This window comes from Methylobacterium hispanicum (genome assembly GCF_022179285.1).
GTDB classification, from domain to species: domain Bacteria; phylum Pseudomonadota; class Alphaproteobacteria; order Rhizobiales; family Beijerinckiaceae; genus Methylobacterium; species Methylobacterium hispanicum.
On sequence record NZ_BPQO01000029.1, the window covers coordinates 1 to 56602 of the forward strand.

51 protein-coding genes and 1 tRNA gene (1 of these 52 cut by a window edge) are annotated in these 56602 nt (G+C 69.5%); 28 read left to right on the plus strand and 24 right to left on the minus strand.

What is annotated here, in order from left to right; all coding sequences use genetic code 11:
* A partial coding sequence (locus tag MFF56_RS25425; RefSeq protein ID WP_238231532.1) for a hypothetical protein occupies nucleotides 1-572 on the minus strand: 572 nt, incomplete at its 3' end.
* Here MFF56_RS25425 and MFF56_RS25430 point away from each other — a divergent pair.
* The 6 genes from MFF56_RS25430 (at nucleotide 556) to MFF56_RS25455 (ending at nucleotide 6137) form a co-directional block, all read left to right on the plus strand.
* Entirely contained in the window at nucleotides 556-1254 is a 699-nt protein-coding gene (locus MFF56_RS25430; protein WP_238231533.1) for a YcbK family protein, read from the plus strand. The genes MFF56_RS25425 and MFF56_RS25430 overlap by 17 nt on opposite strands.
* Before the next feature lie 186 nt (nucleotides 1255-1440).
* Nucleotides 1441-2223 (plus strand): hypothetical protein, encoded by a 783-nt coding sequence (locus tag MFF56_RS25435; RefSeq protein ID WP_238231535.1) that lies wholly within the window; start codon nucleotides 1441-1443, stop codon nucleotides 2221-2223.
* A 76-nt stretch (nucleotides 2224-2299) separates the two neighbouring features.
* Nucleotides 2300-2569: a hypothetical protein gene (locus MFF56_RS25440; RefSeq protein WP_238231536.1), complete on the plus strand. Its 270-nt coding sequence runs from the start codon at nucleotides 2300-2302 to the stop codon at nucleotides 2567-2569.
* A gap of 237 nt (nucleotides 2570-2806) precedes the next feature.
* Entirely contained in the window at nucleotides 2807-5260 is a 2454-nt protein-coding gene (locus MFF56_RS25445) for an ATP-binding protein (RefSeq protein WP_238231538.1), read from the plus strand.
* 8 nt (nucleotides 5261-5268) lie between these two features.
* Nucleotides 5269-5727 carry a hypothetical protein gene (locus tag MFF56_RS25450; RefSeq protein WP_238231540.1) on the plus strand — a complete coding sequence of 153 codons (459 nt, stop codon included), beginning with the start codon at nucleotides 5269-5271 and terminating at the stop codon, nucleotides 5725-5727.
* A 17-nt stretch (nucleotides 5728-5744) separates the two neighbouring features.
* Nucleotides 5745-6137 carry a hypothetical protein gene (locus MFF56_RS25455; RefSeq protein WP_238231542.1) on the plus strand — a complete coding sequence of 131 codons (393 nt, stop codon included), beginning with the start codon at nucleotides 5745-5747 and terminating at the stop codon, nucleotides 6135-6137.
* A gap of 3 nt (nucleotides 6138-6140) precedes the next feature.
* Here MFF56_RS25455 and MFF56_RS25460 read toward each other — a convergent pair whose 3' ends face one another.
* On the minus strand, nucleotides 6141-7187 hold the full coding sequence (locus tag MFF56_RS25460) for a site-specific integrase (protein WP_238231544.1): 1047 nt from the start codon (nucleotides 7185-7187) through the stop codon (nucleotides 6141-6143).
* A 656-nt stretch (nucleotides 7188-7843) separates the two neighbouring features.
* Here MFF56_RS25460 and MFF56_RS25465 point away from each other — a divergent pair.
* The 4 genes from MFF56_RS25465 to MFF56_RS25480 all read left to right on the plus strand — a co-directional run bounded on the left by MFF56_RS25465 (nucleotide 7844) and on the right by MFF56_RS25480 (nucleotide 11169).
* Entirely contained in the window at nucleotides 7844-8569 is a 726-nt protein-coding gene (locus tag MFF56_RS25465) for a hypothetical protein (protein ID WP_238231545.1), read from the plus strand.
* 142 nt (nucleotides 8570-8711) lie between these two features.
* Entirely contained in the window at nucleotides 8712-9713 is a 1002-nt protein-coding gene (locus MFF56_RS25470; protein WP_238231547.1) for a hypothetical protein, read from the plus strand.
* Nucleotides 9713-9994: a hypothetical protein gene (locus tag MFF56_RS25475; protein WP_238231549.1), complete on the plus strand. Its 282-nt coding sequence runs from the start codon at nucleotides 9713-9715 to the stop codon at nucleotides 9992-9994. The genes MFF56_RS25470 and MFF56_RS25475 overlap by 1 nt, the downstream gene beginning before the upstream one ends.
* 2 nt (nucleotides 9995-9996) lie before the next feature.
* Nucleotides 9997-11169 carry a lytic transglycosylase domain-containing protein gene (locus tag MFF56_RS25480; RefSeq protein ID WP_238231551.1) on the plus strand — a complete coding sequence of 391 codons (1173 nt, stop codon included), beginning with the start codon at nucleotides 9997-9999 and terminating at the stop codon, nucleotides 11167-11169.
* A gap of 120 nt (nucleotides 11170-11289) precedes the next feature.
* Here MFF56_RS25480 and MFF56_RS25485 read toward each other — a convergent pair whose 3' ends face one another.
* Nucleotides 11290-12264: a hypothetical protein gene (locus MFF56_RS25485; protein WP_238231553.1), complete on the minus strand. Its 975-nt coding sequence runs from the start codon at nucleotides 12262-12264 to the stop codon at nucleotides 11290-11292.
* A gap of 167 nt (nucleotides 12265-12431) precedes the next feature.
* Here MFF56_RS25485 and MFF56_RS25490 point away from each other — a divergent pair, with 167 nt between their 5' ends.
* From MFF56_RS25490 to MFF56_RS25510, 5 genes are all read left to right on the plus strand, one after another.
* The gene (locus MFF56_RS25490) at nucleotides 12432-12869 is read left to right on the plus strand and encodes a hypothetical protein (RefSeq protein ID WP_238231555.1); all 438 of its coding nucleotides are present in this window, start codon (nucleotides 12432-12434) and stop codon (nucleotides 12867-12869) included.
* Between the two features lie 15 nt (nucleotides 12870-12884).
* Nucleotides 12885-13334 (plus strand): hypothetical protein, encoded by a 450-nt coding sequence (locus MFF56_RS25495; protein WP_238231557.1) that lies wholly within the window; start codon nucleotides 12885-12887, stop codon nucleotides 13332-13334.
* A gap of 84 nt (nucleotides 13335-13418) precedes the next feature.
* On the plus strand, nucleotides 13419-15017 hold the full coding sequence (locus MFF56_RS25500; protein ID WP_238231559.1) for an extensin family protein: 1599 nt from the start codon (nucleotides 13419-13421) through the stop codon (nucleotides 15015-15017).
* A gap of 4 nt (nucleotides 15018-15021) precedes the next feature.
* Nucleotides 15022-15690: a hypothetical protein gene (locus tag MFF56_RS25505; protein ID WP_238231561.1), complete on the plus strand. Its 669-nt coding sequence runs from the start codon at nucleotides 15022-15024 to the stop codon at nucleotides 15688-15690.
* 111 nt (nucleotides 15691-15801) lie between these two features.
* Nucleotides 15802-17418, plus strand: coding sequence for an amidohydrolase family protein (locus MFF56_RS25510; RefSeq protein ID WP_238231563.1), 1617 nt, complete (start codon nucleotides 15802-15804; stop codon nucleotides 17416-17418).
* Nucleotides 17419-17491: 73 nt separating this feature from the next.
* Here MFF56_RS25510 and gyrA read toward each other — a convergent pair whose 3' ends face one another.
* Nucleotides 17492-20182, minus strand: a complete 2691-nt coding sequence (gene gyrA, locus MFF56_RS25515) for a DNA gyrase subunit A (protein ID WP_238231565.1) — start codon at nucleotides 20180-20182, stop codon at nucleotides 17492-17494.
* Between the two features lie 38 nt (nucleotides 20183-20220).
* Nucleotides 20221-20748 (minus strand): bactofilin family protein, encoded by a 528-nt coding sequence (locus tag MFF56_RS25520; protein ID WP_238231567.1) that lies wholly within the window; start codon nucleotides 20746-20748, stop codon nucleotides 20221-20223.
* Nucleotides 20749-20892: 144 nt separating this feature from the next.
* Here MFF56_RS25520 and MFF56_RS25525 point away from each other — a divergent pair, with 144 nt between their 5' ends.
* Complete coding sequence (locus MFF56_RS25525; RefSeq protein ID WP_238231569.1) at nucleotides 20893-22050, plus strand: DNA cytosine methyltransferase; 1158 nt, start codon at nucleotides 20893-20895, stop codon at nucleotides 22048-22050.
* 7 nt (nucleotides 22051-22057) lie between these two features.
* Here the strand turns inward: MFF56_RS25525 and MFF56_RS25530 are convergent, their stop codons facing one another.
* Nucleotides 22058-22906 (minus strand): hypothetical protein, encoded by an 849-nt coding sequence (locus MFF56_RS25530; protein WP_238231570.1) that lies wholly within the window; start codon nucleotides 22904-22906, stop codon nucleotides 22058-22060.
* 175 nt (nucleotides 22907-23081) lie between these two features.
* Nucleotides 23082-25547, minus strand: a complete 2466-nt coding sequence (locus MFF56_RS25535; RefSeq protein ID WP_238231573.1) for a DNA gyrase subunit B — start codon at nucleotides 25545-25547, stop codon at nucleotides 23082-23084.
* A 156-nt stretch (nucleotides 25548-25703) separates the two neighbouring features.
* Here MFF56_RS25535 and MFF56_RS25540 point away from each other — a divergent pair, with 156 nt between their 5' ends.
* Nucleotides 25704-26144, plus strand: coding sequence for a hypothetical protein (locus MFF56_RS25540; RefSeq protein WP_238231575.1), 441 nt, complete (start codon nucleotides 25704-25706; stop codon nucleotides 26142-26144).
* Between the two features lie 4 nt (nucleotides 26145-26148).
* Here the strand turns inward: MFF56_RS25540 and MFF56_RS25545 are convergent, their stop codons facing one another.
* Nucleotides 26149-26976 (minus strand): DnaJ C-terminal domain-containing protein, encoded by an 828-nt coding sequence (locus MFF56_RS25545; protein ID WP_238231577.1) that lies wholly within the window; start codon nucleotides 26974-26976, stop codon nucleotides 26149-26151.
* A gap of 129 nt (nucleotides 26977-27105) precedes the next feature.
* On the opposite strand from MFF56_RS25545, the gene MFF56_RS25550 reads away from it, so the two are divergent.
* Together MFF56_RS25550 and MFF56_RS25555 are read left to right on the plus strand one after the other, a co-directional pair.
* Nucleotides 27106-28326, plus strand: a complete 1221-nt coding sequence (locus MFF56_RS25550; RefSeq protein WP_238231579.1) for a hypothetical protein — start codon at nucleotides 27106-27108, stop codon at nucleotides 28324-28326.
* 122 nt (nucleotides 28327-28448) lie between these two features.
* The gene (locus MFF56_RS25555) at nucleotides 28449-29159 is read left to right on the plus strand and encodes a thioredoxin domain-containing protein (RefSeq protein WP_238231580.1); all 711 of its coding nucleotides are present in this window, start codon (nucleotides 28449-28451) and stop codon (nucleotides 29157-29159) included.
* A 7-nt stretch (nucleotides 29160-29166) separates the two neighbouring features.
* On the opposite strand, the gene MFF56_RS25560 is transcribed toward MFF56_RS25555, so the two are convergent.
* On the minus strand, nucleotides 29167-30069 hold the full coding sequence (locus MFF56_RS25560; RefSeq protein ID WP_238231582.1) for a hypothetical protein: 903 nt from the start codon (nucleotides 30067-30069) through the stop codon (nucleotides 29167-29169).
* 578 nt (nucleotides 30070-30647) lie between these two features.
* Here MFF56_RS25560 and recD2 point away from each other — a divergent pair.
* The gene (gene recD2, locus MFF56_RS25565) at nucleotides 30648-32864 is read left to right on the plus strand and encodes an SF1B family DNA helicase RecD2 (protein WP_238231584.1); all 2217 of its coding nucleotides are present in this window, start codon (nucleotides 30648-30650) and stop codon (nucleotides 32862-32864) included.
* Between the two features lie 81 nt (nucleotides 32865-32945).
* On the opposite strand, the gene MFF56_RS25570 is transcribed toward recD2, so the two are convergent.
* Nucleotides 32946-34235 (minus strand): hypothetical protein, encoded by a 1290-nt coding sequence (locus MFF56_RS25570; RefSeq protein ID WP_238231586.1) that lies wholly within the window; start codon nucleotides 34233-34235, stop codon nucleotides 32946-32948.
* Between the two features lie 142 nt (nucleotides 34236-34377).
* On the opposite strand from MFF56_RS25570, the gene MFF56_RS25575 reads away from it, so the two are divergent.
* The 4 genes from MFF56_RS25575 (at nucleotide 34378) to MFF56_RS25590 (ending at nucleotide 37635) form a co-directional block, all read left to right on the plus strand.
* Nucleotides 34378-34872: a hypothetical protein gene (locus MFF56_RS25575; protein WP_238231588.1), complete on the plus strand. Its 495-nt coding sequence runs from the start codon at nucleotides 34378-34380 to the stop codon at nucleotides 34870-34872.
* 81 nt (nucleotides 34873-34953) lie between these two features.
* The gene (locus MFF56_RS25580; RefSeq protein ID WP_238231590.1) at nucleotides 34954-35550 is read left to right on the plus strand and encodes a hypothetical protein; all 597 of its coding nucleotides are present in this window, start codon (nucleotides 34954-34956) and stop codon (nucleotides 35548-35550) included.
* A 12-nt stretch (nucleotides 35551-35562) separates the two neighbouring features.
* Nucleotides 35563-36036, plus strand: coding sequence for a hypothetical protein (locus MFF56_RS25585; RefSeq protein WP_238231592.1), 474 nt, complete (start codon nucleotides 35563-35565; stop codon nucleotides 36034-36036).
* A 129-nt stretch (nucleotides 36037-36165) separates the two neighbouring features.
* Entirely contained in the window at nucleotides 36166-37635 is a 1470-nt protein-coding gene (locus tag MFF56_RS25590) for a DUF4403 family protein (protein WP_238231593.1), read from the plus strand.
* A 419-nt stretch (nucleotides 37636-38054) separates the two neighbouring features.
* Here the strand turns inward: MFF56_RS25590 and dpdA are convergent, their stop codons facing one another.
* From dpdA to MFF56_RS25630, 8 genes are all read right to left on the minus strand, one after another.
* Nucleotides 38055-39398 carry a tRNA-guanine transglycosylase DpdA gene (dpdA, locus tag MFF56_RS25595; RefSeq protein ID WP_238231595.1) on the minus strand — a complete coding sequence of 448 codons (1344 nt, stop codon included), beginning with the start codon at nucleotides 39396-39398 and terminating at the stop codon, nucleotides 38055-38057.
* A complete protein-coding gene (locus MFF56_RS25600; RefSeq protein WP_238231597.1) occupies nucleotides 39395-40132 on the minus strand; it encodes a hypothetical protein in 738 nt (245 codons plus the stop codon). The genes dpdA and MFF56_RS25600 overlap by 4 nt, the downstream gene beginning before the upstream one ends.
* 7 nt (nucleotides 40133-40139) lie before the next feature.
* Nucleotides 40140-41579, minus strand: coding sequence for a hypothetical protein (locus MFF56_RS25605; protein ID WP_238231599.1), 1440 nt, complete (start codon nucleotides 41577-41579; stop codon nucleotides 40140-40142).
* Nucleotides 41580-41639: 60 nt separating this feature from the next.
* On the minus strand, nucleotides 41640-41978 hold the full coding sequence (locus tag MFF56_RS25610; protein WP_238231600.1) for a hypothetical protein: 339 nt from the start codon (nucleotides 41976-41978) through the stop codon (nucleotides 41640-41642).
* Between the two features lie 43 nt (nucleotides 41979-42021).
* Complete coding sequence (locus MFF56_RS25615; RefSeq protein ID WP_238231602.1) at nucleotides 42022-42780, minus strand: sigma-70 family RNA polymerase sigma factor; 759 nt, start codon at nucleotides 42778-42780, stop codon at nucleotides 42022-42024.
* Nucleotides 42781-42913: 133 nt separating this feature from the next.
* On the minus strand, nucleotides 42914-45121 hold the full coding sequence (locus MFF56_RS25620; RefSeq protein WP_238231604.1) for a penicillin-binding protein 1A: 2208 nt from the start codon (nucleotides 45119-45121) through the stop codon (nucleotides 42914-42916).
* Nucleotides 45118-45693 (minus strand): hypothetical protein, encoded by a 576-nt coding sequence (locus MFF56_RS25625; protein ID WP_238231606.1) that lies wholly within the window; start codon nucleotides 45691-45693, stop codon nucleotides 45118-45120. Before MFF56_RS25625 ends, MFF56_RS25620 begins: the two co-directional genes overlap by 4 nt.
* Nucleotides 45694-45762: 69 nt before the next feature.
* Nucleotides 45763-46254 (minus strand): MarR family transcriptional regulator, encoded by a 492-nt coding sequence (locus MFF56_RS25630; protein WP_238231608.1) that lies wholly within the window; start codon nucleotides 46252-46254, stop codon nucleotides 45763-45765.
* Between the two features lie 282 nt (nucleotides 46255-46536).
* On the opposite strand from MFF56_RS25630, the gene MFF56_RS25635 reads away from it, so the two are divergent.
* From MFF56_RS25635 to MFF56_RS25645, 3 genes are read left to right on the plus strand one after another with little or no spacing between them, the layout of a single operon-like run.
* Nucleotides 46537-47709 (plus strand): cell surface protein, encoded by a 1173-nt coding sequence (locus tag MFF56_RS25635; RefSeq protein WP_238231610.1) that lies wholly within the window; start codon nucleotides 46537-46539, stop codon nucleotides 47707-47709.
* A 38-nt stretch (nucleotides 47710-47747) separates the two neighbouring features.
* Nucleotides 47748-48764: a DUF6384 family protein gene (locus tag MFF56_RS25640; RefSeq protein ID WP_238231612.1), complete on the plus strand. Its 1017-nt coding sequence runs from the start codon at nucleotides 47748-47750 to the stop codon at nucleotides 48762-48764.
* Between the two features lie 14 nt (nucleotides 48765-48778).
* On the plus strand, nucleotides 48779-50293 hold the full coding sequence (locus MFF56_RS25645) for a coiled-coil domain-containing protein (protein WP_238231614.1): 1515 nt from the start codon (nucleotides 48779-48781) through the stop codon (nucleotides 50291-50293).
* Nucleotides 50294-50709: 416 nt separating this feature from the next.
* Here the strand turns inward: MFF56_RS25645 and MFF56_RS25650 are convergent.
* The 3 genes from MFF56_RS25650 to MFF56_RS25660 form a co-directional block, all read right to left on the minus strand.
* Nucleotides 50710-50810, minus strand: a tRNA-OTHER gene (locus MFF56_RS25650).
* Nucleotides 50811-51117: 307 nt separating this feature from the next.
* Complete coding sequence (locus MFF56_RS25655; RefSeq protein WP_238231615.1) at nucleotides 51118-51582, minus strand: hypothetical protein; 465 nt, start codon at nucleotides 51580-51582, stop codon at nucleotides 51118-51120.
* A gap of 145 nt (nucleotides 51583-51727) precedes the next feature.
* A complete protein-coding gene (locus MFF56_RS25660; RefSeq protein ID WP_238231617.1) occupies nucleotides 51728-52936 on the minus strand; it encodes a PDDEXK family nuclease in 1209 nt (402 codons plus the stop codon).
* A 141-nt stretch (nucleotides 52937-53077) separates the two neighbouring features.
* Here MFF56_RS25660 and MFF56_RS25665 point away from each other — a divergent pair, with 141 nt between their 5' ends.
* Entirely contained in the window at nucleotides 53078-54247 is a 1170-nt protein-coding gene (locus tag MFF56_RS25665; protein WP_238231619.1) for a hypothetical protein, read from the plus strand.
* A 77-nt stretch (nucleotides 54248-54324) separates the two neighbouring features.
* Here MFF56_RS25665 and MFF56_RS25670 read toward each other — a convergent pair whose 3' ends face one another.
* The 3 genes from MFF56_RS25670 to MFF56_RS25680 all read right to left on the minus strand — a co-directional run.
* A complete protein-coding gene (locus MFF56_RS25670; protein WP_238231622.1) occupies nucleotides 54325-54693 on the minus strand; it encodes a hypothetical protein in 369 nt (122 codons plus the stop codon).
* A gap of 424 nt (nucleotides 54694-55117) precedes the next feature.
* Entirely contained in the window at nucleotides 55118-55969 is an 852-nt protein-coding gene (locus MFF56_RS25675; protein ID WP_238231623.1) for a metallophosphoesterase, read from the minus strand.
* A 48-nt stretch (nucleotides 55970-56017) separates the two neighbouring features.
* On the minus strand, nucleotides 56018-56602 hold the 3' portion of the coding sequence (locus MFF56_RS25680; protein ID WP_238231625.1) for a metallophosphoesterase. 219 nt of this gene lie beyond the right edge of the window; only the last 585 of its 804 coding nucleotides appear in the window; its start codon lies beyond the right edge, outside the window; its stop codon occupies nucleotides 56018-56020.

Consider the following 56602-nt stretch of genomic DNA (forward strand, 5'->3'; position numbering starts at 1 on the left):
CCGGCCGCCTTGATGTCGCGACCGGCCGTCTTGCCTGCGTCGCCTGCCTCATGGCCGCCAACGCCCTCAACAATCCAGCCTGAGGTTTCGTCCTCAAACAGGCTCTCAGGCAGCCACGGGCCGCAGAGGAACAAGGCGCGCGCGGCGACGGCTGCGGCGGCGATCTCCGCCGGCTCGGCCTCGAAGGGGATCCGCAGCGAAGGCGGATCGACCGGTACGACGAGATCGACGCCGCCCAGGAGGGCCAGGACCCGCCTCCGGTCGGCGACGAGCGTCTCGATCCGCTCCATGAAGTGCCGCACCGGACAGGGCACTTCGTCGAGACGCCTCGGCAGGGCCAGCGCCGTTTCGTCGGCGGCGGGCGCGTCGGGCGCGCCCGACGAGAACACGAGCCGGCCCCGGAGCCACCGCGCGACCGGGCCGGCCCCGACCTCGCGCCAGCACAGGGCGGACAGGTGCGTACGATGACGGCCGGGCCGCTCCGAGGCGAGGATCCGGACCTCCTCGAGGACGTAGGGCAGAGCCTCCAAGGAACTTCTCCGGACTCGCTCGACGATGTCGGCGCTTGGCACCGGGCAAGAAATCATGATAGCTCCATTGCATCGTAAGAAGGAATGGTTCTGCGATCCAATGTCGTCGGAATTGACCCGTCGTTCCTTTATGAGGGGCCTCGCCTCCTCGATGGTGGCGCCGGCAGGCGCCGTCACGGGGCTGCCGGTCGGCGCCTATGCGGCCGCGGCGCTCTCGCTGCCGGCGCTCGTCGCGCTACTGACCGAGGACGCCGCCGCGGACGCGAAGTCGATCCCGCTCCGGCTTCACAACACGAACACCGGCGACAAACTCGCCATCGATCTCTTCGTCGGCTCCAACTGGAACCCGACCGGGCTCGTCCAGGCCGACTACATGCTCCGCGACTTTCGACAGAACCTCGTCGTCCAGAACGATCGACGTCTGTACGCCGCTCTCTACGTGCTGCAGCGCGCCTTCGTCGGCGACGGGTACGTGAAGGTCAATTCCGGCTATCGGACCAGCGCGACGAACGAGATGCTCCGGCGGACGGGCGTGGGTGCGGCGCGCGAGTCCTTCCACACCAAGGCTCGTGCGGTCGACTATCTGATCCCGAACCCCAACGCCACGCTCTCGGAGATCGCCCGCGTCGCCAAGGGGTTTCACATCGGCGCAGTGGCGCTATACAACAACTTCATCCATATGGATACCGGAGACCCGGACAGATCCTGGGGCATGAAGTATTAGGCGACAGCCATACCTGAGATAACCAGGGCTTGTGCTATGACGATGCCCTGTGCTCAAGCGCCCTCCGCCCTCAAGGTCCCGCAGCGGGCGGACCACGGTCGGATGCGGTCTCCCTGAGAATTCCCGTAGATTGTGGCTTGCGACGGCTCGGTGCAGGCTCGGAGCCCAATGCGATCGGAGGCTCCCGTGTCGGCACGGAATTCGTTTTTCAGAACCCTGCAGCCCTTCCGGTACTACCGACAGGCCGGACAAAGTCCTTCCAATACCTGGATCGGACGATCCCAAGCCATCACTAACGTTCACCACGCCCTCAACGCGGAGCCTGGAGACGAATTCCATGCTCTCGTCGGCGGACTCTACGTCGCCGATCGGCGGGACGGCGCGCCATCCGCGGCACCGGCGCGGCTCTCGCCGCCCAAGCCTCCCCTCGAAAAGGACTACGGAAGCCAGCCTGCGGACGCGGTGCTGAGGGACATGGTCAATCGCGGGCTCGTCGAAGAGATCCCGCGCAGCGAAGCCAGGGCAGTCGACTACGCCTCGGCGCGAACGGCCGCCTCGGCACGACTCGCGCCGCACCGGCCCGCCGTGATCGAGTTGGTGCCTTCGCCGCAGATGGTCGCCTTCCGCGAACGCGTGGCCGCTTTCGCCGCCACGCTGGAGGAGTTCGGAGCGAGGATCGCTTGGCGGGATCTCGGCGAACGCCCTTCGGTCGTGCTGCTGGCGGATCTCGGCAAGGACGGTCGGATCGGCGTCGAACACATGCACCTCGCCGACTTCCACGTCGTGGACGTGCCTTCCGCCTTCGAACCTGCGTGGCCGCCTGGCAGCGAGCATTGGGGGCCGGAAGGCAGGGCCTGCATCCGGCTGCCGAAGGATGCCGACCTGCTCTCGATCCTGGACGAGGTGCTCGCGAAGGCAGGCGCCGAACCGCATCCCGATGCGGCGGTCCTCCAGGGGCCTCGTCCGTAGGGGGCCCAGGGCCGAACCTCGGCCTTGCGCATTGCGGGTTCCTCGCGAAGGATGAAGTGGACGCAAGGAGCGCCCCATGATCGATGCCTTCGCAAACCCCGAGACCGGACTGTCTCTGGCCCACGATCAGATCGAGCTCGACCGCGCGGAGACGATCTTCCTGCGCAACGACGGTCGCATGGCGATCCGCCTCGACGACGGAACCGTATCCCGGGTTCCGGGTCTGCTCGCTCCTTCCATGATGGCGGATCTGAAGGACGGAATGTCGGTCCGGCTGTTCCGGGTCCTCGGTCGCCATGTCGCCGGCCAAGTCACGGCGCGCCTGCGTTTGGCGGCGGCCTTCTAGCCCGATCCGGCGTAGACGCGGAACTCGTCGCCGCTCGCGGCCCAACCCCGCGAGCGGAGATCGACGGGGCGGTCCTGCATCCCCTCGGCAGCTGCCGCTAGCTGGAGGCGGACGGTTTCGGCCGCTCCTCGCCGATCCGGCCGCTGGCCCCTTCTTGCGCCTTGCATCGATCCGACCTTTCCTTCGTTCAGGCGCGATCGCGACAGTCCGTTCCCATCCGTTCGAAGGAATTGATCCATGTCCCTCGAGATCGACCAGGAGGTATTGGCCGCCCTGGAGGATGACGACGCGGACAAGCTTCATGTGCCGAAGGAATTCCATGTCGGCGAGAGGGACCGCGCCTACAACAATGACTGGATCATGGCCTTTTGGCGGGAGTACTTTCAAAACAGTACTGACGCGGGCTCAAAGAATATCAATATTACCATAGGTACCGGAACGCCGAAAGGTTTCCACAAGAACGACCCCAGCGCCAGGGAAATTACGCGCGTGGTCTTCGAGGACGACGGCAGCGGCATGCCGATGGACGTCGTGCGCCACGTCTACTTTTCGGCCGGTGCCTCGACCAAGAAGGGTCAGGACGTGATCGGCGGTTTCGGGCGCGCCCGCATCCTTCAGGCCTTCAGCCAAGTCCGCTACTCCATCAGGACCCAGGACCTTCTGGTCGAGGGCGACGGCAGCGAATACAAGGCCTACCACGTCGAGGAGGCGGTCCGCAGGTTGGCGCTTTGGGCCATGAACCAACGCTCCCGCGCCGCACTGGCCACTACATCGGATGACAAGGCCTTTCTGGAGGCGGCCGCCGACGCGAGATACGCGGACGCCGCCGCGCTCGCGGCCGCCCCGGGCTTCTTCAAGGGCTGCCGCTTCGAGGTCGACCTCGATCCGCTGCATGGCGACAGGGCGTCCCGCCGTCCCACCATCGCGATGATGCAGGAGAAGCTTGAGGCATATCTCACCGAGAGCGATCTGCGTTGCCGCATCGTCGTGAACGGTGTCGAACGCGTCCGCCCGGCTCGCAAGCGAGAGGCGCGCAGGGACATCCTGGCCACCCTTGAGGAGCGGGAGATCCCGGACGCCTGGAAGGACAACCCGCACATCAAGCTGCTGGACCGGCCGGACGGCAAGAAGGACGTGGCCTTCGGCAGGATCCTGGTCTCGGACGAGACGGGAGAGGATCTCGTCGTGCGCGTCGCTGGCGCATCGATGTTCAAGCGTACGATCTACGGCAGCCCCAAGAAGCTCGTCATCGAGATCGAGCCGGCCATCTCGCGGGAAGTGCTTACCTCGAATCGCGACGGTCTGAAGGAGGCTTATCAGCGGGCCGTCGACCATTTCGCGAAGATGATGTCCACGGATGCTCGGGCCGCTTTGGAGAAGAAGGAGGCCAAGCACTTCACGGTCCTGGCCGGCGGTCGCGGGCGGCGCGTCGCCCGGCGCCCGGCGATGGACTTCTCCGGCAGTGTCCACGTCTCGGGCGCCGCCACGGAGGACGGAGTGCAGGGGGAAGACCCGCCCCCGACGTCGCCGCGCAAGCGCGACTACGTCGGCTTTCAGCGCTGGCAGTTCGACGACTTCCTGAAGGACGGCATCGGCGGCGTGCCCCGCGCCGATTTCGCGGCGTTCTTCGACGCCCTCAAGGCGTCGCCGGCGCTGGAGGCCACCTTCCTCGGCACTTGGCATGACGGCACCCAGGCGAGCAACTTCCTCACCACCCTGCAGCGGAGCGGCGAGAGCGCGGCCCTCGAGGTCGCCGACGGCGCGATGCTGGCCTTCCTGTGCAACGAGTTGCGGGACCGCCGCCTGCAGGCCGATCTCGCAGAGTCGCGCCGACACGCCGACAAGCTCAGCGACCTTCACGACGTTCCGATCCTCAAGGAGCACCTGAGGCCGGACGCGGAGCGCCTGGGTGCCGAGAAGGCCAAGGAGCGCCGGACCAAGCTGCTCTCGGCGATCGGCCGCGCCGATCCGCGCAACTGGGATCCCGCCAGCGGCAAGGGCATGAAGCCGCGTAAGATCCTTGCGATGTGGCAGGTCGCGGTCGACGCCTGCGTCGAGCTCCTGATGCAGACGCAACCCCGGCAGAAGCCCTTCCCGTACGCGGCCGGCTTCTGCTTCAGCCATCCCTCCTGGCAGTACCAGCCCCATACCGGCGAGGACGGCTGGGTGAACGCGCTCGCCAAGTACATGCAGCCGGACAGCGCCGACGAGACCCGCTACTTCCTCCTCAACCCGCTGCAGGACGAGGACTTCTCCCTGGCCTTCAACCCCTCGCAGCCGAACGACCGCGCCGAGCTGATCTCGCTCGCCATGCACGAGGTCGCCCACGTGGTCGCGCCCGACAGCCACAACGAGCGCTTCGCCGGCGCCCTGACATTCATGCTCGGCAAGATGACTCCCGCTTGGTTGCGCCAGGTGAACCGGTCGATGGACGCCGCCGTCTCGGCGGTCGACGTCGTCTTCGCCGGCGCGCGGACCCGCATCCAGGCCCTCGACGACGAGCCGGGCCCGCGGCCGGGGGAGGTGCTGATGACCTGCCTGCCGCGCGACATCGAGGCCGCCGCCAGCCTGCGCGGCCCGGACGGGACCTCGGTCCTGGACTGCGAGCGCCTGGACATGCTGGAGTCCGAGGTCGTCGGCCCGCCGCCGGAAGCCCTCGCGGCGGCCTGCGCACCGTCTCCCGCCATGTGAGGTGCCCGATGCCCCGCCAGCCGCTGATCGACGTCGAAGGGCCGGGCCCCAACACCCGGATCTCCTGGACCTACACGGACGGGAGCAACCACAAGCACACGCACCGCTCGGTCTACGCCGGCCGGATCTCCGTCGGGCAGGCCGCCGTGCTGGTCTCCAAGCTGACGCAGGGCGGCGAGTTCGTGCCGGCCGACGTCGGCATGTCCATGCTCCAGCTCGTCGTCAACGGCTTCTGGCACCCCACGCTCGACCACGCTTGGCACACCCTCGACGCGGTCGAGGTCAGCCGGGAGTCGCCCGACGCCGATACGGACCTCGTCGTCCTGGTCGAACGCTGGGCCGCCCTCAAGGAGTGGGACCCGGACGCCGCCGAGGAGAAGCTCTCGGAGGAACTCGGCCCCCCGCCGGACCAGGACGACGAGGAAGAGGATGCGGACGAGCCGGCATCGCCGGCGCCCGCCGCCTGATCGGAGCAGGACGGACCATGTCGGACATCGAGACCTACATCGAGGCCGCCGAGGCGCGCGGCCGCGGAAGCCGCGCCGAGCTCGAGGCGCTCAGGGCGATCGTCGGGACGATCGGCGGCCTGCTCGGCGAGGCGGAGCGCGCCGCCGTCGCCATGGATCCCCGGGTCGAGGACAAGCTCGAATTCAACCTCGACGAGGGGCAGTCCGGCCTGGATCGGTCCGACCCCGAGACGTGGCTCCTCGCCGCCCGTCAGCACGGCGCGGACGAGGATCCCGACCACGAGTTCGGCGACCTCCAGGATCTCGCGCGCGCCGCGTGGGAGCGGATGGGGTCGGCGGACGTCGCCCGCTTCGGGGCCACGGCAACCGCCCGGGATCTCGTGCCCGCCGCGGCCGCGCCGACGGCCTGACGATCAGAGGTCCATCAGCCGGCCCGCCTCGTTCGACAGGGCGGCACCGGCTTGGTGGTACCCGACGACGGACTGCATGCTCTTGTGACCGGAGAGCTGCATCGCGTCGAAGATGTTCTTCCCTTGCCGACCCGACTCCGTGATGAAGCCGGAGCGGAGGCTGTGTCCTCCGAACGCCTTGGGATCGAGCCCCGCGGCAGCCGCCCGTCGCTGAACGACCCGCGCCACGGTCCGGTCGCTCAGCCGGCGGGTTCCGATCCGGCCGTCCCGCTCGACCCGTCTGAAGATCGGCCCGTCCGATGCGCCGACGATCCCGAGCCACGCGCGCAGCGCGCCGGCCGCGCGGCCGGCCACCGGCACGGTCCGAGTCGAGCCTTCCTGCTCCGTCTTCGTGATGCCGACATGGAAGACGTATTCCCCGTCGACCTCCTCCAGCATCTCGATCCTGGCCTCCGCGACCTCGGACCGGCGCCGACCGCCGGTGGCGAAGGCGAATAGGATCATCGCGTCGTCGCGGATCTCCGCGGCCGTAGGCGCGGCCTTGTTCGCGAGAAGGGTCTGGACGGTCTCGCGCAGCGCGGCCTTCTTCTTCGTCGGGCGGAAGCCGCGCCTCGCCGCCGCCTTGCGGGCCATGCGCAGGGCTTCCTGCACGGGCCCTCCCGAGAGGGGGGAGGGGTACCCGTTGCTGCGATGCCACGTCGCCACCCAGGCCATGCGCCGGGAGATCGTGGAGATCCTCAGACGACCGAGCTTCGCCTTGACGCCGGACGCGACCAGGGCGGCGTCCACCCGAGGGTCGAGGCCTTCCGAGTGGTCGACGACGAAGCGGATCAGGATGTCCGCCCGGATCGGCAGTTCGGGCTCGCCGAAGCCGGAGATCTCGTACCAGGAGCGGAAATAGCGTCGGTCGGCCGCGTACGCCCGATCGGTGTTCTTCGGAGTGCCGTCCTCGACCATGCGGGCGAGCCGGGCGCGCGCCTCCGGTCCGTCGAAGGCATGCGCCGCCGCCCGACCATCGACCATCACGCTCGGAAGCGCCCCCGCAGACACCGTCAACCTCCTGATTTCAAAGGAGGATGAGGCGCGGCGCTGACAACCGCAAGAGAATGGAGCGGGAAACCCTCGAAGAAGGCTCGCAACGGAACGGAAGCGCGTTTACGTTCCGTTAACGGATACCGGTTATTAGCCCTACCGAAGCCTGAAATGGGCGCCGGCGGGCCGCTGCCCGCCCCTGGGCGGACGGGCGATCGGAGCCCAGGTCCGGCTGTCCGATAATCTCAGTTATCGGACATGCGGCCGACCGACCCGCCCCGCGGGGGTCCCCAAAAATGGGGACTAGGAGGCCCCGGCGGCCGCCGGTATACCTGCTTTCAGTTTCTGAACCGATCCTAGTAAACGGAACGCAAGGGACGATACGTTCCCTTGGTACGGCGGGGCCCGCCCTTTTTTCCAGGGCCTCGACGTCGGTGTTCCGAAGGCGGACTTCCGTTGGTCGCCGGGCCTTTCCCCCCGTCGACAGTCGAGGCGCTCCGGCGCAACGACCGATCCGTGCATCCGTGCCGGGTCGAGGACGACATCGGAAACTCTCCCGTCTTCAGAGCGTGCGGCGCCCGACCCCTCGGGGGAGGAGCTTCCGCGACCGGCCGTTGGCGATTTTCAGACCGCTCTGCTCATCTGAACCCAACGATACGAATCAGGATTTTCCGATGCCGATCCCGACCATCGCTCTCGTCGCCCCCTCCGCGCCCAACATGATGGGCGAAGCCATCCAGATCCTGTCCGCGACCTTCCGCGAGATGATCTCCCTTCAGTCGACCTCGTTCCACGTCGTGGCGGTCGACAAGCCCGGCATCACGTGGCGCGAGGCCCGCGACATGGACAACGCCGTCCCCTCGGCGGAAGCCGGCGACATCGTCGTCGAGGTCGGCGAGGGACAGGACCTCGAGGCTCTCGCCCGCTCCCGCACCCTCAGCGACCTCGTCTGCGCCCGGATCGTCGGGCAGGTGCTGTACGAGCGCGAGGCCGACGCCGACCACCGGGGCGATGAAGGCAAGCTGCTCTTCACGACCGCGGCCATGCTCCTCCTGCTGTCGAACCGGGACGACTGGCGCGTCGCCGCCGGCCCCAACGAGTGGGGGCACGTCTATCTCTACGACGGCATCGTCGATCACGCGTTCTACAAGACGTTCGACGAGATCGACGGCCGCCGCACGCTCCAGCACGTCTGCGACTTCGAGAAGCGCATGGAGCCGATGCTCCTCGCCATCGAGCCCATCGTCGCCGAGTGCTTCGAGGACAGCGCCCAGGGCTGGTACCCGCTCCCGCACCTCGCCGGCACGATCGGCCAAAGCATCCGCGAGCTCGTGGCCTTCGGCCTGAAGCACAGCGGCCAGGAGATCCAGCCCGCGCCCGCTCTGGCCGCGATCGCCTGAGACGCTCCGTACCGCCGACCGACCCGGTCCGCCTGGATCGGGAAAGCCCGGGACCCAGTCCCGGGCTTTTGCTATCGAAGGAATGAATCGGCGTACGAAGGAACGGCTCGACAACCCTCCGGATCCGGGTCATCTCGGATGCATGGCCCTCTCCATCGAAGCATCCGTCCAGGCCGCACTCCGTCGGACGGTCTTCCACGCCGGACGCGCCTCCGCCGCCTACGACGCCTCCGGCCTCGGCGTGGCGATCGACGCGTTGAGGCGCAGACGCGAAGCCTTGTGGACCACCGAGGCCGAAGGCTTCGCGCCCGTCGCCATGGAGGAGCTGTGCCGCCTGCTCTCCGAGGACGCGGCCACCCACGTCGGGAAAAGCGCCCGCTTCGCGAGAGCCGCGCATGCCTCCCTCGTCCGCGAAGCCGGCCTGCGCCAAGCGGCCATCGGCCCGGCCGATCTGTTCGACCTCGCCGACGACATGGCGGCGGGCCTCCTCGGCGGCGGCCGCTCCCTCCGTCCCGACCCGGCCAACCTTTCCGATGCCGGCGTCGAGACGGCGGCCGACATGCAGGCCATCGTCCAATCGATGGCCGAGGCCCTCGCCGACGCGGAGCGGAGCGGCGAGCCGGCCGATGCGGCCGAATTCCTGCGCTGGGTCCTGCGACGACCCGATCTCAACCAAGCGGATCGCCACGCCCGCCGGCTCGTGCGCGTGCTGTCGCTGCGGCTTTCGCAGCGGACGATCGGCTTCCCCGCAGGACTGTCCCGGGGCCTCGCCCAGCACCGGGGCACGCTCATGGATACGGTCGAGGATCGCGACGTCTTCCTGCGCATGCTGCTCGCCCATTGGCAGCTCGATCTCGAGGCCACGGGCCGCCAGATCGGCGACGTGGAGCGGCTGCGCCGCAACCTCGTCGAGGACGTCCACCGCCGCTACCGCCGCCGATCGCCGCTCGTCGAGCCGATGGTCGACTACCTGCTCTCGAACCCGGTCTCCTCCATCGGCAGCGCGGCGCGGACCCTGGACATCACCGGGCGCGGCGCGGGTCTGATCTTCTCCAGGCTGACGGCCGCAGGCATCCTCCGACAGCAGGACGAGAAGCAGAAGAACCGCACGTTCGTCTGCCCGCGCGCCGCGGAGGCGGTCTGATGCCCGGGCCGCTCGACGACGTCCTCGCCTCCATCGGGGACGCGCTGGACCGGGTGCGCGATCTCCAGGCCGAGAGGGCTCCCGACTGCGTCTCCATCCTCGACGTGCTCGTGACGGCCGATGCCGACGATCTCGTCGTGGAGGCACTCGGATCGGACGGCGAGACCGTGACGCCGGTCGCCCGCGTCTCGGCGGCGGCGCCCCGCGACGCCGCCAGGATCGCCCTGACGCACGCCCTGACGCGGCTCGTGGCCCGCGCGATCGAGATCGGAGACCGCTGACGATGAAGCGCCTTCTCGCCGCGCTGGCGATCGCCCTGGTCCCGACGGCGGCAACCGCCGAGAGCAAGGAGTTCGCCCGGCTCCGCAACGTCGCCATGGACAGCGCCCACCGCGGCGCCGTCGTCGAAGCCTACGCGGCGGCCCGCGGCATCATGGCCGGACGGCACGCGATGGACGGGAGCTTCCTCTCGGGCATGATCGCCCTTCGCTACCTGAACCGCGCGGACCTCGCGGCCGAGCACTTCAAGCAGATGGCGATGCTGACGGACGAGCCGGCCGAGAAGTCGAAGGCGGGCTTCTGGCTCGGACGGGCGCTCTCGGCCATGGGTCGTTCCGAAGACGCCGGGAAGGCCTACCACGCCGCCGCGCAGCACGCGCACACCTTCTACGGCCAAGCCGCCGCCGCGAGAGCGGGCGTCAAGATCGAGCTGCCCGCCGCCGCGCGACGGCTCGCGACGGCGGGCGACGTCCAGGCGGCCCTGGCCACCACGGAGGGTCAGCTGGCGAAAGCGGCCCAGGCGGCCGGCGACAAGGCGGTGCGCAACGCGGCCCTGCGGCGCATCGCTTCGGGAGACGCGCGCCGGCTCGTCATCGGCTGCGGCGTGGCGAACGAGATCGGCGCCTACGACTACGCGGTCGATCTCGCGCGCCAGGGCGAGCGGAGCGGCATCTCGCTGGTCGATTGCGGCTGGCCCCAGGTGCGGATCGGGTGGACCGATCCGCGAGGTCCGCGCGAGCTCGTGTGGGCGGTAGCCCGCGAGGAATCGAAGTTCGACCAGATCCAGACGAGCGGGAAGGGCGCCCAGGGGTTCATGCAGGTCATGCCGGGGACCGCGCAGCACGTCGGGCGTCGGGCAGGCGTCGCCATCGATCCGATCCAGATGCGGATCAACCGGGACTACAACGTGGCGGTCGGATCGAACTATCTCGCCGGGCTGCTGGCGCAGTTCGCCGGCAATCCCGTCCTGGCGGTCGCCGCCTACAACGCCGGCCCGCAGCGCGTGAACGAATGGATGGCCGCGCGCGGAGACCCTCGGACCGGAGCCGTCGACGTCATAGATTGGGTCGAGGAGATCCCGTTCCTCGAGACCCGCAGCTACGTCAAGAAGGTGGTGGCCAACTATCTGGTCTACTTGGCGAAGAAGAACGTCCAGTCAGCATCCGCCGGCAACTGAAACCGGCCCGATGCGCAAGGCGCTTCGACCCGAGCGCCGCCGAACCTCGGGCACGCGGGACGTTCCCCGCGGCGTCGAAAACCCGAACGGCGCCGACCGCCCCGCTTCGCGACGCTCCGCCTACCAGCGTCGGACGGAAGGAGCGCTCGGCGGATGCTCGGGCGACGCCTCGCCGTATTCGATCGGCGGCGGGGGAGCATATCCCAGCGCCGCCGCGGGCGGCTTCCTCGCGACCGGAGCGGCGGAATAGACGTCGTCGGCCACCGTCACGATTGCCGGCCCCGAGCCCTGCAAGCCGGCCTGAGCGGGCGGCCGGACCGCGGCGAGAGACGGCTCCGGAGACTGGGCCGGCGGCTGCGGATGGATCGGCGTTTCCGAGGGCGCCGCCGGGGCGGCGGGCAAGGGCGCCCGGGCCTGGAACAGGGAGGCGAAGGGGTTCCGCTCGAAGCCCGCGGTCGCCGCAGGCGGAGCCTGCGGCTCGGGCTGAGACGCGACGAGGCCATCGTTCGGTTCGGCGCCCGGAAGGGCCGCCAAGTCCCGTCCGGCCCGCGCGGACGCGACCACGTCCGCGGGAACGGGCTCCCCGATCCGCATCGAGGGGACGAAGCGGTCAGCCGCGGCGATCGTCCGCTCGGCGCCGCCGTCGGCCTCGATCAAGAGAGCGAGATGGCGTCGGTCGAAGGCGATCCGCGCACCGGGGACCGAGCCCGCCGTCGGAATGGGGCCGGAGAGCGCACGGGAAAGCCTCTGCTCGTCAGCGCCCGGAACCAGACGCGCCACCGCCTCGGGGTCCTGAAGGAGGAGCTGGTCGCGCCCGAGCCGAGCGACGGCCATGCCGACCTTGCGTCCACCGCTCCGGACCGCCAGGACGGTGCCTACGGCCTGCCGGTCGACCGTTCGCGCCCTCTGCGGATCGTTCGGATCGAGACCTGCCACGGCGAAGATGCGGCGCACCTCGGCATCGACCTTGGACGATCCGGCCGGCGGATCGGCCGGCGAAGCCCGCTGGGTCGTTCCTACGCCATGCTGCGATACGCAGCCTGCGAGAAGTGCGGCGGCGGCAACGGTCAACGAGAGTCGGACGAGCGGTCTCATCGGTTCCGGCTGTCCGCTCCATTCCTTCGCACGGCATCGACCACAGCATGGAACCGCATGTGGATCAAGGCCGCAAAGGAATGGGATATTGCCGGAACGTTAACCGCACGGGCGGTTCCGGTCCCTTCGGTGTTTCGCAAGGAAGGCCTCCGGTGTAGCATCCGACCATGCGCCGCCTTGCACCAACGCTTCTCGCACTCCTCGTCGCCGGGCCGGCCGCCGGCGAAGTCGATCGGGACCCGGCCCTGGGCCCCTGGTGGAGCGCGCCATCCGTGCAGCTGGCCTTTCAGCCGGAGGAGAGCGACGGTACCGGAACGGGCAGCTTCCTGCTGCCGTTCGTCGACCTCGACCGCACGGGCGACGGGTACCGGGTCTCGCTGACGTCGCAGCGCGTGACGCCGGACGAAACGCTGCCCATGCCGGAATGCGAGACGTCCGGATCGGCGGGCGTCGTCGGGGCCGGACGCCTCGTCGGCGAGGTCGGGCGCTACGGACGCATCCTCTTCAGCGACCAGGGAGGCGGCGTCGTGCGCATCGACTTCGAGCGTACCGAGGGATGCGCCCGTTCCGGACGATATCTCGCCACATGGACTGCGCCGCACTGAAAGGATTCGATCGCGATGACCCTCGTCCGCCCCCTCGTCCGCGCAGTCGCTCTGCTGCTGCTCGCCGCCTCGGCCGCGACGGCCCAGTCCATCACCCGGGAAGGACCCGAGAAACCGGCGATCAAGCTGGAATATGCGAAGCGGGCCGCCTCAGACGCGGAGTACTCCCGGTTCTGGCAGGACGCCTTGTCTCAGATCCCCGCCGCGGTGCTCGACGGCGCCAAGGTCCCGAGCGAGATCTACGCGACCAGCGTCAAGTTCCCCAACGGTCGCACGCTGACCTTCACCATGCTGGCCGCGCCCGCGATGTGCGGCAGCCAGGATTGCGCCGAGCGGATCCTCGAGGATGGCCGCCTGATCTATGCCGGGCAGGTCTGCACGAACGTCGAAGGTCACTTCGTATCGACCGACGCCGACACGTTCGTCGCCTGTGGACGGCCCTACGCGATCCCGCCCAAGCGCTGAGGCTCGAACCGTTCCTTCAAGGGAGGGCTGGCATTCCGCGCCGACTGGCTGCAAGCTTGCGACTGGTTCCTTCCTGAGGACATCATGAGGCTTGCTGCGTTCCTTCTGTCCGCCGCGCTGACGGTGAGCGCCGGCACGATCGCGGCTGCTCAAGGCGCGACCGACGCCGGGGGCGCCACCGGGTCGGGCGGCTCGCAGAATTGCGGCGCGGACGCGTTCAAGAGCAACGTGGCCGGAAGCGAGTCCCAGGGTTCGGGCGGCTATCAGGCGCAGAACCAGTTCGGCTATCTCGGCAAATACCAGATGGGCGAGATGGCCCTGATCGACGCGGGCTACGCCAAGTTCGACGGAAACAGCGGCAACAACCAGATCACCTGGACCGGCAAGGACGGTATCAATTCGAACGCCGATTTTCTCGGCAACGCCGCCGCCCAGGAGAACGCCTACAATGCGTACCTGAGCAACGGCTGGTCGCAGATCAAATCCTTCGGCTTGGACAAGTATGTCGGCCAGAGCTACAACGGTACGACGATCACCGAGTCGGGCCTTCTCAAGGGGATGCAGTTCGGCGGCGTCCGGATGAAGCAATTCTTCGCCAACGGCATGTCCTGCTCCGGGGGCGCCGGCACCGACGGCAACAACAAGTGCATCGGCGACTACATCACAAGCGGCAGCGGATTCGACGTCTCGTCGATCACGGGCGGCTCCGCCGCGTCGGGCGGCTCATGCGGAGGCGGTGGCGGCAACGGCGGCGGCCAAGGTGGGCAGAAGCCGAACGACCAAGGCAGCACGAACGCGGAATCGCGCACCTGCCCCCCGACCATGCAGATCATTCAGGGGGTCGATTGCGGCCGGTTCCCCGCACGGATCCAGGCCTTCTGCAACACCTACAAGCCGTATCTCATGACAATGCAGAAGTGCCAGGAGGCCGAGCGGTGGGCCAAAGGGCGCGGCACGGGGCAGCATCGCGACAAATGCGCGAAGCAGTCCGACGCCCAGGGCACCATGTCATGGGGCTACGTGCTCGCGTGTTCGAAGGCCAAGGATGAGCCGGCGTTCAACTCGGGCAACCAGCTCAACGACCTCGACGGCAAGGGCGGCGGCAACGGTTCGGGCACGAGCTCGGACGGCTCTCCTGCGACCCCGGCTGGGAAGGCCGACGATCCGGGCTGCTACGACCGCCTCGAGAAGATGGGCGTCAAGTTCACCAGGCTGAACAAGATCACGAAGTCGGCGGGCGGCTACAACTGCGTGGTTCCCACCGCCATGGCGGTCAAGAGCTTCTCCCGGACGACGCTGTCGAACCCCGGGGTCATCCTGAATTGCAACACGGCCGAAGCCTTCGAGAAGCTCTCCTCCCAGATCGGCGTGAGCAAGGTGACCTCCCTGGGCGGGTTCGTCTGCCGAGGCATCCACAACGGATCCGCCAGCGCCCGCAGCCGCCTGTCCGAACACGGCGAGGGCGTCGCCTTCGACGTGTCGGAGTGGCAGGGAAACGGGGGGACCTGGAGCCCTTCCTGGACCACGCGCTCGCATCCGACGTATCTCGCGGTGACGTCCAGAGGACCAGGCGCCGGCTTCCGCTGCATCCTGACCCCCTGGTGGTACAAGTCGAAGGCGAACCCGCTGATCGTCGGGCACATCCACCTGGGGACGCGCGACAATTGCGCGCCGAAGATCTGAAGCGATGAAGCCGATCCGCATGATCCTGGCGGTCTTCGCCCTCGCGGCGGCCGCCTCGCCGACCTGGCCGGCGGAACTCGAGCTCCCGGCCGCCAGCAACGTCCCGAACATCGAGGAGCTGGAGAAGCCGGGCGAGGTCGCCGGCAACCCCGAATGGACCGCCGACGACATCGGCATGGAGATCGACACGTATCTCGCCGAGGACCGTGGCTTCCAGGTCCTGGAGATGTTCATAAGGCAGGATCCGACGGCACCCGACTACGTCCTGGTGCGCGACGGGCTCCTCGGGCAGATCCTACCGGCACTGGCTGAGAGCAACCCGATCGGCCTGTCCTTCGTGCCCGTCGATCTCACCGGCGACGGCCTCGACGAGATGGTCGTCCAGATCACCTGCCCGTCGACCTGCGCCGACACCGAGGGGTGCCGCACCATCGTCTTCTCGTTCGACGACGAGAAGACGTGGCGCATCCTGCTGGACGTCAGGACCCAGGAAGTGGCGGTCAAGCGGGGCTGGGACGAACAGCCGAGCCGGATCGCGACGATCTCCGAGAAGGACGGCGTGCGCTTCCACCGCTACGAGGACGGTCGCTTCGTCTCCTACGAGAACGTCCGCCGCAGCCACGACGAGATCAGGCGCGCTTCCATGTCGCCGCCCCCCGTCCCCAAACCCTGAGGCCCAGCCGCTTCACCACCGGCCAGCGTCCGATCATCATCCGAAAGGCCCGGGGCGATTCGCCGACGGACGAAGCGTCATCCCGGGCCGGATCACGGGGAGGGCGCTGCGATGGGTCGCTTTCTGCAGGTCGGGGACGAAGGGGCGCCGGAACCGCGCCTGCTGGCCGCCGGCCCGGAACGAACGGTCCTGTCGGGCAGGATCGTCACCCTGGACGGCTCGTCGACGGTCCATCCGGCGGGGTTCGTCTGCATCGAAGGCGACACGATCGCGGCGGTGGCGGGCGACGCCAAACAGCTGCCGGCTGAGTTCGGCGAACTGAAGCCGATCCGAACGCAGGGCACGATCTTTCCCGGCCTGATCGAGCTCCACAACCACCTGCCCTACAACATGCTGCCCCTATGGGACGTCCCGCAGCGCTACACGAACCGCATGCAGTGGCGGAACGACTACGCCCGCTACGCCCCCGAAATCCGCTGGCCGGCCAAGGTCCTCGGATCCAACCCGGATCTCGACTATCAGCGCGCGATCGCCCGCTACGTCGAATGCCGCGCCCTCTTCGGGGGCACGACGACGGCACAGGGCCTATCGCGCAGCGACGAGTTCTATCGAGGCCTGATTCGCAACGTCGAGGATCCCGGAGAGGAGGGATGGCCCGTCGCCCACGGCCGGACGGACGACGCCCGGCCCCGCTTCATCCGCGAGGACATCCTGGAGAAGCTGCGGGAATCGAGGCCGTTCTTCTACCATCTCGCCGAGGGCACCGATGCGGAGGCTCGACGCCGCTTCCTCGATCTCGACATGGGGAGCGACGGGTGGGCCATCGATCGCCATCTGATCGCCATCCACTGCACGGGCCTGCGCCCGGAGGACTTCGGCAGGCTGTCCGCCGCGGCCGGCATGGTCTGGTCCCCGCTGAGCAACTTCCTGCTCTACGGCCGGACGGCCCACGTCGAGGCGGCTCTGAAGGGGGGCGTCCGAATCGCGCTCGGCTCGGATTGGAGCCCGAGCGGCAGCAAGAACCTGCTGGGCGAGCTGAAAGTCGCCAGGATCGTCGACGAGGAACTCGGCGGACCGTTCGGGTGCGAAGCGCTCGTGCGGATGGTGACTTCGACGCCTGCGGCCATGCTGGGCTGGGATGGGTTCGTCGGTTCGATCGAGAAGGGCAAGCGCGCGGACCTTCTCATCCTGGCCGGCGACTTCGAGGAGCCGTACGAGCAACTCGTCTCCGCCGTCGAGAACCAGATCCTCGCCGTCATGGTCGCGGGACGCCCGAGGCTCGGACGCCGCGGCCTTCTGCATTTCGCTCCGGAGCAGCAGGAGACCGTCCGGATCGGCGGCCAAGCCTACACGCTCGATCTCGCGGAGGCTTCCGGTCCCACGCTCAACGGTCTGTCGCTGGCGAGCGCGGTCGCGAAGCTGACCTACGGCCTCGCCAACATGCCGGAGCTCGCGCGGACGTATGCGGCGGACACCTGCTTCCTGGTCAGGCTCGCGGAACAGGGGCGGTTGCCGAAGGCGCTGCTGGATGCGCCCTGGGGCATCGAGCTGGAGCTGGACCCCGACCTCGGGAGGCTCCGGGAGAACTGCGACAAGGCCTCGGAGATCGACCAGACGCTGATCCGGCGCCTGTCCCTGCCTCCACTCACGGAGATCGACGATCCCTCGTTCAGGGGCCGGATCCGGGACAACGTCAATCTGCCGGCCTTCCTGCGCGATCGGCTCTGACCGGCCGCCCTCGGACGAAGACGGGCACCGGGAACGTCTCCGTTCCGCGATGCCCGTCTTCGTCCCGATGGGACTACTTCGCCGCCGGTTCGGCGGCGATCTTCAGCACCGAGACGATGCTCTGCTTGCCCTCGAGCGCGAACGCCCGGGTGCCCTGGGTGCCGCGGGCCATGATGGGCACCTCCGCCGCGCTGGTGCGGAAGGTCTTGCCGGCGTCGGTCGTGACGACGAGCACGTCCTGCTCCTCGACCGGCATCAGGACGACGAGATCCCCGGTGCGTTCGGCGAGCTTGGCGGCCTCCACGCCCTGGCCGCCGCGGGCCGTGATCCGGTAGGCGTGGCTCGACGTGCGTTTGGCGAAGCCGTTCTCCGTCACGCTCAGGATCAGCTGCTCGGCCTCCTGCATCGCGAGCATGCGGTCCGAGGGCAGGTCGAACGTGGCGGGCTCCCCCGTCGTCTCGTCCTTCGTCCGGGTGCTGCCGCCCGCGAGGTAGGCCTCCCGCTCGATGCCGGTCGCCTCGAAGTGGCGCAGGACCGAGACGGCGATGACCTTGTCCTTGCGGCCCAGGGAGATGCCGGCCACCCCGACGGAGTCGCGGCTCTTCATGACCCGCAGATCGCCCACGTTGAATCGGCAGCACATGCCGTCCCTGGAGGCCAGGGCGACGTCGTCCTCGGGAGAGACCAGGAGGACGGAGACGAGTCTGCCCTGGGTCTCACCGTTCTCGTCCTCCAGCTTGATCGCGACCTTGCCGCCCTTGTTCACGCGGGCGAAGTCGGAGGCGTCGTTCCGGCGGATCGTGCCGAAGTCCGTGACGAAGATCAGCGACAGCTTCTCCAGCGCGGCGCGGTCGTCGGGCAGGGCGACGATCGCCTGGACGCTCTCCTCCGCCTTCAGCTCGAGGAAGTTCACGAGAGCCCGGCCGCGGACGTTCGGGGCCGCCTCGGGCAGCTTGTGGGCGATCTCCGAGTGGGCGAGGCCGCGGTTCGTGAAGAACAGCAGAGGGGTCTTCGTGGTGCAGACGATGGTCGTGGCGACCGGATCCTCGACGGCCTCGTCCGCCGCCTTCTGACGGCCGAGATAGACCGGGAGATCCATGCGCTTGACGTAGCCGCCGGCCGTCACCGTGACGACGATGTCCTTGAGCTCGACGAGATCCTCGTCGCTGAGAGCGTCGAGGGGCGAGTCCTCGATGACGGTCCTCCGCCCTTCGGGGAAGGCGGCCCTGATCTCCTCGAGCTCGCGGCGGACGACCCCGTCCAGGACCGCCTTGACGTTCAGGATCTCCAGGTGGCCGCCGATCTCGACGGAGAGTTCGCGCGCCCGCTCGGCGATCTTGTCGCGCTCCAGGCCGGTCAGACGAGAGAGGCGCATCTCGAGAATCGCGCGGACCTGCGCATCCGAGAGGCGGAAGGTCTCGCCGACGGGCACGTCCGGATCCACCTCGCCCAGCAGCTGGGCGAACCCGCCGCCGGTGGCGAAGTCGAGCGCGAGCAGCGCCGCCCTGGCCTCGTCGATGTCGACCGAGGCGCGGATCAGAGCGACGATCTCGTCGATGCGCAGCGTGGCCGCGTAGAGACCGATCTGCCGGTGCAGGTCGTCCCGCGCCTTCTCCAGGCGATGCATCGTGCGCCGGCGGACGACCTCGCGCCGGAACTCGACGAACTCGCCGAGCACCTGCAGCACGCCCATGGTCCGCGGACGGCCCCGGCTGTCGATGCAGGTCATGTTGACGTTGAGGTTCGTGACGAAGTCGGTCTTCTCGCGCAGCCGGTTGAGGACCACGGCCGGGTCGGCGTCCTTGCGCACGTCGATCACGACCCGGATGCCGGCCTTGTCGGACGATTCGTCCCGGATGTCCGAGATGCCCTCGACCTTCTTCTCCTCGACGAGCTCGGCGAGCTTCTCGACGAAATCGGACTTCACGACGAGGTAGGGCAGCTGGGTGATCACGATCCTGCGGCGCCCGGCCTTGCCGTCCTCCAGGGATGCGACGCCCGAGACGCGGATCGCGCCCCGCCCCGTGGCGAAGGCTTGGCGGATGCCGGCGCGGCCGTGGATGACGCCGCCGGTCGGAAGGTCGGGACCCGGCATGACCCGCATGATCTCGTCGAGCGTGACCGCCGGGTCGTCGAGCCGCAGCAGGCAGGCGTCGATGGTCTCGCCGAGATGATGGGGCGGGATGTTGGTGGCCATGCCCACCGCGATGCCGATGCCCCCGTTGACCAGGAGGTTCGGAAAGCGGGCCGGCAGGACGACGGGCTCCTTCAGGCTGCTGTCGTAGTTCGGCCGGAAATCGACGACGCCTTCGTCGAGATCGGCCACGAGGTGGGCGGAAAGCCGCGCCAGCCGGGACTCGGTGTAGCGCATCGCGGCGGGCGGATCGTTGTCGATGGAGCCGAAATTGCCCTGCGGGTCGATCAGCGGGTAGCGGAGCGACCAGTGCTGCCCCATGCGGACCATGGCGTCGTAGATCGCCGTGTCGCCGTGCGGGTGGTACTGACCCATCACGTCGCCGACCACCTTGGCCGATTTCACGTGTTTCCGGTCCGCGGTGAAGTTGCTCTCCGCCATCGAGAACATGATGCGCCGATGGACCGGTTTCATGCCGTCGCGCACGTCCGGCAGGGCGCGCGCCGTGACGGTCGACATCATGTAGCTGAGGTAGGACTCCTCCATCTCCGCCGTGAAGGAGATCCTTTTGGCGGCTGCGGCGCCGTCCTCGACTTCGGGGTGACCGACGTCCGTGCCTTCGACTTCCATCGCCGGGATGCTCCGATACCGAGATCGTTGGTGCTGCGTCAGCCGCGCAAGGCGGCGAGGGGGCGGGCTTCGGCGGTCCCGGACGGGAACTCCGCCTGCATGCGCCCGCCGCCCTCGACCACGGAAAGGGTTGCCCTGCGCGGCTCGAAACCCGTCTGCCCAGGCACGGCCGGGTTCAGGCGGGCCATGGATGTTTGGTAGTCGAAGCGCGGGACGGCGTTGGGCGCAAGCTTTCGGGCCGACCGGATCTCGAACGTGGCGCCGATCTCCATGCCCATGCTCTCGCAGATGATGTCCGCGTCTTGGATCTCCGACCCGGCTCCGATCAGGACCGCGACGGCCCGCACCGAACCGCGGAAGCTGCCCATGAACTTCGCCACGTCCGCATGAATGACGCCGTCGACGCACCCGCCCGACAGAACCCGCACTTCGCGGGCGTGGATCCGACCGACGGCAGTTCCTTCGACGAGGACCAGGCCGTCGTGGACGAGGTCCCCCCTCTGCTTGGAATGGGGACCCACCCGCAGCACCGCCAGTTCGCCGGTCGTCGTCGTCGCCGACGTCATGACTTCTTCTCCCGTGACACTGCGGACGAGCTAACGTCGCTTCGGCCGGGGTGTCAACGTTTCGTTCCTTCGTTGGCGGATGCAGTTCCTTGCGTTGCACCCCTCGTCGGGCAATGCGATGGTGCTGCGGCAAGGAACGGTGACATGCGTACGATCGGACTGTTCTCCGGGTCCGGCTCTCTGGAGGCCGGGCTGGAAGCCGGTGGCCACGAGTGCCGGATGCTCTGCGAGGTGTCGCCGTCGGCACGCCGCGTCCTCGCTTCGCGTTTCCCGGGCGTCCCCGTCGAGCACGATGTGACCGCGCTTCGCGTCCTGCCCGAGGCCGACCTGCTGGCCGCGGGCTTCCCTTGTCAGGACCTGTCCCTGTCCGGCGGCAAGGCCGGCCTCGACGGCGCGCGGTCCGGCTTGGTCCACGAGATCTTCCGTCTCATCGATGCGAACCCGGTACCGAACGTCCTCCTGGAGAACGTGCCCAACCTCGTCAGGATGCGGGGCGGCCGTTGGGTCGCGGCCCTGGCCGACGCGTTCGAGGACCGCGGCTATCGTTGGGCCTACCGCATCGTCGACGCCCGATGCGCGCTTCCGCAGAGGCGGGAGCGCTTCTTCATGCTGGCCTCGCGGACGATGGACCCGTCGCAGGTGCTGTTCGCCGGCGACGTCCCGGCGCCGGCCCTTCCGTTCGCGCTGGGGCGCGATCCCGCGGGCTTCTACTGGACCCGCGGAGCCTCCGGGCTGGGCTGGGCTCCCCACTGCACGCCTCCGATCCAGGGCGGTTCGGCCAAGGGCATACCTTCGGGCCCGGCCGTCCTCCTTCCGGATGGACGCGTCGTGAAGGTCGGCCTACGCGACGCCGAGCGTCTTCAGGGGATGCGGGTCGGCGAGACCGAGGCGGCGGGCGGAGAGGAGCACCGCTGGCGCATCGTCGGCAACGCCGTCGCGCTGCCCGTGGCGGAATGGATCGGCCGTCGCTTGGCCTCGCCCGGCCTCGCGCAGCCGCCCTCGACGGTTCCGTTCGGGAGCTTGGTCGGCTCATGGCCTACGGCGGCCTGCGGTGGTCCCCGCGGAGGACGGCACCGGGCCGCGATCGGTACGCTTCCCTTCTGGCGCCCGCGCGAACGTCTGGAAGCCTACCTGCCGGACGCCGAACCTCTGTCGCCCCGGGCCACCCGCGGCTTCCTCGCGCGGGCGGCCCGGGGTCGCATGAACTTCGTCCCGGGCTTCCTCGATGCGGTGTGGAGCCATCTCGTGGCGGTCGAGCGGTCCGCGGGTGGCGGGGCGGATCTGTTCGGCGCGGCCGCCTGAGGCCGGCTCAATCCATCGTCACGGTCGCCGAGACCTCGGCGATCTCCGAGATCCGCAGGACCAGGCGCTCGTCGATCATCTCGGCGGCGACCTGAAGCATCGGCTTCGAGGGGTCCCGATGCGCGATCTGGATGTGGCTCACGCCCCGCGGTGCCGATTCGACGACCGTCTCCCAGACGTTGGGAAGGTTGAACAGGTGGGTGGCGCGGAGCGAGACCTCGAAGGCCCCCGTGGCGTGGTTCCGGCAGTAGCGGTCCCCCAGCTCGTTCCTGGAGACGATCCAGGCGTCCTCGATCTGCCCGAACTTGTTGGGTATCGGCTCGGCCACGATGATCGCGCTGGCGGACCGGTCGAACAGCGACCGGAAGATGGTGGGCTTGTCCTCGATGAAGTGGCAGAAGATCACGATCGACAGGGTTTCGATGTCCCTGGAGGTGATCACGGGCAGGCAGAGATACCCCCAGAGCGTCCCGTCCCGCTCGTACTCGTCGAAGCACTGGAAGTAGGCCGGCTCGAACTCCTTCGTGCACCGGTCGAAGACCTCACGCATGCGGCGCTGGATCGGCGAGCGCAGCTCGGACAGGGTCTTGCCCTGCATGCCGAAGCCCACCTTCTCCTGCAGCGCCTTGCCATGATGGAAGTAGGTGTAGTCGCGTCGACCCTTCAGCAGGACGATCGCATGGTCCGCGATGCCGGCCTGGGGCTTGTGCCAGAAATCCTCCACGAGCGGGTCGCGCTCCGAGCGGATGTGCTGCCATTGCAGGGCGAGCGCGCGGACCGTCTCGTTGTTGGCGACCTTCGAGACGGTCGAGCCGTGCCAGTCCTTGACCTGCTGGCCGATCGTGACGGTTGACAAACGACGCTCCCGGAACGCCCAAACGGCACTCCTTCGACTGCCGGAGGCCCCCGGCTCCGGGGTTAGCCGATGGGTTTTGTCGAAGCAACAAAGACCCCGCCGCGCCACCCGGCTTCGGCCCCCGTCGGTAAACATGGGCTTGCCGGAGTGGCCCAAATGTACCGCTTCGTACGGCTCAGGCGTCGATCTCGATCAGGTGCCCCCGGGTCTCCAGCAGATGTTTGCGCGGCTCCGGCTTGGCGCCCATCAGCTGATCCACCTTCGCGCGCGCCGCCTCGGCGTCCTCGACCCGGATCTGGACGATGGAGCGGTTGGCCGGATCGAGCGTCGTCTCCGAGAGCTGCTGCGCCGTCATCTCGCCCAGTCCCTTGTATCGGCCGATCGTGAGGCCTTTGCCGCCTCTGTCGCGCAGGTGGCCGAACAGGCTCGAAGGCCCGGGGACGGGGATTTCCCCGGATGGCTCCAGGATGGCCGCGCCGGGACCGTAGATCCCGGACATCTGCTGGCGTCGGCGGGCGAGCGTGTGGGCGACCGCGCCTTCGCAGAGGGTGCGCGGCAGGACGCGCTCCTGACCGACGCCCTTGACGGTCCACCCGAGCCGCAGCCCCTCCGGCTCCAGATCGCAGGACCAGCGCGACCCGGCCATGGCGGCGGGCATTCCCGCGCAGATCTCGGCGCCGAGCCGCAGCATGGACTCGTCGTCCCGCCAGAGGACGGGATCGAGCCATCCCGAGACGACGAGCGCGTCGGACAGCGGCCGCAGCCCGACGTCGGTGTCGATGGCGGCGAAGAGGCGCGCGTCCATCTTGGCCCGCTCCGCCGCGGCGACGAGGTCCGCTCCCTCCACGACGATGCCGTCGGCCCTGCGGAAGGCGATGCCCTCGGCTCCGAGGCGGAGAAGCTCCCGGTCGAGCGCCGCGTCGTCGCGCAGAAAGGTCTTCCGTCCCTTCTTCTCGATGGAGAACAAGGGTGGCTCGGCCTTGTATACGTACCCCCGCTGGATCAGTTCGGGCATGTGCCGGAAGAAGAAGGCGAGGAGCAGGGTCCGGATGTGGGCGCCGTCCACGTCCGCGTCGGTCATGATGATGATGCGGTGGTAGCGGACCTTGTCGGGATCGTGGCTCGCCTTGCCGATGCCGCAGCCCAGCGCCTTCACCAGCGTCCCGACGGCGGGGTTCTTCATGATCTTGTCGAGGCGCGCCGTCTCCGTGTTCAGGATCTTGCCCCGCAGGGGGAGGACGGCCTGGAACTCGCTGTCCCGCCCCTGTTTGGCCGATCCGCCGGCCGAGTCGCCCTCGACGATGAGGATCTCGGATTTGGCCGGATCGCGCTCGCGGCAGTCGGCCAGCTTGCCCGGCAGGGAGGTGACGTCCTCCAGAACCGTCTTGCGCCGGACCATCTCGCGGGCGCGCTTGGCCGCCTCGCGGGCGGCCGCCGCCTCGACGGCCTTGTCGATCACCTTGCGCGCGTCGGCCGGGTTCTCGTCGAGCCACGTGGCCAACGCCTCGCCGACGGCCGACTGGACGGGCCCGGACACCTCGTTCGAGACGAGCTTGGCCTTGGTCTGCGAGGCGAACTTCGGGTCCGGCAGCTTGACCGAGACGATGGCGGTCAGACCTTCGCGCAGGTCGTCTCCCGACAACGCCGCCTTCGACTTGAGAGGGCTGCGCTCGACGTAGGACATGAAGCTGCGCGTGAGGGCGGACTTGAAGCCCTGCACGTGCGTCCCGCCGTCCTCCTGGGGAATGTTGTTCGTGAACGGCAGGATCGACTCGGTCGTCGAGTCGTTCCACTGCAGGGCGACCTCGATGCCCACCGGGGTGGGGCCGGGATTGCCCTCGATCTCGACGGAGCGCTCCGTGCGCACCACGATCGGCCTCGCGATGACCCGGTCGCGCCCGGCAGTGCGGTCTATGAAGCCGACGTACTCGCCGACGCCGCCCTCGTAGTACATCTCGACCGGATCCACGTCCTTGACCCGCCGGTCGTGGAAGAGGATCCGCACGCCGGAGTTGAGGAAGGCCAGCTCGCGCAGGCGGCGCTCGACGACCGCGGCGCTGAACTCGACGACGCCGGTGAAGGTGCGCAGCGACGGCGTGAAGGTCACCGACGTGCCGCGTCGCCCCTTGGCGTCGCCGACCTCGCGCAGGGACGCGACCGGGTCGCCGTGCTCGAAGGCCATGTGGTGCTCGCGTCCGCCGCGCCAGATCGTGAGCTCGAGCAGCGACGAGAGGGCGTTGACGACGGACACCCCGACGCCGTGCAGGCCGCCCGAGACCTTGTAGGAGTTCTGGTCGAACTTCCCGCCCGCGTGCAGCACGGTCATGATGATCTCGGCAGCCGATTTGCCGGGGTACTTCGGGTGCGGGTCGACCGGAATGCCGCGACCGTTGTCCACGACCGTGACCGAGCCGTCGGCGTTCAGCACGACCGTCACGCGGTCGGCATGCCCGGCGAGACATTCGTCGATGCCGTTGTCGACGACCTCCCAGATCATGTGGTGGAAACCGGACCCGTCGTTCGTGTCGCCGATGTACATGCCGGGCCGCTTGCGTACGGCTTCCAGCCCTTCGAGGACCTGGATCGAGCTCGCGTCGTAGGCGCCGGAATCCCGGACGGCCGGCATCGCTTCGGACTGCATTGGGATCCTTCGGGTATCGCGGCCTGACCGCGCGCGGAACGGCGGGTTCACCTGACAAAGGAATGGACCATGAGAGCCGCGGTGGCAAGTTCGAAGGAACGGCTTGCCCGAGCGCGGGATCCGGTGGATCAGAAGACTGACCGTGGAGCCGAGCCGATGCAAAGACCGCCCGGATACGGCCGGCCCTCGAGCCGTGCCGGCAAGAAGCAGATCGTCGTGTTCCTCGCCCCTGACGCGATCGGGCGCCTGCGGACGCGCGCCCGCAACGAGGAGCGCACGCTCCAGGAGGTCCTGGCCGCCTGCCTGAACGAAGGGCTCCGCCCGCTCGGCCATCCCGCGCTGTTTCCGGTCGAACACCGACGCATGTTCGTGCGCTCGTCCCGGCGGGCGAAGCCCCGCGGCGACGACACGCGCCCATCCAGGCGCGGTCTGAACGGCCTTGCCGGCTGGTTCGCGGGCGGGCTCGTCGACGAGGCGCGCTCCTTCGCGATCGAGAAGGGCACTTCCGTCCAGGCGATCGGCGAGGAGGGCGCCCGCCGCCTTCTCTCGGACCCGACCTTGCAGATCGAGACGCCGGGGGAACTCGAGACCGCCTAGGCGATCAGGCCGCGACGAGCGGGCCTGGGCGCATGGCGGCGAACAACCTCCCGAGATCCGGATCCGCCGCGGCGTCGGGGACGTCGACGGCGACCTGCACGAGATAGTCGCCGCGACGGCCGCCGGACTCGACCCCTTCGCCCCCGAAGCGGTGCTCGAAGGTCGGCGGAGAACCGGGCGGGAGCGCCAGCCGGCGGAACCCGCCCCGCGGCATCGGAACGGGGATCTCGCACCCGAGGGCGGCGTCCCAGACGGGTACGCGGAGCGTCCACAGCACGTCGAGGCCGCGCAGCACGAAGCCGTCGGGCGAGGCGACGCCGACGCGCAGCCGGAGATCGCCTCGCGGTCCGCCGGCGACGCCGGGTTCGCCGAGGCCGCGGTAGACCACCACCTCGCGGTCGGCCACGCCGCCGGGCACGACGACCGTCGCGCGCCGGACGCGGCCGCTCCCGCCGTACGCGACAACCGTGCGAGGGCAGTCCGACAGAGCGTCCCGGAACGCGAGCGTCGCTTCGGCCTCGACGTCCGCCCCGCGTTCGGGACACCCCGGCATCCGGGCAGCCTCGAAATCCTCGGACGCACGGACGAGATCCTCGAACGCGGCGGCGAACGGGCCGGTCGCCCGCGGCTCGTCCACCCTCGTCCGTTCCAGCGCGTCCCGGGCCTTCTTCACCTTCCGGAAGGCTTCGGCGGCCGCATCGTCCCCGGGGTTGCGGTCGGGGTGATACCGCATCGCGAGACCGCGATAGGCCTTCCGAACGGTCTCGCCCGACGCACCGCAAGGAACGCCGAGGACGAACCAGGGGTCGAAGGAACCGTCGTCTTCTGACATCTCCACTCCTTTCGAAGGGCGTCGCCTTTTGCTAAAGTTTCGCGGATTTCAGGACAGGCTCCCGCAAAGCGCAAGCGCGGAACGCCTTCGCGCCGGCGAAAGTGCCGGCGCGCGAGGGAAGGACATCCGATGCGACGTTCCACGCTCGTCTCCGCTGCGGCGCTCCTGGCCGCTTTCGGCATGCCCGCCTCGGCGGGCCAGACCTTCATCGACGGTCCGGGCGGCATCCGGATCGTCAATCAGGACGGCGTCCTCCTCAACGTCGTCGACACGGAGGATTCGGATCAGAGCGTCAACAACCGCTACTACAGGCCGCCGGCGGCATGGCCTTCCGAACTCGATCCCGTCATGGGCAGCGGTGCAGGGGCGTCCGCGCACTACCGCATCGGCCGCTGCAGGATGTTTCTCCGCGGCACGGAGGCCATGATCAGCATGTGGACCGTGGTGGCCTCGTCGCCCAAAGGGATCGCCTGCAGCTGGAACGGCGAGACCCTCGTCCCGAACTCGCACGACTGGATGGTCTGGGGCGTTTCGAACCCCCAGGCCGGCCTTCAATCCTACGAGGCGCAGAAGAGGCAGGTTCGGGCCGACTACTCCGTGACGTTCGATGGCAAGCCTCCCGGGCCCTACACCCCGCAGCACGGAGGCAGAACGCTTCAGGCCGCCGGCCGGCCTTTCGATCTGGGACGCGTATGGGCCTCGATGACGGACTACCGCTCGGCCCTGCCGGATCTCGCCGGCCGCCGTCGGACCGACGGGTACGGCGTCGGCGCCCCGCGCTGGGAGACCGTGTTCTCGGGTGGGGATTTCGCCCCGTCGCCCGCGCAGCAAGCCGCCCTCGTCAACGAGTATCTGGCCGCCGGGTACGACCCGAACGCCATGAAGCTCGCGATCTTCGGCGGGTACACCGGGAACTGGTACTATCCGCAATCGCAGCCGCAATGGCTTCCCGTGGAGGATGCGCGTCTGGACGGCAGCGGCACGCCGTTCTGCAACCTGACGCTGCTGCAGACCAACCCCCTGATCGCGTCCGCGCCGGGGAAATTCGGCGGCATCTACTGCTCGGCCTGGACCGCGGACACGCCGCCCCCGCCAAGGCCTCCCGACACCACTCCCACCGAGCCGGATCCACCGAAGCCGACCGAGCCCGATCCACCCGTCTACGATCCCCCCGTCTACCAGCCACCGTCCGGGGTCCAGGGCGGTCGTCCGCACATGGGCGGCGCCGGCCAGAGCGTCGACCCCAGGTCGGGAAACCCCGTCTCTCCCGACTGGGCGGCTTGGTGCCGGGGATCCGGCCGCTCCGAAAGCCAGGCGCAGGCCTGCATCGCGCGAGCCGCGAAGCGCTAGAGGACCGTCCGCGGCAGGGTTCGGCGACCCGCCCGCGGGCGCCCGCGGCGCCGACGAAGGATTGACGCGGCGGTCCGCTGCGGGAAGGATCGAATCCGTTCCTTGCCAGCTGCGGACCGCCGATGCTCGTTCCCGGAGCCCTTTTGTCCCTCGTCGCCTCCACGGCCCTCGCCTTCATCCTCGCCGGCACGACCGAGGCCGCCGAGGGCGGCGGGCTCAACCCCGCGTCGGGTGCCGCCCCGGCCCTGTCCCGCGCGGACAGGGCCGCGATCGTCGACGACCTCGTCGAACGCCTTCGGGCCGACCCCGACATCCTCGTCGAAACCCTGCTTCGTTTCCGCCGGGCGGATCGGGAGGACGGCGGCCTCGGCATTACCCCCGCCGACGCGCCGGCGTCCGGCACCGCGCAGGCCGCAGCGACCGTCGTGGAATTCGTCGACTACGCCTGCGAGCCCTGCCGAGCGGCGGGCCTCGTCCTCGACGGCCTCGCGGCCTCGGGCGAGATCCGCGTCGTGCACCGCGACCTTCCGCTCTCCGCGGAGAGCCGTGAACTCGCCGCGGCCGCGTTGGAGGCGCACAAGGGCGCCGGGCGCTACGGGGAGTTCCGGACGGCCTTCCTGACGGGCCGGGCAGCCCCCGCCCCGGTCCACGCGGAGGGCCGCTCGTTCGCTCTCGCGACCATGAGGCGCGCCAGGGCGGACGCGGCCCGCATCGGCGTGAAGGCCCTGCCGGCCCTCGCCGTCGTCCGCGACGGACGCATGGAGGTCCTCGTGGGCGAGATCACCGCGCAGGGCGTCCGGGACGCCGTGCGGCGCCTGGGTGGAGAGGGCTGAAGCCCGGTCAACTGATCGGCATCAGGAACCGGCCCGTCGCCCTCGTCCACCAGAGGGCGGCGAGGATCGAGCCCAGGCTGATGCAGACGCCCGCCAGGGAGAGCCCGTAGGGTTCGGCCACCCAGCCGAGAAGGGCGTAGCCGACGATCGAGAAGCCGGCGGCGCAACCGAAGGCGATGGCGAAGCGGAGCGGCACGCCTACGGGAAGGAATGCCGTGACCAGGGCGCCCGCCGCGACCGCGGCGACGAGAGCCAGGATCTCGGGCGGCAGCGTCGCCGGGTACCCCGCGTACTGCGATCCGGCGACCACCAGAGCCGAGGCGAGTCCCACGAAGATCATGGCGGCCTTGGAAAGCGCTCCGGGCACCCCCCTGGCGACCGAGCCGCCGAGCAGCAGCGTCAGGACCACGGCGACCAGAAGGGGAAGTCCGAGCCCGACGAGGTAGGCGAAGCCGCCGGTCGGCGCGCTCGTCTCGTCGCGGAGCGGGATCGAGGGAGCGGTCCGGCCGACGACGTCCCTGACCGCATCGACGGCCGCGATCACCTCGCCGAACTGGGCCCGCAGCAGCATGGCATCCGGCGCGTCGTATTCGGCGATCAGCTCGCAGGACGGGCTGACGTAGATCGCGAGACGGCCGGCGATCCGATCGGCTCCGACTTCGGGATCGCCCCTGCGTACGACGCGATAGGCCGCCGGCGCGAAGGGGATGGCCGCCACATGGACTTGGCCGCCGCGCGCCCTGATCGCGCTTTCCTCAAGCGCGAGGCGGCGGCCGATCTCCGCCGCGTATCCGAGGCGCGTTCCCGGGGCCGGAGGGTCCGCGGCCACGGTGCGGAACCCTGCCCGGATGCGCGGATCGGCCTTGAGGCTGTACGAGACCTCGCCGTCCGGCGCCGTCGTCGACGTCATCTGATCGGCCAGGAAGGGGACGCCGGCAAGGAACGGAGCAGGCTTGCAGGACGGCGCTGCGGCGAACGCGACACCGCAGAACGCGAACAGCGGGAGCAGGAAACCCACTCTTCTGAGCATGACGAGCCTTCCACAGGTGCAGGCGGACCTTCTGGCTTTTCGGTTCCTTCGTCAACAGGAAGGCTTCTCCAACGCGGCAGAGGCGTCTACGAAGGAACCGAGGAGACGCAATGGAACGAGACGGAAACCCCGGTGCCAAAGCGGTCCCGCTGCCGCGGGTGCTGATGCTGCGTCGCCCGACTCCGGCTCCGGCGTCGCGTCCGGACGCCCGTCCGGCGTCGTCCGCTCCGTCCGCCGGGCGGCATCCGCCCGAACGGCAGGCCGTTCCGGCCGTCGACGGGGATCTGTTCGGGCATCCGCCGCCCCCCGCCCGCATGCCCGCCGGCTCCGTGCGTATAACCCCGCCGCCCGTGCGCATCGTGGCGCCGCCGCGGACAGACCGGACGGGTCGGGGATCCATGCCGGCGGCCACGCCCGGAGAGGAGAGGCCTTCCACACATCCCGAGGAGGCCGTCGAGATGACCGTCCGCATCGTGCGCGAGCTGCACGAGAATGCGGACCGCACCTTCTACGTCTTCCTGGCGAAGGGGGAGGACGGCGAGGAGTTCAAGTTCTCGACGACCCATCCGGCGACGCGGCCGAAGGCGAAGGAACAGGTCCTGCTCCAGGGCAAGTGGGGCACCTACAAGGGACAGAAGACCTTCCGCGCCGCGGTGATGACGCCGGTCCTGCCGAAAGGCGCCAAAGGGATCGTCGGGTGGCTGCGCCAGTCGAGCGTGAAGGGCGTGGGCCACGCGACGGCGAACAAGCTCGCCGAGGCCTTCGGAGACGATCTCGAGAACGTCGTCGGAGATGCAGAGGCCCTCGCCAAGGCGATCCCGCGGGAGAAGGCCGTCGCGATCGCCGAGGCTTGGGCTTCCAACGCCGGGCAGGCCGAGCTGGTGGCGTGGCTCGGCCGGTTCGGGCTCGGGCCGCTCACCACGAAGAAGATCATCAAGCAGTTCGGGGCCCGCTCGAAACAGATCATCGAGGAGAACCCGTGGGTCCTGGCCGAGACGATCGAGGGCATCGCCTTCCGGTCGGCCGACGAGGTCGCCCATTCGGCCGGGCACAAGCTCGCCGATCCGAAGCGCATCAGGGGCGCGCTCCGCTTCTTCCTCGACACGCGCACCCGCGAGGGCGGTCATTGCGGCCTGCCCCCGAGCACCCTTGTGGCGACGGTCGCGGACGAGATCGGCGTGGCGGCAGCCGCCGTGCGGGCCGAACTCGACGAGGTCGCCGACGGCAGGACCCACGCGCTGGATGCGGTCACGAACCTCGTCTACCCGATCCCGCTGCTGCGCGACGAACGCGACATCGCCGACAGGATCCTGACGCTCATGGCCGAGGCCAAGCCGGCGGCCGAGACGCGCGAGGAGGCGGCGCGGATCGTCGACGGCGCCGCCGCCGAGCTCGGCTTCGTCCTCGACGAAAGCCAGCGCCAAGCGGCGGTCGCGGCGGTGTCGGAAGGCATCTGCATCCTCACGGGCGGCCCCGGCACCGGCAAGACGACGACGGTCCGCGTCATCCTCAAGGCCCTACAGTCGGTGGAGCGGAAGGTCGCCATCGCGGGCCCGACGGGACGCTCGGCCAAGCGCGCTGCCGACGTGACGGGCGCCAAGACGTCGACGCTTCACCGCATGCTGGAGTGGGAGGCCGCCGCTGGCGGATTCACGCGCAACCAGCGGCGCCCCCTGCAGGAGGATCACCTCATCGTCGACGAGTTCTCGATGGTCGACACCCGGCTCGCCGCCGCCTTCTTCCAGGCGGTAGCCCCTGGGTCGGCGATCACGATCGTCGGCGACGTCGATCAGCTGCCCTCGGTCGGACCGGGGCAGATCCTGCGGGACCTCATAGCGTCCGGCAGCGTTCCGGTCTGCCGCCTCTCCGTCGTGCATCGCCAGAAGGACGGCAACGACATCGTGGCCGCCGCCCACAACATCAACGCGGGCGCGCTGCCGGCGGTCTCCGCCGCCGCCGACGGGTTCGGCTTCACCGAGGCCTACGGAGCGGGCGGGATCGCCGACCACCTCGTCAGGATGGTCACCCGGGACCTTCCCGAGCGGGGGATCGACGTCTCGCGGGACGTGCAGATCCTCGCCGGCATGCGGCAGGGCGAGATCGGCGTCACCAAGCTCAACGAGATCCTCAAGGCGACGCTGAATCCGGCGGCGGAGGACGGACGCAGCGCCCGCCTGGGCCACCGCCTCTTCACCGCGGGGGACCGCGTGATGCAGATGCGGAACAACTACGAGAAGAAGGTCTTCAACGGCGAGGTCGGTCAGATCTGCTGGGTCGGCGAGGTGAAGCGCGGCGAGAAGGACATGGTCCCGGCCATCAGGGTGGAGTATCCCGGCGATCAGGTCGTCTACACGGCCGAGGACGCCGACGACATCGACTACGCCTGGGCCACGACCGTCCACAAGAGCCAGGGATGCGAGTTCCCCGTGGTGCTCTTCGTGATGCCGAGTTCCCACCAGAGCATCCTGTCGCGCAACCTCCTCTACACGGCGGTGACCCGCGCCAAGCAGGAGTGCCACCTCGTAGGCGACGGCCGCGTGCTGCGCTCGGCCATCGCGAAGGCCGACACGACCCGGCGCTTCACCGGGCTTGCCCTCCGGCTGGCCGCCCCCGGCCCCGCCCCGGTCTGCGGCGAGACGTTCGACGAGGCGCCCGCCGGACCAGCACCCCGCTGAGGTGCGATCTTCCGGTTCGAACGAGAGGGGCCGGCGCATGCGCCGGCCCCTCTCGCGTCCGCAGGGTCCTCCGGACCGCGTTCAGCGGACGCCCGGACGGATCGGAGCCGGTCGAACCGCCTGCGGCATGCCGGGCCTCTGCTTCCGGGCGAGATGGGCCGCTGCGAGAGCCTCGGGATCCTCGCCCGGCTCCGGCCGCCGATATCCCCCCGACGGGGGAGCGATCGCCGCGGTCGGCGCGACCCGCGGCTCGGAGGCCGGGGCCGCGTTCCGCTGGGGCGCCTCGACGCCGGAGGTGCGCTGCGCGGGGGGCTGCACCGCCGGACGGGTAGGGGCGGCCTGCTGCACCGGAGGACGGGCCATGACCGGGCGCACCGCGGGGGCAGCGGCCGGGCGGGGAGCCACCGGAGGCGCGCGCGGCGGCAGCGGCTGGCGCGGAGCCGCAGCTGAGAGCGGAGGTGCCTTGCCGAGATCCGGACGGGACGGAGCTGCGCGCGCGGGGGCCGCAGGGGTCCCCGCCTCCGGTTCGGGATGCACCGGCGGAGCGGCCTCGACGGCGGCGACGAAGCTTTCGACCTCCGCGGTCCCGGCGGCGGCCGTGCCGATGCCGTTCTCCAGGTGCGGCGAGACCTCGGCGGCCGCTTCCGCGGCGGGCCGCATCGGCTCGACATCCGAACTGGACGGGTCGACGGCAGCTTCCCGCCCGACGGAGAGGTCGCGGACGTCCGCCGCCACAACCTGCTCCGCCGCCGGCACGTCCGCCTGCGGCGCCTCGACGGCGGCGATCTCCGGCGACTCCGCTGCCGAGGCGAGGTCCACTGCGTCCGGGGCGGGCGACACCTCGAGCGCGATCGCGTCGGGCTCGTCGGCGTCGACGTCATCGATCTCGTCGGCGGGACGGCCCGAGAAGAGACGCAGGAACTCCAGAGCGGTCTCGGCGGCCTTCGACGCGTCGCCGGCCTGCATGGCCGCCGCGACGGCGTCCACGACCTCGCAGGCGCGCTGCTTGGTGCGGCGCAGTTCCAGGGCCGGCCCCGACAGCAGATTGAAGGAGGCGACTTCGAAGTAGCGATCCTTCATCTGCTCCCCGCCCCGCATGACGGGCTTGCCCTCGCGGGTGAGCGGGCGATCGCGCCAACTGCCGAAGCACTCGACGATCGGCCTGATGTCGGCGACGTCCTGGCCGGGCGGGACGGCGGCGGCCATCTGCTCGATCATGGCGGTGGCGCGCTTGCGTCCGTCGCCCTCGCGCGGGTCGCGGAAGGCCGCGCGCGCGCGTCGGCCCAACGCGTCGACGCCGGTGGCGGACGCCCACACCACGCCGTGCTTGTCGCCGGACTTGAAGGTCTCGACGGTCAACATGAGCTTCATCGGACGCCTCCCGGGCACGGTCCCCTGATCTGCCGGCGAAGGTGGCAGGAGGCGACGAAAAAGGGGAATCGCGCTTGTTGACGCCTTCCTGAAACTGCCGCCATGCTCGCGAGGTCGAAGGAACGAAAGAATGGTATCGACCATGCGCGCAGCCACCGCAGCCCTCGCCGCCGCCCTCGTGGCCGCTGCGGCACCGGCCTCGGCCGGCGGCGACTGGCAGGCGCGCCAGAAGGGGCAGACGTGCTTCGTCAAGGCGTCGCCGGTAGCTTCGACGAACGCGCCTCCCGGACGCGGCGCCGTCTACGTGGCGGTGGTCCACAACCGTGCCGAGCGCAATTTCGACGCCGTCAGCGTCGTGTCCGGCTTCCCCGACGTCACGAGATCGAACGCCCTGGTCGAGATCGAGGGCCATACCTTCGAGCTGCTGCCGTTCGGCAACGCAGCCTTCGTGCGCGCCGGCAAGCCCGAACGGGACATCATCGCCGCTATGTCGCGCCCCGGCACGATGAAGGTCGTCTGGACCTCGTCCGTCGACGGGACCACCATCGTCGACAACTACTCGCTGCAGGGCTTCAAGGAGAGCAAGGCCGCCGCCGACCGGGCCTGCGGACGCACCTCCAGCGTCGCCTCCCGGTAGCGGCCGGTGTGTTCCGACCGGAACCGGGACGCCGACCCCGGCCGTCACTACGTCGGCCTCGATCCTCCGGCGGGAACGGAAGTGGCAGCGAGGCTCGGCCTCACCCTGGCCGGCTACATCGACGCCGGCTCCAACGGGAGCGTGAATCTGCTGGACGACGGGAGGATCCTGAAGGTCACCGGATCGGAGGGCGAGGCGGCGAGATCGCTCCTGCTGATGGAAGCTCAGACCGAAGGACGCGCTTGCCCCGGATTTCCCCGCATCGATCGGGTCGTCGCGATATGTGAGACCTCCGACGCAGGAGACGAGATGACGTACTTCGGCATCGTGCGCGAGGAGGCTGCCGATCTCCCGAACGGATGGACGGGCGGCAACGACCTCGCCCTCTGGATGATGGCGTTGGGGATGCTGGGCGATGCCCGCCGCGACGGACGCGAGATAGCCGATCTTGGGCCCGCGTCCCACTGCAAGGCTCACCTCGCCGAGGCCTACGACGCGATCGCGTGGGCCGCCTCCACGCTGGGGTTCGCGATCAACGACGTGCGGACGTCGAACTTCGGGGTGGTCGGCGGCCGCTTCGTGATCCGTGATTTCGGGCCCGACGACGATGCGGCGGACGTCGCGGGTACCGTCGCTCGCATCGAGCCGATTCCCGATCTGTCGGCGCCGGCCTGCTGACTTAAGGCTGTGATGTCGTCCGCGGACTACCAGCAGCAGCGCGTCTACGACTACGAGGCCGAGGCGGTGGAGCCGATCGCGCACTTCCTCCTGTCGCGCGACGACATCCGTGCGCTCGTGGACCGCATGTGCCGATTGACCGGAACGCCGGTGCCGGACGTCCGCTTCCTGGGATCGACGACGATCCCCTGCAAGGCCGTGATCGGCCCAGGCGTCTATCGCCTCGACATCGCCGACTGGGGACGGACCCCGCCGATCGTCCTCCACGAGACGGCGCATCTCGCCCAGTTCGCCGATCCTGAAGGGCGTCGCGAACTGATGGCCGGCGTGCACCACGGCCCCGTCTTCGTACGTCTTGCGATCGACATCTACTCGACCTTCCTGACCGTCGAGACCGAAGTCCTCGAGCGCCTTGCGTCGCTGCACAAGGTTTCATTCGCCGCAAGGCGGGCCAAGACGACGAATTTTACGCAGGTTCAGTTTTGAAATTCTTCAAAATTCCGTTGTGATACCAAATCATGCGGATGGTGTCGCCGCCAAGAGGCGCTCTCTCACACCATTGACAACCTGGGATCACGAAGTGAGGCTTGGTTCGGTGATTTGGATGGGGGCGGAATGCGATTGCTGCGCGGCAGCCTGATACTGTTCGTCCTATCGGGGGCAGCCCTTTATGCTCTATCGGCATTCAGAACGACATCCTTCCAATCCCAGTTGCCGCAGACACCGCCCGCAACCCCCTTGCAGTTCATGGAGCCGCGCATCTCGACGATCGTCATCCCGGTGCGGGTCCGGCTGTCGGCCCTGACCGAACTGATGGAGCGCAAGGCCGAAAGAAGCGGGACAGGTGTCGAGAACGATTTCGCCGGTAGGGTGCTCCGTGACGATCGGATCACCTACGCGTGGCGGAGGAGCGACTTCTCAGTCGCTCCGGATCGGGGAAGCTTGAAGATCGCTGCGGACCTGGCCGGCGAGGCCCGAGCCGAAGGCACGTTCGCCATCCTGCCGCTCGGCGTGAGCGCTGTAGTCAACGGGAAAGCATCGATCACCGTCAGGCCCGAGTTGCTTTCGAATTGGCGGCTCAAGGGCAACATCGGCAACTTCGGCGTCGACCTGAGCCGTGCCGAAATCGATATGGGGCCTACAACCGTCAGCGTCAGAACGGCCTTGTCCAAGATCGTCCGAAGGGAGGTCGACAGGAAGATCAACGAGGCCAACGGGAAGCTGGCGGACAGCACGTTCCTCGAAGATGCGATGCGTCGTGAATGGCCGAAGCTGTGCAGGGTCGTCGAAGTCGACAAGGTCCAAGGCGTGCCGCCCTTCTTCGTCGCCGTGGATCCGGTCGAGATCCTGGCGGCTCAGCCGGTCATCTCCGGCGACTCCATCGATCTACTCGTGGGCGTGAAGGCGCGGGTGTCGGCTGGCAGCCAGCGAGGCGCGCCCAACTGCGAATTCCCCCGGCAGATCAGCATCGTCCCGTCGTCCCCGGAGGGCCAGTTCGAGATCTTTCTGCCGATCGAGACGTCCTTCGACTACATCAACGAGAGCCTGAGCGGCGCCGTCGCAGGGCGGACCTTTACCGACGAGGAGCGCGGCCTGAGCGTCAAAGTCCGCTCGTTGAAGATTCGCCCGCTCGGAAAGGCCTTGCTGGTGGCCGCCGACGTGACCGTCAGATCGTCGGGCCTCATCGGCTATGTGTCGGGACAGGCCTCCGGGACCATCTATGCCAGGGCAGTGCCGCGCATCGATGGCGCAAAACGGCTTCTCGTTCTCGACGACGTGAAGCTCGACGTCGAGTCGCAACGGCCCCTAACCGCGGTGATGGGAGACGCTGCCGCAGCCGTCGTCGAACGCGTGCTCGCCGACAAGGCACGTCTGGACATCGGCCGCGAGGCGGGCCGGATCAAGGAACGCGCTGCAGCCGCGGTGGACACTTTGAATCGCAGGAACGGCTCCGTTAAGCTCGAAGCCAAGATCGACGACATAGCCTTGGAAGGCGTCGCCAGCGACGAACGCAATCTGCGGATCATCGCGACGGCGAAGGGTTCGGCGAAAACCGAGGTTCTCGTCGTCACTTTATCCGATTGAGGATCGCGAAGCCCATGCGTCGTTGTTTTTTCGGTTTGCTGAGCGTCTTTCTGGTGGGAACGGCAACGCTCGCACAGGAGAGCCAACAGTCGATGCCGAAGGTCGAGCCAATTCCAACGGATCGAGATCGGAAGAAGTGTCTCCCCTCTGCGAGACCGCAGACATCCTACTTGATCGACACTTCGTGCGCCATCGTGGTATTGCTCTGCAACTACTGCGAGTACAATGAATACGGCACCTTCCTCCTTAGGCGATCGACACTCTGTGGGGGCTGCTTCTCGAGCAGTTTCTGAATCGGCACTGTGGCGCCGCAAGTCCCGGCTGGCCTCGAGGGCGGTCGGCCGCGTCCGACCCGCCCGTCACCGGCCTAGCCGCCGTCGCATGATGCATGCGCCCGAACGTGCGTATCCAGCCCTACCTCAGCAGAGCGGCGCAGGATGTCGAGGCGCCGCCTCGGGAACAGCCTCGCAGCGAAGGTCCCTGACGAGCGAGTGATAGGTTTCCAGATTATGGAATCCCCGTCGCTGGGTGCGCTGCCGGCCCCTGTATAGCACGACCTCCACGCCGATCTCGGAACAGGCCCGGCAGGCGCAGCGCTCCCAGCAGCGGGAGAGCAGCGTCCGCTCGTAGCGCGCGCGCAAGCCCGCCCTGCTGGCCGCGCCAGGCAAAGTGCTCCGGGCACCTTCAGCGCGCGCGTCGCCGTCGTCGATGCCGGCATCGGCGTAGGTCATCACGGCGTCGATGGCGGCGTCCAATCCCACGAGACCCGCGGCGTAGCCCCTGACGGCACGCAACGCGTCGGCCTCCATGATCTGCAGATCCTCCTGCAGCACGAGGCCCGACCGGCTGAGGTTGTTGAGATCCCGGTTCACGATGGCCTGGGGGATTCGGATGGCGGTGTAGTACTCCATCCCGCCATCGTCCCCGCGCAGGAAGTAGTTGGCCTTCGCATCCTTGAACGCGCGCAGGACCGGGCTGGTCGTGTCGAAGCTGTCGATGCCGAACCCATCGAACTCCTGGATGTTGTCGGCCTTGGCGAAGCCGAGGACGTGCAGGCGGACGTCCGGTGCCGCGTCGCGCACCGCCTGGAGGGCGAGTTTGATCTGAGGCACCTTCAGCGGGACCATGCCGCCCAGAGCCAGATAGCCGTAGCCCATCGCGACGAGGCGGCGCGCGGCCTCGGCCATCGATCCGGGCGACCACCCTTGGACGACCCCGACGGGCTCGAAGCCGGAAAGCGATCGGGCTCCTCGCAGAAACGCGTCGGCGTTCTCGAGGGTGACGTCGAAGCGGAACCTGTCCTGCTCGGTCCCGCCCGAAAGGCCGGGTACGGTCTGGTCGAACCCGAAGATCACGTGGTCGAGCGAGCATCCGTGGGTGAAGCGGCAGTCCTCGTAGAAGTCAAGGATCGCGCCGACGCCCCACCGCGGGACCGCGTCCCTGGCGTACGATAAGGAGCCGCAGTCGCCCATCATCATCCACTCGGGCGGCGTGTCGCCGAAGCGGAAGAAGCGGTGCGCCCCCTCGCGCCGCAGGCGCATCTGGCGACCGAGCGGGTAGCGGCCGCCCGCGGCCGGCCCGCCGGGATGTCCGACCGTCGCGTAGGAGAGGAGGATGCCGTCGTAGGGCGGCTTGTCGAAGAACTCGTGCGCGAAGACGTCGCCGTTGAAGGGATCGGTCCGGCCCCTGGCGTGCCGCTCCTCCCCGAAGTCGTAGCCCGGATCGAGCATGTCGAGGGAGTCGCTGTAGAGGAAGCGGCTCATCGCGGGGCCGGGCCGAGCGCCGGGACCGGGATCTCTCCGGCCATCATGGCGGCATGCGCATCGAGGTCGGCTTCCGGCGCTGCGGGAAGGACGGTTTCAACGAAGTGTCGCAGGGCCCGCTGGGCGTAGTCGGCCACCACCCCGCGGTACCCGCCCACGTCGTCGAGGCCCGCCCGGTTGCGGGGCATGGCGTAGGGGCGCAGGCGCGCGTCGAAGGACCCGGGCGCGGAGGCCGTGAAGATCCTGAGGCGGGAGAGGTCGCCCGGCGGCAGGGCCGCGAGGTCGTCCGCGAGCATCGCGAGATAGGGCGCCGAGAGCGCGGCCAGGACCGGCCCCTCTCCCTGGAACAGTTCGTCCACCGGGCAGGCGAAGGGCGAGTTCGCGAGCCCCGCCCACCAAGCGCCCGGATCGCGGGGCCCGTCTATCCGTCGGAAGACGTCGTCCTCGGGACCGGCCGCGACGGTGGCGCCGTAGGAGGGTACGTACGAGCGCGGGGCCAGGAGACCCAGGCCTGCCGACGCGATCCAGGGCGCGCCCACGGCCGCGGCGGCCGCGTGGCCGAATCCGCGCCCGACGTAGAGGGCGGCGGCCTCGACCTCGCCTTCGGCGTCGCGCAGGCGTCCGACCCATTCGGCGACGACGTCGCCGACGGAGCCTCGCGCGAGCGTCCGGGCCAGGAGATCGTCCGGCGGCCGGACGCTCTTGAGGGCCGAGCAGGTCGTCAGCACGCGCATCGGGACCTCAGCCGAAGGCTCTGCCGCGCGCAACCTCGGACATCGGCGCATCCGGCTCGGATTCGGGCTCGCGGAGGGGCTCGCCTACTCCGGTGCGCACGATGAACTCGCTTTCCGTGATCAACACCCCGTCGAGCGCCCACTCGTCGGGACGCCCGGAGCCCGGGGGATGCACGACCGCGGGGCCGTTCGGGTTGTGCGGCCGCATGTCCATGCTGAAGTGGTGGACCGTCCCTTCCTCGTCGACGCGGACGTAGCCGCGGGGGATCTCGAAGGCGCATTCCTTCAGATAGGTGCCCGGCGGCAAGGCCGAGGCCGGGCCGGCCTCCATTCCCTTCTCGCCGTTCCACGCGGCGAGAACTTCGGCGCCCTCCATGGTCTGCGTGGTGCGTACGGACAGTTTCGGGGACCGGGGAGCATCCTGGACGGGAGCCGGGGCTTCCAGGGTACGCGCGAACCGGGACCTGAATTCCGACGCCTTGAATCGGGCGAAGTCGACGACGTTCTCGCTCGGCGTCGCGAACATCTCGCGCTCCTCGGCCCGCGAGCTGATCGAGAGCAGGTTCTCGGAGAAGCTCTCGCCGAAGGCGTCGGCCATGAAGGCGTGCTCGAGGCGCGGATCGACCTTCCTGGCCGGGACGCTGTCGGAGGCCACCAGGACGGCCATGCCGGCCACGAGGCGCCCGGCCAGGGCGCTCTCCCGGTCGTCGGCCGGCAGGACGAGGCGGATGCCCTGGCGACGCGCCTCGTCGAGGAGGCGCAGGTTCGCCGCCGGATCCGAGGACGCGGTCCCGAAGGCGCGGCCGATGTAGCCCCTCCCGCCCTGGACGGTATAGGCCAGACCGTCGGTGAGGACCGGGAGGGACATCTGCAGCTGCTCCCAGCTGTCGAAGGCAGGGACGTCCTTGGCGGCGGGAAGGATGCCGTGCAGCAGTCGCCGGACGCGGATCACGTTCGGATCGGGGGGAGCCGGCCGTTCGGAGGGACGCATCCCGCGCGGGGCGACCGTCGCGCCGAAACGCCGCTCGAGGGCCGACGCCGAGAGGGAGCGATGCACCTGGGCGGCAGGGACGGCACCCTTCGTGGCCTTGTCCACGAGGTACGTGGCCGCCGGCCCGGAGCCGTAGGCCCGCATCTCGACGCTCATGCGCCGCTCGCCCAGGTGCCGATCGAGATCGCGCATGGACCGCGGCCGGAAGCGACCGCCCACGATCTCCCGCAAGCGGCTTCGGGCTTCTTCGACGGTGAAGGCAGCGGTGTCGGCGGCGTTGCGCAGACGGGCGCGCAGTCCGGCGACGGCCCCGACCTCCAGCGCGGCGAGCACCCCGAAATTCGCGTAGGCGGCCCCGGAGCGCGTGAGCATCGTGCTCCGGCGCAGCCGGCGCGCGAGGCCGTCGAAGTCGAAGGAACCGTTCGTGGTCGGGCGGACCTTTGCGGACGAGGCCATGCGATGCTCCGGTGCCTTCCTGCCGATCCGAAGGATGAGGAAGGCGGGCGAAAGCCGCAACTACGACCGCGCGTCGATGGCCCGGTCGATCATCTTCTCGACCGCCGCGACGAGCGCCGCCTTCGCGACGACGACGAGGTCGCCTTCGGAGTCGATCCTCAAGGTCTCCCGCCGGGGAGTCGCCTCGCCTCCGAGGAGGGCGACCTCGTAGAAGTAGCCGGTCCGCCAGCGGCGGATCCCGTCCCTGGGCTCCGTCAGCTCGACGACGATGCCGGCCGGCCGGATGGAGACCGCGTCGGAACGCAGGTCCAGATCGTCCCTTCCGATGCCGACGGCCCCGCCGGCGACGACGAGGATCTCCAGCAGCTGCGCGACGGGCTCTTCGACGCCGTGCGACATGATCGTCTCCTTTCCGTCCGAGGCTGGGCCGACCCCGGACCGGTCAGGCCACGAGCTCGTCGAGATCCTCGGCCCGGAAGCCCGCGGCCCTGAGGTTGCGCTCGACCTTCTGCATCGCGGCCCGCTCGATCGTCTGGATGCGCTGCTTGCTGAGGTCGAATGTATGGGCGATGTCCGTCAGCGACTCCGGGGCGTCTGACAACCGGTGGCGCAGCAGGACCTGTCGTTCGCGATCGGTAAGGCCGTGCAGGGCGGACTGCACCGCGGCTCGGTAGTATCGGTCCATCCCCGACCGGACGGTGGCGGATTCGGGGGAGGCCTCCTCGCTCGCCAGCATGTCGGCGATGGTGGTGCCGCCTTCCTCGCCCAGGGGTTCCGAGAGCGAGACGGCCGCGACCGCGGCCCCCACGAGGATGGCGTCCTCTCCTTCGAGGCGGCGGCTGCGATGGGCCGCGAACACGCGATCCGGCATGTCCACGACGCAGACCACTTCGGAGGCGCGGGAAGAAATGCTGCTCAGTATCCACCAGCGGCAGTACTGTGCGAACCGCTTGCCGAAGCTCGGGTTGAACTTGTCGGCCGCCCTCATGATGCCGATCATGCCTTCCTGGGCGAGATCCTGCATGTGGGCTTCGTTGCGAGACCAGCGTCGCGCCACCGAGAACGCCATGCGGGCGTGGGTGCGGACGAGGCGGTCGAGGGATCGGCGGCAACCGTCGTTTCTATAGGCGTCGACCAACCCGCTCTCCTCGTCCGGCGAGAGCATGGTCTCGCGGAACGCAACCGTCTGCGTGAGGGTCATGCAGGTCTTTCAAGCGGCGGATTTGCCGATCCATGGAAAGTCCATGGTCGCGGGCGTGTCAATGGCAAAGGAATGAAATGTGCAGCCCGGCGATACGTCGGAAGCGTGCTCGGATACCTTGCGGGCTTCGGTATCACTCTTGCGAAGGAACGGCGGCGGACCTGCCCACCACTTCGATCCCCTGTTTCGACGGCAGGCCGGTCTTCGGATCGACGAGCTGCGTCGTCGCTCCTTCCGGCACGCCGAAAGGCTCGGGCCGCAACCTGTCCCGCACGGCGTCCAGGAACTCGCGGACGACGGGCGCCGCCGTGTGGCCGCCCGACGCGCCCGGCGGCAGGGGGCGGGCGTCGTCGCGGCCGATCCACGTCGCCACCACAAGGTTCGGGGCGACGGCCACGAACCACGCGTCCTTGTTGTCGTTGGTGGTGCCCGTCTTTCCGCCGATCGGATCTGGAAACCCCGCGAACGCATTCCGCGCGGTGCCGCGCTGGACGACGCCGCGCAGCTCGTCGGCGACGATCGCGGCATCGACGGGATCCACCACCCGCGCGCCCTTCCCGCCCCAGTCGGAGCTGGGCGCGATCCGGTTTCCCGAGGACGAGGCCGAGGCGACGAAGCGGGGCCTGACCATCGTGCCCCCGTTGGCGATGGCCGCGTAGCCCGCCGCCATCGCCAACGGGCTGGTCTCCACGGTTCCCAGCGCCGCCGACATCGGCATCGGCGAGGGCAGCTCGAACCCGAGCTTGCGCAGCAAGGACTCGACCGCGTTCTGTCCGACGTCGTTGAGGATGCGCGCGGACGCCATGTTCCGCGAGAGTTCGAGGGCCCGACGCATCGGGATCAGCCCCAACCCGGCCCCGCTGCTCTCGGATGAGGGGCGCCACCAGCCGCGGCCGGGCCCCTGGTCGATCGCGATTGGGACGTCGAGCACCGGGGAGGAGCCGTCGTAGCCGATCGATACCGCGGCCAGGTAGACGAACGTCTTGAACGACGAGCCGGGCTGCCGTCTCGCCTGCGTCGCCCGGTCGAACTCCGAGCGCGAGCGGGAGAAGCCGCCGACGACAGCGAGAACGTCGCCGCTGCGGGGATCCATGACGGTCATGGCGCCCTCGACCTCGGGCATCTGCTGCAGGGACGGCTTCGGGCCTGCGTCGAGGAGCACCACGTCTCCGGGTTCCAGCAGCGCGGAGGCCGTCCGCCTCCCGGTCCAGGCGAAGCCCTCGGGCGCCAGCTCGACCGTGCGGCCGTCCCGGAGGAGGATCCTGGCCGAGCGGCCGACCTGGAGGACGACGCCCGCGCGCCACGGCGCGGCGCCGGCCGGCTCCTCCGGGACGGTCGATGCGGAGAAGGGAGGGCGAAGCCGCTCCTCGGGTCCGCGCCACCCCCCCTGCCGGTCGAGCCGGACGAGGTTGCGGCGCAGGACCTCCTCCGCCGCGTCCTGAAGGCGGGGGTCGAGCGTCGTGCGCACGTCCAGACCGCCCCGACCGACGACCGCGGGGCCGAGACGCTCGGCGAGCGAGCGGCGCGCGGCCGCGACGAACCAGCCGTAGCGTACCTCCTCCGCCGGGCGGCGGCGCAGCACCGCCACGGGGCGTGCCGCGAAGGCGCGCGCTGCGGCCGCGTCGATGACGCCGTCCTCGGCCATGCGACGCAAGACGTAGTCGCGGCGCTCCCGCGCCCGGGCGGGGTGGCGCCGCGGATCCGCGGCCGTCGGAGCCTTGGGCAGCCCCGCCAGAAGCGCGGCCTCGCCCGCGTCGAGACCGTGCAGAGGCTTGCCGAAGTAGCTCTCGGCCGCAGCGGCCACGCCGTAGGCGCCGGAGCCGAGATAGACCTCGTTCAGGTAGATCTCGAGGATCCGGTCCTTTCCCAGGTCGCGCTCGATGCGGAGCGCCACGATGGCCTCCCGGATCTTGCGCCGGAGCGAGCGCTCGTCGCCCACGAGCAGGTTCTTGACGACCTGTTGGGTGATCGTCGATCCGCCGATCCGACGCGTCCCGCCCTTGATCCCGACCGCGGCGGCGCGGGCGAGCGCTGACACGTCCACCCCGTGATGCCGGCGGAAGTTGCGGTCCTCGGCCGAAAGGAAGGCTGCGACCACGATCGGAGGGATCGCGGCGACCGGGACGAACTTCCGATTCTCGTCCGCCACCCGTGCGACGAGGCTGCCGTCCGCCGCCCGGATCTCGGAGGCGAGGGCGGGCACGTAGGTGCGCAGCGGAGCATGGTCGGGCAGGCTCGGCAGTTCCTGGCGCGCGAGGGCGAGGGCGAGCCCGGCGGCGATCAGGCCGACCGCCGCGCCGCCGGCGAGCAGGCCGCCGGCGGCGAGCCGGACGAGCCTCATGCCGCGACCGTCCGGACCCGCAGGAACGGCGGCGCGGTCGTCGCCAGGGCGAGAAGGTCCGAGGGCTTCGAGGGCACGCCCTCCGGGAACGGAGAGGTGCCGGTCTCCTCCTGGAACGCGAGGAGCGCGGCGACCGCGGCCCTGGCGTGCCGCCGGGCCGCATAGAGGTTGCTCCACGCCTCCACCACGACGCGCTTGCCGGACGGATCCATGGCCATGCCGAGCGTCCCGACCACGAGCTCCGTGGCGCGCATCTGCCTGTGGATGCCGTCGAGCACGGGATCCCCGAAGTCGCGACCGGACAACTCCTCCGAGGCGAGCGACAGCTTGGCCATGGACAGCGAGAGCTCGGCGACGATGGCGGCGGCATCGTCCCTGTCGAGGGTGGACGGGCGCCGCATGACGAGGTCCCCGTGGCGCGCCGCCACGGAAGCGAGAAGGGCGTTGGCCACGGCCATGATGGCGGCGCGCTCGGCATGCGGCTGGCCGGCGAAGGCGTCCGCCAGCGACGCCATGGCGGCGGATGTCGCGCGGTGGGCGCGCCGTCTCGTGAAGAAGCCCAGTCCGAACATGTCGACTCCGTTCCTTCCGACATCGCCCGGAAGAAGCGGGCGCGCAAGAAGCTCGGCAGGTGCGCGTCCTCAGCGCGTGCGCGTTCCCAGAACCCGCTGAGGCGGAGCGAGGCTGATGCGCGGCGCGACGATCGGGCGCCGAACGGGCTCCGGCGGGGGCGGCGCCGTGGCGGGCGCCTCGTCGGCCGAGCAGACGGTCTCGAAGAGGCGTGCGGCTCCCGCGGCCGCCTTCACCTGGGGGAGGGCGGTCGGGGCGGGCGCCAGAGCGGTCTGGATGATGCCGACGGCGGTGAGCGCCTTCTGGGTGGGCGCGACGATCGCGGTGCGTCTGTCGTGCGGATCGGGGTAGCGTTCGAGAAATCCGGTCTGGACGAGGGTCTTCACGAGGTAGGTGGCGTTCGACGCCACGATCCGCTGCGCCCGCACGACCTCCACGAGACGCTGCGGCCGGCCCTCCAGGGACAGGAGGAAAAGCGCCTGCTGAGGCGTCAGGCCGTCGATCCTGTGGCGCGAGAGTTCCGCACGCACGAATTCCTCGAACGCCCGGACGGCCCGGTCCATCCGGACGGCGACGGCACACCAGTCCAGCCTGTCATGTGGCTGAGCTCCGGACGACATCCGTGCGAAAGGCCCGCTGAAGGAACGACTTCCGAACATGCAGCCCGTCCGGGCATCTGGCAAGCGTGACTCGGGCGGCGGACCAGGCCGCTGCGACACATCGCTAACCAAAGGGGCGGCCGCGCCGCTGGAAAGGAATAGTCAATGTTGACACGGGATCCCGCATGTCCACCTCTAAGGCGCCTGCGAAGCAACGGCCGACCGCTTCGCCGACCGGAGTTCCCGATGGACAGCCTTCCCGTCTCGCCCGCCCCGAAGGGCGGCGTCATCCTCGACCGCGCGCTGATGGCGCTCCGCGACCTCGGGCTCCTTCCCTCCGCGCCATCCGCCGAGCAGCCGATCGTGAAGCTGCTCGCCCGGATCGAGCATGTCGACGCCGCCCGGATCGGCACGGTCGCGCGGACCCTTTCGCAGCAATCGTGGTTCAACGAGGTCGTGCGCGGACACATCACGCAGATGACGGTCGGCGAGCGCTTCGGCCGGATTGCCGGCGACTTCGACGGGATCATCCAGGATCTGCGGATGATGTCGGATCACCTGGAGGACGGTCGCATCGACCTGTCCGAGCGGATCGCACTGTGGATCATGAAGGTGTCGCGCGGCGACGTCGCCGACCGTTTCGACCGCATCGCCGACACCTACCGGTCCGTCATGAAGGACACGGCGGACCAAGTCGAACGCGAGCGTCTCATCGTGGGCGCCTACGCCGACTTCCGGGTCGCGTTGAAGGAGGCCGAGATCGCGACCCTGGAGATCGCCGCCGCCGCCGAACGCGCGTTGGAGGCCGCCAAGGGCGCGCTCGCCTCCGCCTCCGCCGAGCTGGAGGGCCGACGCGGGGACGAAGCCGTCGCCAAGGCCCGCCTCGAGCTCGACCGCGACGCCCGCCTGCGGGAGGTTCAGGACGCCGACGAGACCTATCAGATCGCCAAGGATCTCGCCGACAATCTCACCATCGGGGTGAACACCGCCGATGTCGTGATGGCGCGCGCCAAGCAGGCCACCGACGTGAAGGACCGCGTCTACAAGCAGGGCGTCTCCTTCTTCTCCACCAACGAGATCGTGCTCACCGGCCTGAAGGTGTCGTTCACCGGCCTGAAGGGGCTGCACGAGGCGACCCAGTCGGTCGAGGCGATGAAGGCCGGCGTCTCGAAGGGCCTCGAGGCCTTGGCGGGCGCAGGCGACAAGATCCTGGAGCAGGGCGTGCGCACGGGCTACGGCGCGACCACCAAGGCCGATTCCGTCAGGAAGCTCGTCGACAGCGTCCTCTCCTTCCAGGAGCGCCAGCGCGCCATCGTCGAGGAGGAGCGCCGGCTCTCGACGCGCAATTCCGAGGAGATCCGCGACGCGGTGGAGGACGGGCGCCGCCGCTTCGCCGCGCTGACGGCGCGGGTCGCCTGAGGTCCGTGCGGAACGAGCGCCGAGCAGGGGAGCCCGAGATGGCCCAGACGATCGAGCGGGAGGCGGCGCCGGACCGCGCGCCGACCCCGGTGCAGCCGCCGGTCCCCGCGCCCGCCCTCGACGAGGTCCTCCTCGCGATGGACGCCGTCGACGCGATCCGTCACGAGCAGGCTTCCGTCGCACGGGACCTGTCGGCGGACGAACGGCGAGCCGAGCTGATCCGCCGCGTCCGAGCCCAGTACGAAGGGCAGGGGATCCAGGTCCCGGACGGGGTGATTGAGGAGGCGATCCGGGCTCAGGATGCCCGACGCTACGTCTTCACCCCGCCCGCGGGCGGCTTCCGGATCCGCTTGGCCCGGCTCTATGCGACCCGTAGCCGATGGGCGCGCAAGGCCGCCCTAGCAAGCGTCGCCGCCGTCGGCATCGTGGCCGTCCCGCTCGTCTCGCTGCAGTACGTCGATGAGGGGAGGCGCTCCGTCGCCTCCGTCGCCGCCGACGAGAGGGATCGGGTGCTGCCCGGCCGGATCACGGCGATGACGGACTCGGTCGGACGCGAGGCCAAGGATCAGGAGCCGAAGACGAAGGCGGCCGCCTTCGCGCAGGCGGCCCGCAACGCGCTGGCGGCAGGCGACGTCTCCCGGGCCAGGGCCGAGCTCGCGGCCGCGGACCGGATGCTTGAGGAACTCCGCACCGGCTACGAGGTCCGGATCGTGACCCGCTCCAAGGAGGCTTCCGGCTTCTGGCGGATCCCGCGCGACAATCCTTCGGCGCGCAACCACTACCTCGTGGTCGAGGCCCTCGGTCCGAACGGGCCGCTGCCGCGCCGGATCCGCAACGAGGAGACCGGCAGCGTCGACACCGTGATGAAATGGGGCGTGCGCGTTCCCGACGAGGTCTTCGACGCCGTCCGCCGGGACAAGCAGGACGACGGCATCATCTCGAACACCCTGGTCGGCGTGAAGGAGCCCGGTCGCCTCGCCGTCGACTGGCGCATGTCCGTACGCGACGGCGCCGTGACCAAATGGGAGCCCCCGCCGGGCTCCCGCAGCCGCTGATCGAGGGGGCTTCGATGATCGACGGACGTGAACTCGCGCGGCGCATCGCGGAGCGGAACGATCAGCTCTGGCGCGACGAACGCCGCCTCGCGGCCGCGCTGGAGGACGCCGTCCGCATCCAGACGGCGCAGCGCTCCGAGGAGGCTCAGGCTTGGACCCGTCTCGGCGCCATGCGGCTCGCTCAGGACGGCGAGGCGCTGACCGGGCGCATGGATGCCTCGGCGAAGGAGGCCGCGAGCATCCTCCAGCGCCGCGAGCGGAGGCTGGACGAGACCAGGGAGCGGATCGCCGATCTCGAGGAGCAGGTCGAAACCGCATCGGGCGCCCATGGTCGCGCCGCGGGCGCCGCCGCCGACGCCCAGGCGGCCGCCGCGCGCAGAAAAGCCGATGCGGTCGAGGCCCTGGAGACGGACGAGACCTGCCGGAGGCTCGCCGGCGAAGTCGCCTCGCTCGTGGCACAGGCGGGAAAGGCCGAGGAGAAGGCCGCCGCTGCTCGCAGCGACCTCGACGAAAAGGCGAGGCCCTACCTCGCGGAGACCACCTTCTCGTATCTCTGGGACCGGGCCTACGGGACGCCGGCCTACGCGGGATCGGGGATCGTACGCAGGCTCGACGGCTGGGTCGCCCGGCTCGTCGGCTACGAGGCGGCACGGCGGGACTTCACCAACCTGAACGAGATCCCGCGCAGGCTCGCGACGCACGCGGAACGCTTGCGGGCGGCACTCGCCGAGGCGCGGGCGGGGCTCGATGCCGCGAGTGCGGTCCATACGGAGCAGGCCGAGAAGGCCGAGGAGGAAGCGCGCCGGCTGAAGGGCGACGCGGCCACCGCCGAGGCCGAACTCGACGCGCTCAGGGCCAAGCTCGGCCGCAGCGGCAGGGATCTTCGGAAGGCGGCCGAGCGCGACGACGAGGATTGGCATCTGGCGTCGGCAGCGCTCGGCCGCTCCCTCTCGACGGACAGCCTCTCGCGCATCGAGAAGGCGGCCGCCGAAACGCCGGATGCCCTGGACGACCTTCTGGTGGCGCAGATCCGGAAGGCCCGGGAGCGCGGCGCCGAGGCGGGGCGCGTCGTCACGGCGAAGAAGGACGAGGTCGACCGGATCCGGAAGCGGCGCAAGCTGCTGGAAGGAGAGGTCCGGTTTCTGTCCGAGAATGGCTGGAACGACGAGGACACGCTCTTCGACGAGGAACTCGGCGGCGCCGATCTCGACCAGATGGCCGACGGGCGCACGACGGGCGCGGGCTTCCGCATCAAGCTGCAGGTGACGCGCCGCGAGCGTCCCAAACCCGTCGCCCGAGCGGAGCCCTCCTGGGGGCAGGACGCGGGTTCGGTCTGGGGGCGCAACGACCGCCAGGAAAACCAAACCTCGAACCGCAGGCAGGACGAGGACTTCAGGACGGGCGGCGGGATCGGAGCCGGCGGGGGCTTCGTCACCGGCGGCGTGATCGGGGCGGCCGCGGCCGCCGGCTCCTCAGGTGCCGCCGAGGCGGCCGGCGGCTCCGATTTCACGACGGGTGGCGAGTTCTGAGGATGCCCGCGTCCGGCCGGGTGCGGGCATAGGGACCGGAAGCGGGTGCGGCACCCTACGGTGCTGAGCTCGGGCTGCCCGTCCGGCGTCGCTCCGAAGGAATGACCGCGGCAAGCATTGACGGGAAGGAATGAATTCGGCAATAGGTATAGGACGGATCCGGCGCCGGGCGCCTGGATCCGAGTTTACGGGATCGAGACTTGGGCCGCTCGTCGAGCGGCCCTTTTTCGTGCCTGCTCCCGAGGCGTCTTCCGGACCGTGGCCCGATCCGGCCGATCCGGCGCCGCCACCGAAGAAGGCAGAACCTTCATGTGGCGGCCCCGGCGGCTTTGGCCGGCGGCCGTTCCTCGGGTGAGGGCTGAGCCGATTCAGCTTCTCCCGATCCTGTCTGGCGTTCCGACGGCGGAGCCGGCCGGTGTCGCGGCGGAGGGGCTCGAAGCCCTCAAGGACCGGAGTCCCGGCGGAAGCTCGTCGGGAGCCGTCCGCCTGCGTCTACCAATTCCGCCACTTCCGCGACGCGCGCGGCTTCCCATACGGAAACGCCCTCGCCGGGGTCCGGCGAGGGCGTCGGGGTGCTACGAGGAAGGGACGGTCTGGCCGCCGACTCCTACCGCATCCGGACGCCCCTGCAACGGGCCCGAGCATGGAACGACCTGCCGGCGGACAGGGATCGTGCCCCGTCGACGCCGTCGTTCGATATCTCCTTCCGCGGGCCGTACATCGTAGCCTCCTCGATCTCAGGGACGACACCTTCGTTCGACGACCTCGTCGGCGCAAGCGAGACGCGGTCGGTCCCTTCAGTCATGCTGAACGAAAGGTTTCCCTTACGGCCGCGGTGCGGAGGCCGGGGCGGCTGGGAAGGCCGCCACCCAGGCGCGCACGCGCGGCAGGCAGGTCTGCAGGCTGTAGTGCAGATCCTCGGATGCCAGGAATTCGAGATCGGTGCGGTAGGGGGCGTCCATCCCGCCGACGTCGGCTGATGCCTCCGACAGATCGAGGATCCCGCCGCCGACCCGGTTGAAGAGGTGTTCGTAGTGGCCGTCGATCGAGCCGCCGAACAGCGCTTTGGCGAAGAGCGCGCAGAATTTGCAGGCGCTGCTGAGGTCGGCGGGCTCGGGCAGTCCGTTCTCGTGGGCACGCTCGCGCCATCGATCGAGTACGAAGGCGCGAGCGGCCTCGACGTTCTCGGGCGTCGCTTCGACCGGACCCGCGTGGTCGAACTGCAGCCACGCGTCGTCCAGTCCGCTGCAGGCGATCGAGCCGAGAACAACCATGTGTGCGCTGTCCATGCCGCCCTCCCGTCGTGGGCCGGCATACCCACGCCGTCCGCAAGACGAAAGCGTTCCTTCGACGTGGGGCCCGAGATCGGTCTCGGGAGGCCTTCCGGGCGTCGGCGGCACCGGGCGAGGCGGGCCCGCCGCCGATCGACGGTCCTCAGAGCTTGACCGCGCTCCGCAGGCGAGGGCGCAGAGCGTTGACGTACGCATTGGCCGTCGCGGCGAGCCACGCCCTCTTCTCGTCGTCGCCCGCGAAGCTCGCCTGCCGCCGCACGGTTCGGAAGCTGGTGTCGTGGACCGAGCCTTCCGGCAGTTCGGATAGGATCTCGGCTTCCTGCCCGAGTAGGAGCTCCATGCCCCTCCGGTGGGCCTCTCCGCGGCCGCTGAAGAACACGCCGACATCCCGGGCGTCCCCGTAGGCGGTGATCCAGGTTGCCGGCAAGGGCAGCCCCATCCGCACGTTGTTCGAATAGAGCACCGGCGGGGCCTGATCCGGGTCGTCGAAGCGCATCTCCAGGATCGGTTGCCACCAGCGCCGGTACTCGTCCATCGGAGGGCTGGCCCGGCGAGCGACCTGTGCTTCCCCTTCGATGGGACCCGCGGCGATACCAGCATCCTCCGAAGGCGCTCCGCCCTCGTCCGGCACCGCGGCCAAGCGCGTGCCGGGAGCCGCGTCCTGCAGCAGCACCACGCTCCGCTCGATGATCTGCGTCCTGGCGACGACCCGTGGCTGGACGACGATGCCGGCCTCCGCATCGCCGAACCCGTAGAGGGCCACCTCGACGAGACCGAAGCTGAAGCCCAGGGCTGCGTTGCGGTTGATCAGCTCGGCCATGGCCGAGACGTCTTCGCGGATCCCGTCGCCCGCGATCAGGAGCAGGAAACGTCCGGACCGCATGGAGGCGGTGACCCGATCCACGAAGACGTGCTCTTCCAGATCGGGGGAGACGGCGCGCGCGATCTCGAACGGGACGTTGCCCTTGCGGCGCGTGGCGGCCGAGACGCGTCTCTGCAGATCGGAATACGACCAGGTCGATATGGCCCTGGCATAGTCGAGGATCTGCGCGACGACCTTCCGCCTGGACTCCGGATTTCTCCAGAGCTTGCATTCGACCATCACGAGCCGCCCCCGATCGTCCAGGTAGACGATGTCGAGGGGGCCGGCCTCGGTGCCGAGCTCGCGGCACAAGGGGATGAGGCGCTCGTAGGAAGGGTCCACGTCGACGACGGGAAGGGTCTCGGGGTGTGCGAAGAGGAAGTCCCGCAGCCACGCCTCGTCGCGGCCGGAGGTGTCGCCGAGGGCGAGCCTTCTGGCCCGCCGGACCGACCCATCGCTGTGCTCGAAGACGAGGTGCCTGCCGTACATCGTTCTGGAGAACCGTTCAAAAAAGCCCCGACGGCGGAGCATAGCGGCTCGAAGCCCGATCGCGCCACCGCTCGTCCACTCCTTCGGCGTCTCGTTGCTTCTTTCGAGAGCGGCCGCTTAGCTCCGGGCAGGAGACCAGCCATGCCCCATGCATCGATCGTTCTGCCCGGCCACGACGGTTCCGTCGTGGTCGAGGGCACGTCCTGGGAGGAGATCCTCGAGAAGCTCGGGACGCACGATGCCTTGGCGGCCGTGCTCTCGCGCCTCGCCGAGAGCGAGCGCTTCGAGCGGTTCGACCGATACGACCAGAGGAGCGACGACGCGAGGTGGGCGCAGGAGGTCGCCGAGCTCTTCCTCCGCGACGGTCCCGAGGCGGCGGAGGCCCACGTGGCCGGGACCATCGGACAGTCCGCGGAAGACTACTACGACAACGTCGTCGCCGGGCAACCCGGCACGAAGCGGATCCTCGCTGCCGTGGACAAGGGGCTGCGTGCGGCCTTCCCCGACGACGATGCGGACGAGATTCGCGAGGCCGTTGGGGACTTCCTGCGCCAACGCATGTCCGAGGCCCTGGAGGCGGCGGACAAGTCCAGGCCGTTCGACGGGATCCACCCCTCGACGAAGGTCCTCGTCGCGTTCGCACCGGGCCAGGAGACCGAGTGGCCCAACGCGGAGGATTGGAGCATCGACGGCCACGGCAAGTCCGTCCACCCCCACTGCGTCGAGCCCGGCCCGTTGCTGGCCGCCTACCTCTCATTCGCGAACGTGCCGAGGGACGAGCTGCTGGCGGCTTGGCGGACCAGGAACGATCCGGTCGACCCAGTAAACCCGGTCCGCGGGCCGGGCGAGACCGACCACGACTGGGAGCGGCGGGTCCAGCGCGCGGGGGAATGGCGGGAGTTCGACTGGCCGACCCATTCGGCCCGCCCCCGCCTCCAGGATCCCGAAGCCATCCTCGAGGTGCTCGACAACGCGGGGTACTGCTCGATCCCGGTCATGGCGTTCCGCGTACCGCTGAGAGCCTTCCTGACGCGCGACTGGGACGCTCCGCTCGAGCTCTCCCCCGGCCCCTACGGCAAGGTCGGCGAGATCGGGCTGCACAACTTCGTCCACGGGGCGGGTCATGCCAGGGCCAACAGGGAACCGGTGACGCTGCCGGCCGGGCGCGGCGGCTTCCGTCCGACCGAGAACTGGGGGTACGGCTACGACAAAGTCTACGGCCTCGCCCTGTCGCATCTCGACGTCGCGATCGCGGACGGCCCGAAGGCCGAGGCGGCTCCCGAGGAGCCTGTCGCCGGGCCGCGTCCCTGAGCCGCCTGGGCCTGCCCGCGTCAGGGGGCAGGCCCGGCTGACCATCCGTGCCGGGAGACGGGATGCGCCCCGTCCGGCTATCTGATTGAGGCAAGCTCAGGAAACGGGCGCATGACCACGCCTGCGGCGTAGCAGGTGGCGGTCGTGGTCACAGGGCGCGCCCGCGATCCGTGGATCAAGCCTTCCGGCGTGACCACGAAAGTCGTACGCTGCACACCCTCGTATCCGCCGTAGTTGTTCCGAGCGTTGAACTCGACGCAGACGATTTGACGGCCGTCTACCACCGTCACGTCCGAGATGGCGGTCGAGCGCAGCGAGTACGGATCGACCAACGTCTGCACGGCCCACTGGGTTATTGCGGCCTTGTCTGCCCGGGAAGGCAGGGGGCCCGCTACCGCAGCCACCGAAACCATGAAAACGCCAACCAGGACTACGCCGCGCAGCATGATGACCCCCGAGTGTTGAGACCTTTGATGCCGTGAGGCGCTGCTTGCCGTCAAATCGTCCAGGTCAGCAGGCGGCACCCGTTCCATTGTCGGCGCGGCTTGGCGACTCCTCAGGGGCGTTGCCCATGCCAGCTCGAATTCGGCACCAGCCCGCATGCCGATCGCAGGTAGGCCGCGACCCCGCCCAGAGTCGATGGGTCGCGCCCCGTCTTCTGTCCCGGCTCTCCCACCGGACCGCTCCGCTCGGAACTCGATTGTGCAGGATCTCCATGCTCTCGCAGCCCCGGGCTCGCGCGTGAAGACGACCTCGCGGTCGGCGAACCGCAGGCGCTCGTACAGCATCCCGATCCGGCTGCTCTTCCCGGCAACTTCGGGGCTCCCATGGAAGCGAAGATCGCACCAGAGCGCCGTCGGGCAAGCTCGTTCACGACGGCGCTCCCGGGCTGACGACAGGGCGCGGCGCAGCCACTTCGACGACGAGGTTCGGGTCGAAGCCGGTCGGCTGATGCTGCAACTCCCTGCTGCGTCCGTACCCGACCCACTGCACGTAGCCGCGCGGATTCGAGAGGACGCGGGTCCCGCCCAGCTCGTAGTCCGCCGCTGAGTGGATGTGCCCGTGCACCCACAGCGCGGCGCCGGACGCGGCCACGAGATCGTCGAGTCGCGAGGCGTAGGCGGAAGACAGGAGGTCGCCCTCCATGTCGGTCGGCAGGCTCAGGGCGCTCGGAGCGTGGTGGGTCACGACCACGGTCGGCCCGTCGAAGGGCTCCGCCAGCCGCGCCTTCAGCCATGCCACCGTCTTCAAGTGTTCGGACACCGCATCGTGGGGGCGGAACCGGGCGTAGTCCTTGGAGGCGAGGCGGATGCGCTGGAAGTCGTTCATGCCCGCGCCCTTCGTGCCCGCCAGCTCCATCGCCTCGCGCTGGCGCTCGTCGCCGAACAGACGGAAATCGGTCCAGAGCGTCGCGCCGAGGAAGCGCGTGCCGCCGACCACGATCTCGTCGTCCTGGAGGACGTGCACGTTCGGGAAGGCCGCGGCCGCCGCGCGGGCCTTGGCCAGCTCGCCGTCCCGCGAGGATCCGTAATGCTCGTGGTTGCCGCCGACGTAGATCACGGGCCGCTCGTCGAGGCCGAGCGCGTGGATCCGCGCCGGGGCCCGGGACATGCGGGTGACGAGGTCGCCGGCGATGACGACGACGTCGTGTTCGGGCGCATCGGTCCCGGGGTCCCAGGGCATGAACTCCTCGTGGAGATCCGACATCGGCCGAATGCGCACTCTGATGCTCCTTGCGGCCAAGCCGGCCGGAGGTCGAAGAGGAAAGGGTCAGGGTACCGAAGCCACCGGGGCGTCCTGCGGTGGGTCGGGAAGCTCGAGAACGAGATCCTCGGTGAAATCGGGGTTGGCGCCGTCGTAGCCGAAGGGATTGCAGACGAGCCGCGTACCCCCGACGACGAGATCGACGGAGTGGTGGACGTGACCGTGGATCCAGACGTCCGCTCCCCCGGCGAGGAGGCGATCGAGGGCGGATGCCGCGAAGGCCGCGGACGGGTCCCTGCGGTACCTCTCGAGGAGGCTGAGAGCCGTCGGCGCATGATGGGTCACGACGACCCTGGGCCGGCCGCGAGGCGCTTCGGCAAGAGCCGTTTCTATCGCTCCCGCGATCCGTCGGTGCCACCGGACGGCGTCGCCGGGCTTGGCGCGGCGGTCGATGCCGGCGCCGCGCACGTCCACCGGCTCGCCGAGTTGGCGGCCGAAGATGGGTCGGTCGGCGACGACGTTGAGGCTCAGGTCGGTCCACAAGGTCCCGCCGACGAAATCGACCCCGCCGACCTCGACCCAGCCCTGACCATCGAGCATCGACACGCCGAGCGACGCCGCTGCCTCCCGTCCGCGATCGAGCTCCGCCTC

Bases quoted from the DNA above. Each gene is read 5' to 3' on its own strand.
- MFF56_RS25430 (WP_238231533.1), top strand. From the start codon at position 556: ATGTCGGCGCTTGGCACCGGGCAAGAAATCATGATAGCTCCATTGCAT.
- MFF56_RS25440 (WP_238231536.1), top strand. From the start codon at position 2,300: ATGATCGATGCCTTCGCAAACCCCGAGACCGGACTGTCTCTGGCCCAC.
- MFF56_RS25445 (WP_238231538.1), top strand. From the start codon at position 2,807: ATGTCCCTCGAGATCGACCAGGAGGTATTGGCCGCCCTGGAGGATGAC.
- MFF56_RS25450 (WP_238231540.1), top strand. From the start codon at position 5,269: ATGCCCCGCCAGCCGCTGATCGACGTCGAAGGGCCGGGCCCCAACACC.
- MFF56_RS25455 (WP_238231542.1), top strand. From the start codon at position 5,745: ATGTCGGACATCGAGACCTACATCGAGGCCGCCGAGGCGCGCGGCCGC.
- MFF56_RS25465 (WP_238231545.1), top strand. From the start codon at position 7,844: ATGCCGATCCCGACCATCGCTCTCGTCGCCCCCTCCGCGCCCAACATG.
- MFF56_RS25470 (WP_238231547.1), top strand. From the start codon at position 8,712: ATGGCCCTCTCCATCGAAGCATCCGTCCAGGCCGCACTCCGTCGGACG.
- MFF56_RS25475 (WP_238231549.1), top strand. From the start codon at position 9,713: ATGCCCGGGCCGCTCGACGACGTCCTCGCCTCCATCGGGGACGCGCTG.
- MFF56_RS25480 (WP_238231551.1), top strand. From the start codon at position 9,997: ATGAAGCGCCTTCTCGCCGCGCTGGCGATCGCCCTGGTCCCGACGGCG.
- MFF56_RS25485 (WP_238231553.1), bottom strand. From the start codon at position 12,264: ATGAGACCGCTCGTCCGACTCTCGTTGACCGTTGCCGCCGCCGCACTT.
- MFF56_RS25490 (WP_238231555.1), top strand. From the start codon at position 12,432: ATGCGCCGCCTTGCACCAACGCTTCTCGCACTCCTCGTCGCCGGGCCG.
- MFF56_RS25495 (WP_238231557.1), top strand. From the start codon at position 12,885: ATGACCCTCGTCCGCCCCCTCGTCCGCGCAGTCGCTCTGCTGCTGCTC.
- MFF56_RS25500 (WP_238231559.1), top strand. From the start codon at position 13,419: ATGAGGCTTGCTGCGTTCCTTCTGTCCGCCGCGCTGACGGTGAGCGCC.
- MFF56_RS25505 (WP_238231561.1), top strand. From the start codon at position 15,022: ATGAAGCCGATCCGCATGATCCTGGCGGTCTTCGCCCTCGCGGCGGCC.
- MFF56_RS25510 (WP_238231563.1), top strand. From the start codon at position 15,802: ATGGGTCGCTTTCTGCAGGTCGGGGACGAAGGGGCGCCGGAACCGCGC.
- gyrA (WP_238231565.1), bottom strand. From the start codon at position 20,182: ATGGAAGTCGAAGGCACGGACGTCGGTCACCCCGAAGTCGAGGACGGC.
- MFF56_RS25520 (WP_238231567.1), bottom strand. From the start codon at position 20,748: ATGACGTCGGCGACGACGACGACCGGCGAACTGGCGGTGCTGCGGGTG.
- MFF56_RS25525 (WP_238231569.1), top strand. From the start codon at position 20,893: ATGCGTACGATCGGACTGTTCTCCGGGTCCGGCTCTCTGGAGGCCGGG.
- MFF56_RS25535 (WP_238231573.1), bottom strand. From the start codon at position 25,547: ATGCAGTCCGAAGCGATGCCGGCCGTCCGGGATTCCGGCGCCTACGAC.
- MFF56_RS25540 (WP_238231575.1), top strand. From the start codon at position 25,704: ATGCAAAGACCGCCCGGATACGGCCGGCCCTCGAGCCGTGCCGGCAAG.
- MFF56_RS25545 (WP_238231577.1), bottom strand. From the start codon at position 26,976: ATGTCAGAAGACGACGGTTCCTTCGACCCCTGGTTCGTCCTCGGCGTT.
- MFF56_RS25550 (WP_238231579.1), top strand. From the start codon at position 27,106: ATGCGACGTTCCACGCTCGTCTCCGCTGCGGCGCTCCTGGCCGCTTTC.
- MFF56_RS25555 (WP_238231580.1), top strand. From the start codon at position 28,449: ATGCTCGTTCCCGGAGCCCTTTTGTCCCTCGTCGCCTCCACGGCCCTC.
- MFF56_RS25560 (WP_238231582.1), bottom strand. From the start codon at position 30,069: ATGACGTCGACGACGGCGCCGGACGGCGAGGTCTCGTACAGCCTCAAG.
- recD2 (WP_238231584.1), top strand. From the start codon at position 30,648: ATGACCGTCCGCATCGTGCGCGAGCTGCACGAGAATGCGGACCGCACC.
- MFF56_RS25570 (WP_238231586.1), bottom strand. From the start codon at position 34,235: ATGAAGCTCATGTTGACCGTCGAGACCTTCAAGTCCGGCGACAAGCAC.
- MFF56_RS25575 (WP_238231588.1), top strand. From the start codon at position 34,378: ATGCGCGCAGCCACCGCAGCCCTCGCCGCCGCCCTCGTGGCCGCTGCG.
- MFF56_RS25585 (WP_238231592.1), top strand. From the start codon at position 35,563: ATGTCGTCCGCGGACTACCAGCAGCAGCGCGTCTACGACTACGAGGCC.
- MFF56_RS25590 (WP_238231593.1), top strand. From the start codon at position 36,166: ATGCGATTGCTGCGCGGCAGCCTGATACTGTTCGTCCTATCGGGGGCA.
- dpdA (WP_238231595.1), bottom strand. From the start codon at position 39,398: ATGAGCCGCTTCCTCTACAGCGACTCCCTCGACATGCTCGATCCGGGC.
- MFF56_RS25600 (WP_238231597.1), bottom strand. From the start codon at position 40,132: ATGCGCGTGCTGACGACCTGCTCGGCCCTCAAGAGCGTCCGGCCGCCG.
- MFF56_RS25605 (WP_238231599.1), bottom strand. From the start codon at position 41,579: ATGGCCTCGTCCGCAAAGGTCCGCCCGACCACGAACGGTTCCTTCGAC.
- MFF56_RS25610 (WP_238231600.1), bottom strand. From the start codon at position 41,978: ATGTCGCACGGCGTCGAAGAGCCCGTCGCGCAGCTGCTGGAGATCCTC.
- MFF56_RS25615 (WP_238231602.1), bottom strand. From the start codon at position 42,780: ATGACCCTCACGCAGACGGTTGCGTTCCGCGAGACCATGCTCTCGCCG.
- MFF56_RS25620 (WP_238231604.1), bottom strand. From the start codon at position 45,121: ATGAGGCTCGTCCGGCTCGCCGCCGGCGGCCTGCTCGCCGGCGGCGCG.
- MFF56_RS25625 (WP_238231606.1), bottom strand. From the start codon at position 45,693: ATGTTCGGACTGGGCTTCTTCACGAGACGGCGCGCCCACCGCGCGACA.
- MFF56_RS25630 (WP_238231608.1), bottom strand. From the start codon at position 46,254: ATGGACCGGGCCGTCCGGGCGTTCGAGGAATTCGTGCGTGCGGAACTC.
- MFF56_RS25635 (WP_238231610.1), top strand. From the start codon at position 46,537: ATGGACAGCCTTCCCGTCTCGCCCGCCCCGAAGGGCGGCGTCATCCTC.
- MFF56_RS25640 (WP_238231612.1), top strand. From the start codon at position 47,748: ATGGCCCAGACGATCGAGCGGGAGGCGGCGCCGGACCGCGCGCCGACC.
- MFF56_RS25645 (WP_238231614.1), top strand. From the start codon at position 48,779: ATGATCGACGGACGTGAACTCGCGCGGCGCATCGCGGAGCGGAACGAT.
- MFF56_RS25655 (WP_238231615.1), bottom strand. From the start codon at position 51,582: ATGGACAGCGCACACATGGTTGTTCTCGGCTCGATCGCCTGCAGCGGA.
- MFF56_RS25660 (WP_238231617.1), bottom strand. From the start codon at position 52,936: ATGTACGGCAGGCACCTCGTCTTCGAGCACAGCGATGGGTCGGTCCGG.
- MFF56_RS25665 (WP_238231619.1), top strand. From the start codon at position 53,078: ATGCCCCATGCATCGATCGTTCTGCCCGGCCACGACGGTTCCGTCGTG.
- MFF56_RS25670 (WP_238231622.1), bottom strand. From the start codon at position 54,693: ATGCTGCGCGGCGTAGTCCTGGTTGGCGTTTTCATGGTTTCGGTGGCT.